Annotated in this window: 46 protein-coding genes and 1 tRNA gene (1 of these 47 running past the window's edge); 17 read left to right on the top strand and 30 right to left on the bottom strand. The window is 72.3% G+C overall.

Going from position 1 to position 56,372, the window contains the following annotated elements:
• Together D3A59_RS00235 and mutY are read left to right on the top strand one after the other, a co-directional pair.
• Positions 1 to 748, top strand: the 3' portion of a protein-coding gene (locus D3A59_RS00235; protein WP_119152924.1) for a dynamin family protein. Its footprint begins 1,226 nt before the window's first position; 748 of the gene's 1,974 nt are visible here — the last part of the coding sequence; the start codon falls outside the window, past its left edge; the stop codon is at positions 746 to 748.
• A gap of 109 nt (positions 749 to 857) precedes the next feature.
• Positions 858 to 1,982, top strand: coding sequence for an A/G-specific adenine glycosylase (gene mutY, locus D3A59_RS00230; protein WP_119152923.1), 1,125 nt, complete (start codon positions 858 to 860; stop codon positions 1,980 to 1,982).
• A gap of 49 nt (positions 1,983 to 2,031) precedes the next feature.
• Here mutY and D3A59_RS00225 read toward each other — a convergent pair whose 3' ends face one another.
• The 4 genes from D3A59_RS00225 to D3A59_RS00210 are packed head-to-tail and all read right to left on the bottom strand — an operon-like array spanning position 2,032 to position 6,139.
• The gene (locus D3A59_RS00225; protein ID WP_119152922.1) at positions 2,032 to 2,643 is read right to left on the bottom strand and encodes an LON peptidase substrate-binding domain-containing protein; all 612 of its coding nucleotides are present in this window, start codon (positions 2,641 to 2,643) and stop codon (positions 2,032 to 2,034) included.
• A 5-nt stretch (positions 2,644 to 2,648) separates the two neighbouring features.
• Positions 2,649 to 3,563 carry an RNase adapter RapZ gene (gene rapZ, locus D3A59_RS00220; protein WP_119152921.1) on the bottom strand — a complete coding sequence of 305 codons (915 nt, stop codon included), beginning with the start codon at positions 3,561 to 3,563 and terminating at the stop codon, positions 2,649 to 2,651.
• Positions 3,560 to 5,263 (bottom strand): DNA repair protein RecN, encoded by a 1,704-nt coding sequence (gene recN, locus D3A59_RS00215; RefSeq protein WP_119152920.1) that lies wholly within the window; start codon positions 5,261 to 5,263, stop codon positions 3,560 to 3,562. The genes rapZ and recN overlap by 4 nt, the downstream gene beginning before the upstream one ends.
• Positions 5,264 to 6,139: an NAD kinase gene (locus D3A59_RS00210; RefSeq protein WP_119152919.1), complete on the bottom strand. Its 876-nt coding sequence runs from the start codon at positions 6,137 to 6,139 to the stop codon at positions 5,264 to 5,266. It abuts the gene before it with no gap.
• Positions 6,140 to 6,277: 138 nt separating this feature from the next.
• On the opposite strand from D3A59_RS00210, the gene hrcA reads away from it, so the two are divergent.
• Both hrcA and D3A59_RS00200 read left to right on the top strand, forming a co-directional pair.
• Positions 6,278 to 7,306, top strand: a complete 1,029-nt coding sequence (gene hrcA / locus D3A59_RS00205) for a heat-inducible transcriptional repressor HrcA (protein WP_119152918.1) — start codon at positions 6,278 to 6,280, stop codon at positions 7,304 to 7,306.
• Between the two features lie 79 nt (positions 7,307 to 7,385).
• A tRNA-Ile gene (locus tag D3A59_RS00200) sits at positions 7,386 to 7,462 on the top strand.
• Between the two features lie 172 nt (positions 7,463 to 7,634).
• Here D3A59_RS00200 and D3A59_RS00195 read toward each other — a convergent pair.
• Positions 7,635 to 7,991 carry a nucleotide pyrophosphohydrolase gene (locus D3A59_RS00195; RefSeq protein WP_205665062.1) on the bottom strand — a complete coding sequence of 119 codons (357 nt, stop codon included), beginning with the start codon at positions 7,989 to 7,991 and terminating at the stop codon, positions 7,635 to 7,637.
• A gap of 396 nt (positions 7,992 to 8,387) precedes the next feature.
• On the opposite strand from D3A59_RS00195, the gene D3A59_RS00190 reads away from it, so the two are divergent.
• Positions 8,388 to 9,542 (top strand): sensor histidine kinase, encoded by a 1,155-nt coding sequence (locus tag D3A59_RS00190; protein ID WP_119152917.1) that lies wholly within the window; start codon positions 8,388 to 8,390, stop codon positions 9,540 to 9,542.
• Between the two features lie 108 nt (positions 9,543 to 9,650).
• Here D3A59_RS00190 and D3A59_RS00185 read toward each other — a convergent pair whose 3' ends face one another.
• Positions 9,651 to 10,892 carry a hypothetical protein gene (locus tag D3A59_RS00185; protein ID WP_119152916.1) on the bottom strand — a complete coding sequence of 414 codons (1,242 nt, stop codon included), beginning with the start codon at positions 10,890 to 10,892 and terminating at the stop codon, positions 9,651 to 9,653.
• An 8-nt stretch (positions 10,893 to 10,900) separates the two neighbouring features.
• A complete protein-coding gene (locus tag D3A59_RS00180; protein WP_119152915.1) occupies positions 10,901 to 11,785 on the bottom strand; it encodes a hypothetical protein in 885 nt (294 codons plus the stop codon).
• Between the two features lie 241 nt (positions 11,786 to 12,026).
• Here D3A59_RS00180 and D3A59_RS00175 point away from each other — a divergent pair, with 241 nt between their 5' ends.
• Both D3A59_RS00175 and D3A59_RS00170 read left to right on the top strand, forming a co-directional pair.
• Positions 12,027 to 12,425 (top strand): DUF2061 domain-containing protein, encoded by a 399-nt coding sequence (locus tag D3A59_RS00175; protein ID WP_119152914.1) that lies wholly within the window; start codon positions 12,027 to 12,029, stop codon positions 12,423 to 12,425.
• A gap of 231 nt (positions 12,426 to 12,656) precedes the next feature.
• Positions 12,657 to 13,259, top strand: coding sequence for a DUF2076 family protein (locus D3A59_RS00170; protein ID WP_119152913.1), 603 nt, complete (start codon positions 12,657 to 12,659; stop codon positions 13,257 to 13,259).
• Positions 13,260 to 13,338: 79 nt separating this feature from the next.
• Here the strand turns inward: D3A59_RS00170 and D3A59_RS00165 are convergent, their stop codons facing one another.
• The 5 genes from D3A59_RS00165 to D3A59_RS00145 all read right to left on the bottom strand — a co-directional run bounded on the left by D3A59_RS00165 (position 13,339) and on the right by D3A59_RS00145 (position 19,924).
• Positions 13,339 to 13,725, bottom strand: a complete 387-nt coding sequence (locus tag D3A59_RS00165) for a hypothetical protein (RefSeq protein WP_157991337.1) — start codon at positions 13,723 to 13,725, stop codon at positions 13,339 to 13,341.
• A 185-nt stretch (positions 13,726 to 13,910) separates the two neighbouring features.
• The gene (gene serA / locus D3A59_RS00160; RefSeq protein ID WP_119152911.1) at positions 13,911 to 15,143 is read right to left on the bottom strand and encodes a phosphoglycerate dehydrogenase; all 1,233 of its coding nucleotides are present in this window, start codon (positions 15,141 to 15,143) and stop codon (positions 13,911 to 13,913) included.
• Between the two features lie 133 nt (positions 15,144 to 15,276).
• Complete coding sequence (locus D3A59_RS26060) at positions 15,277 to 16,728, bottom strand: efflux transporter outer membrane subunit (RefSeq protein ID WP_240635866.1); 1,452 nt, start codon at positions 16,726 to 16,728, stop codon at positions 15,277 to 15,279.
• 8 nt (positions 16,729 to 16,736) lie between these two features.
• Positions 16,737 to 18,698 carry a MacB family efflux pump subunit gene (locus D3A59_RS26055; RefSeq protein WP_119152909.1) on the bottom strand — a complete coding sequence of 654 codons (1,962 nt, stop codon included), beginning with the start codon at positions 18,696 to 18,698 and terminating at the stop codon, positions 16,737 to 16,739.
• Positions 18,698 to 19,924 carry an efflux RND transporter periplasmic adaptor subunit gene (locus tag D3A59_RS00145; RefSeq protein ID WP_119152908.1) on the bottom strand — a complete coding sequence of 409 codons (1,227 nt, stop codon included), beginning with the start codon at positions 19,922 to 19,924 and terminating at the stop codon, positions 18,698 to 18,700. Before D3A59_RS00145 ends, D3A59_RS26055 begins: the two co-directional genes overlap by 1 nt.
• Positions 19,925 to 20,051: 127 nt before the next feature.
• Here D3A59_RS00145 and D3A59_RS00140 point away from each other — a divergent pair, with 127 nt between their 5' ends.
• Together D3A59_RS00140 and D3A59_RS00135 are read left to right on the top strand one after the other, a co-directional pair.
• Entirely contained in the window at positions 20,052 to 21,257 is a 1,206-nt protein-coding gene (locus D3A59_RS00140; RefSeq protein WP_119152907.1) for a patatin-like phospholipase family protein, read from the top strand.
• 128 nt (positions 21,258 to 21,385) lie between these two features.
• Entirely contained in the window at positions 21,386 to 21,586 is a 201-nt protein-coding gene (locus tag D3A59_RS00135) for a DUF3149 domain-containing protein (protein WP_119152906.1), read from the top strand.
• 146 nt (positions 21,587 to 21,732) lie between these two features.
• Here the strand turns inward: D3A59_RS00135 and groL are convergent, their stop codons facing one another.
• The 8 genes from groL to D3A59_RS00095 form a co-directional block, all read right to left on the bottom strand.
• Positions 21,733 to 23,373 carry a chaperonin GroEL gene (gene groL, locus D3A59_RS00130; protein ID WP_119152905.1) on the bottom strand — a complete coding sequence of 547 codons (1,641 nt, stop codon included), beginning with the start codon at positions 23,371 to 23,373 and terminating at the stop codon, positions 21,733 to 21,735.
• Between the two features lie 51 nt (positions 23,374 to 23,424).
• The gene (locus D3A59_RS00125; RefSeq protein ID WP_119152904.1) at positions 23,425 to 23,715 is read right to left on the bottom strand and encodes a co-chaperone GroES; all 291 of its coding nucleotides are present in this window, start codon (positions 23,713 to 23,715) and stop codon (positions 23,425 to 23,427) included.
• Between the two features lie 154 nt (positions 23,716 to 23,869).
• Entirely contained in the window at positions 23,870 to 25,054 is a 1,185-nt protein-coding gene (locus D3A59_RS00120) for a YeeE/YedE family protein (RefSeq protein ID WP_119152903.1), read from the bottom strand.
• 62 nt (positions 25,055 to 25,116) lie between these two features.
• Positions 25,117 to 26,406, bottom strand: a complete 1,290-nt coding sequence (locus D3A59_RS00115; protein ID WP_119152902.1) for an FCSD flavin-binding domain-containing protein — start codon at positions 26,404 to 26,406, stop codon at positions 25,117 to 25,119.
• 11 nt (positions 26,407 to 26,417) lie between these two features.
• Positions 26,418 to 26,747, bottom strand: coding sequence for a c-type cytochrome (locus D3A59_RS00110; protein ID WP_240635865.1), 330 nt, complete (start codon positions 26,745 to 26,747; stop codon positions 26,418 to 26,420).
• Between the two features lie 99 nt (positions 26,748 to 26,846).
• A complete protein-coding gene (locus D3A59_RS00105; protein WP_119152900.1) occupies positions 26,847 to 28,733 on the bottom strand; it encodes a SulP family inorganic anion transporter in 1,887 nt (628 codons plus the stop codon).
• 62 nt (positions 28,734 to 28,795) lie between these two features.
• Positions 28,796 to 30,358, bottom strand: a complete 1,563-nt coding sequence (locus D3A59_RS00100) for an alkaline phosphatase family protein (RefSeq protein ID WP_119152899.1) — start codon at positions 30,356 to 30,358, stop codon at positions 28,796 to 28,798.
• 7 nt (positions 30,359 to 30,365) lie between these two features.
• A complete protein-coding gene (locus D3A59_RS00095) occupies positions 30,366 to 31,346 on the bottom strand; it encodes a Bug family tripartite tricarboxylate transporter substrate binding protein (protein ID WP_119152898.1) in 981 nt (326 codons plus the stop codon).
• 125 nt (positions 31,347 to 31,471) lie between these two features.
• Between D3A59_RS00095 and pcaQ the strand changes: the two genes are divergently transcribed.
• Positions 31,472 to 32,437, top strand: a complete 966-nt coding sequence (gene pcaQ / locus D3A59_RS00090) for a pca operon transcription factor PcaQ (protein WP_119152897.1) — start codon at positions 31,472 to 31,474, stop codon at positions 32,435 to 32,437.
• A 9-nt stretch (positions 32,438 to 32,446) separates the two neighbouring features.
• Here pcaQ and D3A59_RS00085 read toward each other — a convergent pair whose 3' ends face one another.
• The 7 genes from D3A59_RS00085 to D3A59_RS00055 all read right to left on the bottom strand — a co-directional run bounded on the left by D3A59_RS00085 (position 32,447) and on the right by D3A59_RS00055 (position 43,902).
• Positions 32,447 to 33,754, bottom strand: coding sequence for an EAL domain-containing response regulator (locus D3A59_RS00085; RefSeq protein ID WP_157991336.1), 1,308 nt, complete (start codon positions 33,752 to 33,754; stop codon positions 32,447 to 32,449).
• A 16-nt stretch (positions 33,755 to 33,770) separates the two neighbouring features.
• Positions 33,771 to 34,157, bottom strand: coding sequence for a response regulator (locus D3A59_RS00080; RefSeq protein ID WP_119152895.1), 387 nt, complete (start codon positions 34,155 to 34,157; stop codon positions 33,771 to 33,773).
• Positions 34,154 to 35,911: a sensor histidine kinase gene (locus D3A59_RS00075; protein WP_119152894.1), complete on the bottom strand. Its 1,758-nt coding sequence runs from the start codon at positions 35,909 to 35,911 to the stop codon at positions 34,154 to 34,156. Before D3A59_RS00075 ends, D3A59_RS00080 begins: the two co-directional genes overlap by 4 nt.
• Positions 35,912 to 36,026: 115 nt before the next feature.
• Positions 36,027 to 36,941 (bottom strand): transglutaminase family protein, encoded by a 915-nt coding sequence (locus tag D3A59_RS00070; protein WP_119152893.1) that lies wholly within the window; start codon positions 36,939 to 36,941, stop codon positions 36,027 to 36,029.
• Between the two features lie 16 nt (positions 36,942 to 36,957).
• Complete coding sequence (locus D3A59_RS00065) at positions 36,958 to 39,408, bottom strand: circularly permuted type 2 ATP-grasp protein (RefSeq protein WP_119152892.1); 2,451 nt, start codon at positions 39,406 to 39,408, stop codon at positions 36,958 to 36,960.
• Positions 39,409 to 39,439: 31 nt separating this feature from the next.
• Positions 39,440 to 42,856 (bottom strand): transglutaminase family protein, encoded by a 3,417-nt coding sequence (locus tag D3A59_RS00060; RefSeq protein ID WP_119152891.1) that lies wholly within the window; start codon positions 42,854 to 42,856, stop codon positions 39,440 to 39,442.
• Between the two features lie 77 nt (positions 42,857 to 42,933).
• Positions 42,934 to 43,902, bottom strand: coding sequence for an alpha-E domain-containing protein (locus D3A59_RS00055; RefSeq protein ID WP_119152890.1), 969 nt, complete (start codon positions 43,900 to 43,902; stop codon positions 42,934 to 42,936).
• A gap of 222 nt (positions 43,903 to 44,124) precedes the next feature.
• On the opposite strand from D3A59_RS00055, the gene D3A59_RS00050 reads away from it, so the two are divergent.
• Entirely contained in the window at positions 44,125 to 45,390 is a 1,266-nt protein-coding gene (locus D3A59_RS00050; RefSeq protein WP_240635864.1) for a zinc-binding metallopeptidase family protein, read from the top strand.
• Here the strand turns inward: D3A59_RS00050 and D3A59_RS00045 are convergent.
• On the bottom strand, positions 45,377 to 46,240 hold the full coding sequence (locus D3A59_RS00045; protein ID WP_119152888.1) for an amidohydrolase family protein: 864 nt from the start codon (positions 46,238 to 46,240) through the stop codon (positions 45,377 to 45,379). The genes D3A59_RS00050 and D3A59_RS00045 overlap by 14 nt on opposite strands.
• 94 nt (positions 46,241 to 46,334) lie before the next feature.
• Positions 46,335 to 48,047, bottom strand: coding sequence for a tannase/feruloyl esterase family alpha/beta hydrolase (locus tag D3A59_RS00040; protein WP_119152887.1), 1,713 nt, complete (start codon positions 48,045 to 48,047; stop codon positions 46,335 to 46,337).
• Between the two features lie 247 nt (positions 48,048 to 48,294).
• Here D3A59_RS00040 and D3A59_RS00035 point away from each other — a divergent pair, with 247 nt between their 5' ends.
• The 6 genes from D3A59_RS00035 to D3A59_RS00010 all read left to right on the top strand — a co-directional run bounded on the left by D3A59_RS00035 (position 48,295) and on the right by D3A59_RS00010 (position 55,244).
• Positions 48,295 to 49,104, top strand: a complete 810-nt coding sequence (locus tag D3A59_RS00035; RefSeq protein WP_119152886.1) for a crotonase/enoyl-CoA hydratase family protein — start codon at positions 48,295 to 48,297, stop codon at positions 49,102 to 49,104.
• 29 nt (positions 49,105 to 49,133) lie between these two features.
• Entirely contained in the window at positions 49,134 to 50,990 is a 1,857-nt protein-coding gene (locus D3A59_RS00030; protein WP_119152885.1) for a feruloyl-CoA synthase, read from the top strand.
• A gap of 26 nt (positions 50,991 to 51,016) precedes the next feature.
• The gene (locus D3A59_RS00025) at positions 51,017 to 51,781 is read left to right on the top strand and encodes an SDR family NAD(P)-dependent oxidoreductase (RefSeq protein WP_119152884.1); all 765 of its coding nucleotides are present in this window, start codon (positions 51,017 to 51,019) and stop codon (positions 51,779 to 51,781) included.
• Positions 51,782 to 51,815: 34 nt separating this feature from the next.
• Entirely contained in the window at positions 51,816 to 52,805 is a 990-nt protein-coding gene (locus tag D3A59_RS00020) for a Bug family tripartite tricarboxylate transporter substrate binding protein (RefSeq protein WP_119152883.1), read from the top strand.
• Between the two features lie 107 nt (positions 52,806 to 52,912).
• Positions 52,913 to 54,685 carry an acyl-CoA dehydrogenase family protein gene (locus tag D3A59_RS00015; RefSeq protein WP_119152882.1) on the top strand — a complete coding sequence of 591 codons (1,773 nt, stop codon included), beginning with the start codon at positions 52,913 to 52,915 and terminating at the stop codon, positions 54,683 to 54,685.
• A 1-nt stretch (position 54,686) separates the two neighbouring features.
• Positions 54,687 to 55,244: a MarR family winged helix-turn-helix transcriptional regulator gene (locus D3A59_RS00010; RefSeq protein WP_240635863.1), complete on the top strand. Its 558-nt coding sequence runs from the start codon at positions 54,687 to 54,689 to the stop codon at positions 55,242 to 55,244.
• Positions 55,245 to 55,262: 18 nt separating this feature from the next.
• Here the strand turns inward: D3A59_RS00010 and D3A59_RS00005 are convergent, their stop codons facing one another.
• Positions 55,263 to 56,195 carry an esterase/lipase family protein gene (locus tag D3A59_RS00005; RefSeq protein ID WP_119152881.1) on the bottom strand — a complete coding sequence of 311 codons (933 nt, stop codon included), beginning with the start codon at positions 56,193 to 56,195 and terminating at the stop codon, positions 55,263 to 55,265.
• Positions 56,196 to 56,372 lie beyond the last annotated feature (177 nt).

Here is a 56,372-nt window from a genome sequence, read left to right as displayed (position 1 = left end):
CGAGCAGTGCATCGGGCGCGTGCTCGCGATGCGCGCGGTGCACGCCCGCATGCTGAAGGACGTGCTGCAGGGCCTCGGCCCCGACGTGGTGCGCGAGCATGTCGAGCGGCTGCAGCAGCAGCTGCGCGCGTCGCTGCTGAAGCTCGGCGGCAAGAAGGCCTTCGGCGAGATGTGCGCGCGGCTGCGCGAGCGGCTGAAGGACGCGCAGCTCAAGGGCGGCGAGATCCACGACATGCTGGGCGCCTCCTTCGCGCAGCTCAACACCGAGTTCGGCTTCGGCCTGGCGGTGCCGCCCGCCCCCGACCTGCAGCAGTTCGTCGCCGAGCTCGACCTGATCGAGCGCAACTACGTGCAGTACCTCGGCATCACGCAGGCGCTGCGCCTGTCGCAGCCGCGCTTCCTGGAGCAGTTCCGGCGCATGCTGGTGTCCAAGATCCGCGCCGTCTTCGAGGGCGCCAACGCCGAGCTCGACCAGTGGAACAAGACGGTCTCGGCGCAGATCGACTCGCAGCTGCGCGAGCGGCGCCGCAACTTCAAGCGCCGCCGCGAGACGCTCGAGCGCGTGCAGCAGGCCAGCGCCGAGCTCGAGACGCGCATCGCCGAGGTCGAATCGCAGGAGGAGCGGCTGCGGCAGCTGCAGCAGCGCCTGGCCGTGCTGCTGCAGCGGCTGCGGCACCAGGCCGGCAGCGCGCCCGGCTCCGCCGGCCCCGAGGCCGCGCCCGAGCCCGAGGCCGCGGAGCCGGCCTGAGTGCGCGGCGCGCCAGGACGCGCGCGCCTCATCCCCCCTCTTCCCGGCGCCCGGCGGCCCTCGTGCCGCCGGGCGCCTCGTCCTTTCATCGTCGCGACCCCGCAGTACCATGGCCCGACACCGCCCCGACGCCGCCGACGCGGCGCCCCCCTCCTCCCCGCCGCCGCCGGGCACCGCCTCCGACGAGGTGCGGCACCGCTTCGGCCCGGCGCTGGTGGAGTGGCAGCGCACGCACGGCCGCCACCGCCTGCCCTGGCAACAGACGCGCGACCCCTACCGCGTGTGGCTGTCGGAGATCATGCTGCAGCAGACGCAGGTCGCCACCGTGCTCGGCTACTACGAGCGCTTCCTGCAGCGCTTCCCGGACGTCGCCACGCTCGCGGCCGCGCCGCTCGACGAGGTGCTGGCGCTGTGGAGCGGGCTCGGCTACTACAGCCGCGCACGCAACCTGCACCGCTGCGCGCAGGCCGTCGTCGCCGAGCACGGCGGCGCCTTCCCGGCGAGTGCCGCGGTGCTCGAGACGCTGCCCGGCATCGGCCGCTCGACCGCCGCGGCGGTCGCCGCCTTCTGCTTCGGCGAGCGCGTCGCGATCCTCGACGGCAACGTCAAGCGTGTGCTGACGCGGCTGCTCGGCTTCGAGGCCGACCTTGCGCAAGCCGCCGCCGAGCGCGCGCTGTGGGCGCAGGCGAGCGCGCTGCTGCCCGAGCACGGCATCGAGTCCTACACGCAGGGGCTGATGGACCTCGGCGCGACGGTGTGCCTGCCGCGCTCGCCGAACTGCCTGCTGTGCCCCGCGGCGGAGCTGTGCACCGCACGGCGCGAGGGCGCGCCGGAGCGCTACCCGGTCAAGACCCGGCGACTGAAACGCGGGCGGCGCGAGCACTGGTGGCTGTGGCTGCGCCACGAGGACGCGACCTGGCTCGTCCAGCGGCCCGACAGCGGCGTGTGGGCGGGGCTCTTCAGCCTGCCGGAGTTCGACTCGCGGGAAGCGCTCGACGCCGCGACCGCCGCGCTCGGCGCGGGGCGGCGCGTCGAGCTGCCGGTGGTCGAGCATGCGCTGACGCACTTCGACTGGCGGCTGCACCCGGTGCGGCTCGAGCTCGACGAGGCGCCGCCGCCGGCGCTGCTGGCCGCGCTCGGCCCCGGCGGCAAGGGGCGCTGGGCGGACGCGCCGCGTCTCGCGGCGCTCGGCGTGCCGGCGCCGCTGCGCAAGCTGCTGCTCGGCGACGGCTGAGCGGCTCCGACCGGGCCGCGCGGCTCGGCGCCCCCCCCGCCTCGCGCTCTCAGGCGACGATGCCCTTGTCGCGCAGGAAGCGGTCGACGATCTGCAGGCGCAGCTGCGGGTCCTCGAGCTCCATCAGCTTCTGCCGCGCCGCGAGCGGGATCGGCAGCAGCTCGCACCAGCGGTTGGCGATCCAGCCCGCGTCCTCGAAGCGCAGCGGCTCCAGGAAGGGCAAGGGCCCCTTCTGGCGCAACGCCTGGATCGCGCTGGCGAGCGCGCGGGCCGACTCCACCAGCTCCTGCCGGGGCGGGCCGGCCGGGTCGTCCGGCAGCATCTCCACCTCGCCGATCCACAGGCCGTTGTCCTGCATGCGCTGCCCGAGCAGGCGGAAGCGTTGCTCGCCGCGGCAGCGCACCAGCAGGATGCCCGGCTGCGGGCTGTCGACGTCCATCAGCCGCGCGCTGCAGCCGACCGGCTCCAGCGCCACCTCCTCGCCGGCGCGCCGCACCTCCCCGCCCTGGCGCAGCGCGACGACGCCGAAGGGCAGCCCGTCGCGCACGCAGGCGCCCATCAGGTCGAGATAGCGCGCCTCGAACACCTTCAGCGACAGCAGCCCATCCGGGAACAGCACGGTCTGCAGGGGAAAGAGCGGCAGGGTGCGCCCGGAGGACATGGGACTCATAGCGGATCGCGGGCGTCGAGCTCGCGGTGTCGGACGAGAGGGGGGGCGTCGACGCCGAAGCGCCGCGCCAGCTGCTCCACCAGGTAGACCGAGCGGTGCTGGCCGCCGGTGCAGCCGATCGCCACCGTCAGGTAGCTGCGCTGGTCCTGCTCGAAGGCCGGCAGCCAGCGGCGCAGGAAGGCCTCGATCTGCACCAGCATCTCGCCGACCTCGGGCTGCGCCTCCAGGTAGCGCGCCACGTCGGCGTCGCGCCCGGTCTGCGGCCGCAGTTCGCGGATGTAGTAGGGGTTGGGCAGCATGCGCACGTCGAACACGTAGTCCGCGTCGAGCGGCACGCCGTGCTTGAAGGCGAAGGACTCGAAGACGAGCGTGAGCGACGAGGCCGGCGCGTTGACCGAGGCCTTGATCCAGCTGCGAAGCTGCGCCGCGCGCAGGTGGCTGGTGTCGATCACGCTCGAGGCCTCGCGGATCTCCGACAGCAGCTCGCGCTCCAGCCCGATCGCGTCGAGCAGCGCGGGCCGCGCGTCGCCCTCCCCCACGTGCTCGTCCGACAGCGGATGGCGCCGCCGCGTCTCGGAGAAGCGGCGCAGCAGCGTGTCGGTGCTGGCGTCGAGGAAGATCGACTGGATGCGCACGCCGGAGGCGCGCAGCCGCTGCATCACCGGCAGCAGGTGCGGCAGCGACTTGGCGCTGCGCACGTCCACCGCGATCGCGAGCCGGTCGGAGTATTCGCCGAGCTCGAGCTGGATCAGCGACTCCAGCAGTTCTGGCGGCAGGTTGTCGACGCAGTAGTAGCCGGCGTCCTCGAGCGCGTGCAGCGCCACGGACTTGCCGGAGCCGGAGATGCCGGTGATCAGCACCACCTCGGGGACGGCAACGCCGCCGCCCGAGGGCAAGGGAACGAGAGTCATGAAGGTCTGCGGGCGCGTGCGCCGTCGTTGGGGCCGGCCGCCGCGACCGTCGCGGCAGCGGCCGAATCGAGCATCTCCTGGGCGTGCGCGAAGCTGGTGCCCGACAGCCGCTCGCCGCCGAGCATGCGCGCCACCTCGGCAACGCGCTGCTCGCCGCCGACCGCCGCGAGCGAGCTGGCCGTCACGCCGTCGCGGCTGGCCTTGCTGACGACGTAGTGCTGGTCGGCGCAGGCCGCCACCTGCGGCAGGTGCGTCACCGCCATCACCTGGCGGTCGCGGCCGAGCTGCTTCATCAGGCGGCCCACGGTGTCGGCCACCGCGCCGCCGACGCCGGCGTCGATCTCGTCGAAGATCAGCGTGCCGGCCTCGCCGAGGCGGCTGGTCGTCACCGCGATCGCCAGCGAGATGCGCGACAGCTCGCCGCCCGAGGCCACCTTCGCCAGCGGCCGCGGCGTGCTGCCCTCGTGGCCGGCGACGCGGAACTCGACGCCCTCGGCGCCGAAGGACTGCGGCGCGTCCAGCGGCAGCAGCGCCACGTCGAAGCGCCCGCCCGCCATGCCGAGCTGCTGCATCGCCTGCGTCACCGCCGCGGCGAGCCGCGGCGCCGCCTCGGCGCGCTGGCGGCTGACCCGTTTCGCGGCCTCGTCGAAGGCTTGGCGCGCCGCCGCGGCCTCGCGCTCGAGCGCGTCGAGGTCGGTGGCGGCGTCGAGCTGGCGCAGCTCGTCCTTCCAGCCCTGCAAGAGCGCCGGCAGCTCCGCGGGCGTGCGCCGGTAGCGCCGCGCCAGGCCCATCCAGGCTGACATCCGGTCGTCGAGCTCCTGCAGCCGCTCGGGCTCCAGGTCGTCCTTGCCGAGGTAGGCGTTGAGCGTGTGCGCCGCGTCCTGCAGCTGCGCCTGCGCGCCGAGCAGCACCTCGATCACGCCGGCGAGCGAGGTGTCGAAGCCGCTGACCGACTGCAGCCGCTCGATCGCGCGGGTGGTGAGCGTGTCGGCGCTGACGTCGGCCTCCGAGATCCCGTCGAGCGCGTCGCGCGCGGCCTCGAGCAGCGCCTGCGCGTGGCTCAGCCGGCGGTGCTCGGCGTCGAGCTCGGGCCACTCGTCGGCGCCGGGGGCGAGCTTGTCGAGCTCGCCGATCTGCCACTGCAGCCGCTCGCGCTCGCGCTCGAGCTCGGACTGGCGGCTGCGCGCGTCGTCGAGGCGCTGCTGCGCCTCGCGCCACTTCGCGTAGGCCTGCGCCAGCGGCCGCATGTCCACGCCCGCGTAGGCGTCGAGCAGGCCGCGCACCGAGTCGGCGCGCGTCAGGCTCTGCCAGGCGTGCTGGCCGTGGATGTCCACCAGGTGCTCGGCGGCGACGCGCAGCTGCGCGACGGTGGCCGGGCTGCCGTTGATCCACGCGCGGCTCTTGCCCTGCGCGTCGATCACGCGGCGCAGCAGCAGCTCGTCGCCGGCGTCGAAGCCGGCCTCGTCGAGCCAGGGGCCGAGCGCCGCGGGCGCGTCGAACACCGCGCTGATGTCGCAGCGCGGCGCGCCCTCGCGCACCACGCCCGCGTCACCGCGGCTGCCGAGCGCGAGCTGCAGCGCATCGATCAGGATCGACTTGCCCGCGCCCGTCTCGCCGGTGAGCACCGAGAAGCCGCCCGCGAGCTCGACGTCGAGCTCGCGCACGATCACAAAGTCGCGCAGGGCCATGCGCCGCAACATTCAAGCCCCTCCCTCGTTCCAGTGCAGTTTCTTGCGCAGCGTGGCGTAGTAGCTCCAGCCGCGCGGGTGCAGGAAGCGCACCTGGTGCGCCGAGCGCCGCACGCAGACGCGGTCGCCGTGCAGCAGCGAGGCGAGCGACTGCATGTCGAAGTTCACGCTCGCGTCGCGGCCGGCGACGATCTCGATCGTGATCGCGCAGACGTCGGGCAGCACGATCGGGCGGTTCGACAGCGTATGCGGCGCGATCGGCACCAGCACCCAGCCCTTGACCGCCGGGTGCAGGATCGGCCCGCCCGAGGCGAGCGCGTAGGCGGTGGAGCCCGTCGGCGACGCGATGATCAGGCCGTCGGCGCGATGGTTCGCGACGAAGCTGCCCTCGATCTCGACCTTGAGCTCGACCATGCTCGCGGTGGCGCCGCGACTGACGACCACGTCGTTCAGCGCGATGCCCTCGAAGATGCTGCGGCCGTCGCGCAGCACGCTGCCCTCGAGCATCGTGCGGTGCTCTTCCTCGTGGTCGCCGGCGAGCATGTCGCCGAGCGTGGTGCAGAGCCGGTCGATCTCGACGTCGGTGATGAAGCCGAGCCGGCCCTGGTTGATGCCGATCAGCGGTACGTTGAAGCGCGCGAGCTCGCGCGCGATGTGCAGCATCGTGCCGTCGCCACCGACGACGATCGCCAGGTCGCACTCGCGCCCCATGCCGGCCACGTCGAGCGCCGGATAGTCGCTCATGCCGGTGTTGAGCGCCGTCTGCGCCTCGAGCGACACATCGATGCCGCGACGCATCACGAACTGCGCGATTTCCTCCAGCACCGGCCGGATGCCCCGGGCCTGGTACTTGCCGATCAGCGCGGCATGACGGAAGCTGGATTGCATGTCGGGATTACACCACAGGCCCCCGGTACGAGCGGGGCGGGCCCGGGGGCTGCGGAGGTGATGCAAAAGTCGCGCCCGCGCCCCCGGACAAAGAGCGCCGCAGCGGCACGCGACACGGGGCCGACCTAAAATCCCCCCATGCTCGATGACCGCGCCAAGACCCTGCTGAAGACCCTGGTCGAGCGCTACATCGCGGACGGCCACCCGGTCGGCTCGCGCACGCTCTCGAAGGCCTCGGGGCTCGAGCTGTCGCCCGCGACCATCCGCAACGTGATGGCCGACCTCGAGGAGCTCGGCCTGATCGCCAGCCCCCACACCTCGGCCGGGCGCATCCCCACCGCGCGCGGCTACCGCCTCTTCGTCGACACGATGCTCACGGCGCGCGCGCAGGTCCCGTCCACCGAGCCGCCGGAGGTGGCGAGCGCGCGCGGGCAGCTCCAGCCCGACCAGCCGCAGCGCGTGATCGCGAACGCGGCGCACCTGCTCTCCAGCCTGTCGCAGTTCGTCGGCGTGATCACCGCGCCGCGCAAGAGCTCGGTGTTCCGCCACATCGAGTTCCTGCGCCTGTCCGAGCGGCGCGTGCTCGTGATCATGGTGGCGCCCGACGGCGACGTGCAGAACCGCGTCATCTTCACCGAGCACAACTACAGCCAGGCGCAGCTGGTCGAGGCGACCAACTACCTCAACAGCCACTACGCCGGCCTGACGATCGAGGAGACGCGCGAGCGGCTCAAGACCGAGGTCGACGCGCTGCGCGGCGAGATCGCCGTGCTGATGCAGGCGGCGGTGCAGGCCGGCTCCGAGGCGCTGGCCGAGAACGAGGACCAGGTCGTCATCTCCGGCGAGCGCAACCTGCTGACGGTGCAGGACTTTTCCAGCGACCTCGGCTCGCTGCGGCGGCTGTTCGACCTGTTCGAGCAGAAGACGCAGCTGATGCGGCTGCTGGACGTGTCCAGCCGCGCCGAGGGGGTGCGCATCTACATCGGCGGCGAGAGCCAGGTGGTGCCCTACGAGGAGCTGTCGGTGGTGTCGGCGCCCTACGAGGTCGACGGCCGGGTGGTGGGCACGCTCGGCGTGATCGGCCCGACGCGCATGGCCTACGACCGCATGATCCAGATCGTGGACATCACGTCGCGGCTGGTGTCGAACGCGCTGAGCCAGAAGTAGCGGCACTACAATCGCGGTCTTTCCTGCCACGCGGCAGGAGCGAGGTCCGGCGCCTGGGCGCCCGGAGTCGCAAGACAGGGGGCCGTTAGCTCAGTCGGTTAGAGCAGAGGACTCATAATCCTTTGGTCGTTGGTTCAAGTCCAACACGGCCTACCAATGAAATCAAAGGCTTAGGCGCGATTCGAGAGGGTCGCGCCTTTTGCCTTCCAGGCCGTGTCCGCCTCCGTGTCGTGGTTTCACGCGCCCCCTTCCCCTCCTGCGACACGACAGCTCGGTCAGCAGGAGAGCTGCCCCCGCCGGACTCCCCTGCGCTCGGCATAGCCGAGGCTCACCTTCGTTTGGGCGTCGAGTCTCCTGCCGGGTACTTCTGAGCATTCAGCGCCAGCTTGGCGGTGACCGCCTCATTGAGATCGACCCCCAGCACCGAGGAGAGCCTCACCAGGTAGAGGAGCACGTCTGCCAGTTCCTCCCTGACGGCCTGCGCCGTCTTCGGGTCGCTGCCGACCGTCTTCGACTGCTCCTCGGTCAGCCACTGGAACACCTCCACCAACTCGCCGACCTCGCCGGTCAGCGCCATGGCCAGATTCTTCGGCGAGTGGTACTGATTCCAGTCCCTGTCGTCCGCAAACCTCTGCAGTGCCGACTCCAAGGCGGAAACGTCTATCAAGCGGGGTTTTGGGGTCATCGATGTCATTCCGATCGGCTCTGGAAGAAGCGGGGCGTGCTGGGCGGCTACCGGTTTCATGGACACCTCGTCAAGGTGGAAGACGAGACTGGAGGTGGCGTGGAGCAAGCCCGCATCCCCCTCCCTCGGCGGTGCGCCGCTCTCCTGCCTGCGCATCCTCGATGCGCTCATGACATCCACTTTAAGATCCCCGGTATCGGGAGCGCCGGAACGGGCGTGCGAACGCAACCCCGGGCAGAGGTGCGGGGCTTCGTGGCATCCGGCGGGAAGACGGTGAGGACGCGTATCCCGCCAGTGGCCCGGAAGCCCCTGCGGCCGCCCTCCGGCGCCACGCGATCCCCGACGATGGAACACCGCGCACGAGCGTGACGGCCGGCGCTGCAGGAGAAACGCGAGTTGTCGATCGGTCCGAATACAGAGCATCCCCACCCGGCTGCCCGGTATGGCGCGGCGCTGCTGATCGTGCTCGTGGCCGCGGCAGTGCGCTGGGCACTGCAGCCGGTGATGGGCGTGGCTCCACCCTACATCACCTTCTATCTGGCCGTCGTGATGGCTGCCGCATTCGGCGGTTTCGGGCCGGGGCTGTTCGCCACCTTCGTCGGCGGCCTGCTCGGGATCGGGCTGGCCACCATGCCTCTCGAGAAGCTGCTGCTCTTCACTCCGGCCGAACAGGTGCGGCTGGCGATCTACCTGCTCAGCGGACTGGGCATCAGCCTCATCGCCGGAAGCATGCACCGCGCCAGGGGCCAGGCCCGCGAAGAGGCCGCCCGACTGCGCCAGACCACCGAAGAGCTCCGCCTGGCGAACGAGCGGCTGCGCGAGGCGGACCGAAGCAAGGACCGCTTCCTGGCGGTGCTCTCGCACGAGCTGCGCAACTCCCTCATGCCCATCAAGCACAGTCTCCAGGTCCTCGACCGGGCGCCGCCCGATGGAGAACTGGCACGCCGTGCCCGGGCCACCATCGAGCGCCAGATCGACCAGATGACCCGCCTCGTCAACGACCTGCTGGACGTCTCGCGCATCACCAGCGACAAGCTCGATCTCCAGCACGACCGGATCGACCTGCGCCAGGTGGTGGACCGCACCCTGGAGGACCATCGCCCCGTCTTCGAGGCGCGAGACCTGCGCCTGGAGGACCGACTGCCCCCGCACCCGGTCTGGCTCGGGGGCGACGCCGCCCGGCTCTCGCAGGTGCTCGGAAACCTGCTGCACAACGCGGCCAAGTTCACGCCCGGTGGCGGCGAGATCCGGGTGATCCTGGAGCAGCACGACGGACGGGCAGCCCTTCGCGTGCGGGACAACGGCGTCGGCATTCCGCAGGACCTGCTGCCCCGCATCTTCGAGCCGCTCACCCAGGCCGAAGGACCTGCGAAGCCCGGGGCAGAAGTAGGGCTGGGCCTGGGCCTGGCGCTGGTGCGGCGCCTGACCGAGGCCCACGGCGGCTCGGTGGAGGCGCGAAGCGAAGGGGAAGGCAAGGGGGCCGAGTTCGTCGTCACGCTGCCGGCCGAAGCCGGGCCGAAGCCAATCCCCGGCGGGAATCCGGCCCCGTGAAACGCGGGCGGCTCCTTCGGCCCGGCTGCAGCTGATGCACGGGCCGCTGATCGACACGCCGCGCCGTACGCGGACGGGCCGCCCCTCCCCTCTCCAGGCAGGCCCCCCTCACGGCCGCCGCCCGTGCCGCTCGACCTGCTCCTGCGCCTCGCGGACCTCGCGCTGCAACTCCGCGAGGTAGCGCGAACGCTCCTCGCTCTCCCACTCGGCCGCGGAGAAGGCCGCGAGCGGGTGCGTTGCGCTCAGGTGCACCCGGCCCACGCGCCGCTCCATCAGCGCACGGTCGGGAAAGCTGTCCGGCCGCAGCAGGAAGGCGTCCACGTCGCGCAGCGTCAGCGGGAAGACCGGCTTCGCGTCGCGCACCAGCTTGCCGAAGAGCGACAGCCGGAACTCCTGCGCGCCGGCGCCCACCTCGTCGTTGAAGGTCAGCAGCGCGAAGGGCTCGCCGGTGGCGTCGTCGAGCCGGCCGCTCACCACGTAGCGGCCCGGCTCCCGGACCTCGGCGGGCAGGTAGAAGTTCAGGGCGCCCTCCTCCAGCGCCTCGCGCACGCCGCCGCTCCAGGTGGCCGGGGGCGCGCCGGTCAGCACCATGTCGAAGTAGGCGGAGGCCTGCTGCCGGCCGTGCTGCAGCGCCAGCTCCACCCGCAGCTGCCCGTCGAGGCCCGCGAATCCCTGGCGCTGCGGATGCAGCCGCACCCCGTGCACGCCGTCGCCCGCGCGCACGTCGCCCTCGAGGCCCTCGTCGTTGAAGTTCACCGGCTGCACCGGGTAGAGCGAGCCGGCATGAGGTGGCGGGATCTCCCGCGCCACGGCGCTCGTCACCCTCAGGGGCAGCGCGCGCCCGTCCTCGCCGTGCAGGCTCACCGAGAGGTGCACGCTCTCGCCGTCGAGCAGGAACACGCGCTCCTGGCTCGTGCGCAGCTGCACGCCCGGCACCGCCTGCGCGTCGGCCGTGCGCCAGGCCATCTCCTCCTCGACCGGCCGGTTCGGATGCGTCTGGTCGCGCTGCTCGGCGAGCGGCCGCGACTCGTGCGGATAGCGGGTGGACGCGCGGTAGGCCTCCAGCGTCTGCTGCGCCTGCTCGAGGCGCTGCCGCCAGCCGGCCAGCTCGCGCTGCCGCGCCTGGAGCGAGGCTGGCGTGAAGGGGCTGCGGGACGCGGGCGCGGCGGACGAGCCGGAGGGCGCGGGCACCGCCGCAGCCACCGCGGTGTTCGCCGGCTCCGCTGGGGCCGCCTGCCGGCCACCCGGATCGCGGCCCGGGTTGTGGCCCCACCAGCTCAGCAGCAGCAGGGCCGCGAGGGCGGCCGCGAACCACCAGGCCGCCGCCCCGCGATGTCGTCTGCGGTCCATCGCGGCACCTACCGGGCGTTGAGCTCCATGTCGGCGCGCATCGGGGCGACGATGCCGCCCCAGTTGCGATCCGTCGAATGCCGGTAGACCTGGCGGTCGTCGCGCAGGCGGACGGAATGGTTGAACCACTTGAGCCGGCCCCCCTGCGTCGGCTCGGTGCCGAGCGTCAGGTCGTTGCAGAACCAGTCGGCCGGGTTGCAGTAGGTGCCGCCACTCGAACCGGAAACGCCCCCGCTGGAGTGGTAGGCCACCGCGTTGTCGTCCTGTCCCGGCAGGGAGGCCGAGTAGAAGGCCCCCCTGGCCCCGGCGTACATGTAGAACATCCTGCCGCGGGTGTTGTTGTGGTTGTAGAGCGCGCGGGCCGTCGTGGTCTTCAGGTCGGAGACGAGCGGCTCGGACGTCGTCCAGCTACCGTTGTTGGCCAGCTCCGAGCCGCCCCCGGCGCCGCCGGCAACGTACACCCACTTGATGTTCCAGCCGGTCTGCGTCGTGCCGTCGCTGTTGGTGCACTGCCCGTCCGAGCGGGGCACCGGGTTCTTCTTGTAGCGCTGCGAGCCGCCGTAGAGGTCGAGCACGTAGCCGATCATCAGGTTGCCGGCGCTGTGGACGGCCAGATAGCACCAGTTGGGGCCGGTGCAGAAGCAGTCGAGCGCATTGCGCAGGCGGTGGTCCTGGGTGGAGATGCGGTTGTAGCCGTCCCAGTTGACCGAGCGCTTGTTGACGCCGGCGTTCGCAGTCGCCGGCCCCCAGTAGGTGAAGTCGGCGTAGTTGCCGATCTGCCCGACGCCGCCGCGTCCGTGGACCCAGAGCGAGTAGTTCGCCGCGACCGCCGACAGCGCGACCAGCACCGCCGACACCGATCCTGCGAGGACGAACAAGCGAGCCTTCTTCATGGCGGCCTCCTGACTGCTCCGGGGCAGGGCCAGTATCTGCCTGCCCCTCGTCCGGGGCTCAGGGGACTAACCCGAAGTGCCTGCTCACATCCGGAAGAGATCCTGGAGCCCGCGGAATGCGCCTTCTCCTCCCCTATCAACACCATAGGTCAAAGCAATAAATAAACAAGAATCAATAGCATTAAACTCATTCCCAGTCGAGAACGAGGCCCCGCAGGGGCGGAAAGGTCAAGGCTTGGAAATGGCGAAGTCGGCAGCTTTCGGGACCGTGCACCTGGGCATCGCATTCGTCGTCTGCTATGCGCTCACCGGGGACTTCCTCGCGGCCAGCCTGTTCACGATGGTGGAGCCGGCCTGCAACACGGTGGCGCACAAGTTCTTCGACGACTGGTGGACGCGCTCGGGCCGCCGATCGGTCTGGGCGAAGGCGGCGCTCTTCGGCGCGCTGCACGTCGCCGTCGCCTTCGCGGTCTGCTGGGCGCTGACCGGCAACCTGCTCGCCGCGAGCCTGCAGATCGTCATCGAGCCGGCCTGCAACATGATCGCCCTGGTGTTCTTCGACCGCTGGTGGGACAGCGAGCGGGGCCGCAGCCTCCGCGCAGGCCTCGCGATGCGGATGCAGGGCGCGGCCGCGGCCTGAGATCCTGCTCCCTTCCGGCAAGGCCGCCCTCCCCGGGCGGCTTTTTCATGGGTTCCTGCCGGCGGCAGCGCGCCGGAGTCGTTCCGCAGCCCGGCCCGAAGTGGTCGAGGCGCTCCTGCCGGCCCAGGGTCCGGCGCTTGCTGAGGCTGCAGGGAGCACCCAGGAACCCGGGCTGCCGCAGACGGCCGGCGGCCTCGATCCTCCGCAGCAACGACAGGAGCACACCCTTCCATGAATGCACATGAACGACTCCGCGTGGTACGGCTCGTCACGCGCCTGGCCGAGCAGGCCGACATGCCCAAGGATCCGGAGGCCCTCCGGGAACTGGATGCGCTCATGAAGGTGCGCCCCGACGCGCCCTACCTGCTGATGCAGCGGGCGCTGATGCTGGAGCTGGCCCTGGAGCAGGCGCAGCTCGAGCTGGAGCAGCTGCGCCAGGCCACGCAGGCGTTGCCCACGCACTTCCCTGCGGCGGCGAGGCCGCGACCCCTGCCTGCCTCGCCCGCCGGGGGCATCGCCTCCCGGGTGCTGGGCGGGATCGCCCCCTCCTGGGGAATGGGTCGCCCGGTGGCGCGGCACGGCTCCTACGGAGGAGGCGGCGGATTCCTGCGCAACGCGGCGGCCGTCGGCGCGGGCGTGCTGGGCGGCAGCCTGCTGTTCCAGGGCCTGGAGAACCTGTTCGACGGCGACGAGCAGCATCACCACCACTACGGAGGCGACGCGGGGCAGGCAGGCCTTCAGCACGACGCCGGTTTTGCCGGGGATGCGGGCTTCGACAGCGGTGCGCTGGACGAGGGCGGCGGCTTCGGCCTGGACCACGACGACTGGGTGTAGGCGCCCGCGCCCGCCACTGCGGCGCCTGCCGCAAGCCGTCGCGCCGGGGGCGGCCCTCGGGAGCTCCCGGCGGAACGGCTCATCCGCGCCGCGCGCGCGCTTCGGGCATCGGCACCACCGCGGCGGACGCGGCGTCCTGCGCCTGGCGCATCCAGTGCGCCTGCTCCTGCCCGAAGGCGTTCATGCCGGCCTGGACCAGCTCGAAGAGGAAGCGGTTGTAGTTCACCATCAGGCCGCGCACCAGCTCGGCAAAGGCGTCGGACTGCGCCACCTTCGCGAGGTTGTCCTGCACCTGCGAGGCGAGTTGGCGGCTGTCGACCTCGGCGCGGCCGCTGACCGCGTTGCGCGAGGCCTGCTCGAAGAACTTCTGCGCGTTCGCCATCCACAGCGACACGATCTCGGGCGACGCGGAGAAGCGGGTGAGCAGCTGCATGTTGTCCTGCGCGAGCCGAACGTAAGGCTGCACCAGGGCTTGCTGGGCCTCTTGGCTGAATTGCGGGGGAAATTGCACGGGGCCTCCTCGGCTTGAAACGGGCCTGCCCGGCGAGGCAGGGTGCCCCACCGGTATGCTGCGTCGCAGCAAGGCGCGTTCCCGCCCGGCCCGCCGCACTCCCCCCGGCCAACGGGCGAAGGAGCGTTCAGGCGCTCGGCTCAGTACAGGATGCGGCAGCGGATCGTGCCCTCCACCGCGCACAGCTCGCCGAGCGCCACCTGGCTCGCATTGCTGTCGACGTCGATCACGACGTAGCCGACCTCGTCGTTGGTGCGCAGGTACTGCGCCGAGACGTTGATGCCGGCGGCCGAGAAGCGCTCGTTGACGCGCGCGATCACGCCGGGGACGTTGCGGTGGATGTGCAGCAGCCGGCTGCGCCCGGTGTGCTCGGGCAGCGCGACCTCGGGGAAGTTGACCGCCGAGACGGTCGAGCCGTTGTTGCTGTAGCGGATCAGCTTGGCGGCGACCTCGCGGCCGATGTTGGCTTGCGCTTCCGCCGTGGAGCCGCCGATGTGCGGCGTGAGCAGCACGTTCTCGAAGCGGCGCAGCGGCGAGTCGAAGTTCGCGTCGTTGCCCTGCGGCTCGACCGGGAAGACGTCGATCGCGGCGCCGAGCAGGTGGCGGCTCTCGAGCGCGGCGGCGAGCGCGTCGATGTCGACCACGGTGCCGCGCGAGGCGTTGATCAGGTGGCTGCCGGGCTTCATGCGCGCGAGCTGCTCGGCGCCGATCATGTCCTGCGTCTGCGGCGTCTCGGGCACGTGCAGCGTGACGATGTCGGAGACCGCGAGCAGCTCGTCGAGCGAGTCGGCCTGGCGCGCGTTGCCCAGCGGCAGCCGCGCTTCGATGTCGTGGAACACGATCGACATGCCGAGCTGCTCGGCGAGCACGCCGATCTGCGTGCCGATGTGGCCGTAGCCGACGATGCCGAGCGTCTTGCCGCGCACCTCCCAGGAGTTGGCCGCGCTCTTGACCCAGCCGCCGCGGTGCAGGATGGCGTTCTTCTCCGGGATGCCGCGCATCAGCATGATGATCTCGGCCAGCACCAGCTCCGCGACGCTGCGCGTGTTCGAGAACGGCGCGTTGAACACCGGGATGCCGCGGCGCATCGCCGAGCCGAGGTCGACCTGGTTGGTGCCGATGCAGAAGCAGCCGATCGCGGTGAGCTTCGATGCCTGCTGCAGCACTGCGTCGGTGAGATGGGTGCGCGAGCGGATGCCGACGAAGTGCGCGTCGCCGATCGCGTCGAGCAGCTCGTCGCCGGCGAGCGCCTTCGGCGCGGTCACGATCTGCGTGTAGCCGTCGCGCTGCAGCGACTCCACCGCCGACGGGTGGATGCCCTCGAGCAGCACGAACTTCAGTTTTTCCTTCGGGACCGACAGGCGCGTGGACACGGTGGACTCTCCTTGTGGCGGGATCGGGGCGGGCGCCGCCTCACGGCAGGCGACCCGGCAGGCCTCAAGCCTAGTCCCGGGCGGGGTGCCCCCGGCGGCAGTCGGGATGTTGGGGGCGCGGCCCGCGCGACGCTCAGCCCGGCTGCCCGGCACGCGCGTCGCCGCCGAGCGCCTGATGCAGCGTGACGCGGTTCTGCAACCGCTCGAGCCGGTTCTGCAGCAGCGCGGCCTCGGCCTGGCGGCGCGCCTGCTGCGCGTCGAGCCAGGCGCGCAGCGGCTCGGCGCCGGCGCGGTAGCGCAGCTCGTAGAGCCGCTCGGCCTCGCGCGCATCCTCGAGCGCGCGCTGCAGCCGCTCGCCCTGCGCCGCGTACTGCGTGCCCGCCGACAGCGCGTCCTCGACCTCGGCGAGCGCCTGGTAGAGCGTCTGGCGAAAGCCCGCCACCGCCGCGTCGTAGTCGGCCTGCGCCACCTGGCGGTTCAGGCGCAGCTCGCGCCACTGCAGCAGGGGCAGCGCGAGCGCGGCGCCGAGCGTGCCGACCGGGTCGCTGACGGCGCTCGCCAGCGCGCTGCTGCTCGTGCCCAGACTGCCGGTGAGCGTGAGGCGCGGGTAGAAGGCGGCGCGCGCGGCGTCTTCCGTCGCGAGCAGCGAGCGCAGGCGCAGCTCGGCCGCGCGCAGGTCGGGCCGGCGCGCCAGCAGCCCGGCGGGCAACCCCGCATCCACCGCCGGCAGCGCCGCGTCGGGCAGCGCGGGCTGCTCGGCACGCGCCGCCTGCGGAGGCGCGTCGAACAGCAGCGCGAAGGCATGGCGCGTCTCGACGCGCTGCTGCAGCAGCTGCGTGTGCGCGGCCTCCTGGGTCGCGAGCGAGCGGCTCGCCTCGCGCAGCTCGAGCGCCGACACCGCGCCCGCGCGGCGCTGCGCCTCGACCAGCTGCAGCGTGCGGCGTGCGTGCGCGATGCTCTGCTCGCTCAGGGCGATGCGCTGGTTCAGGTAGGCGAGCTGCCAGTACAGCGTCGCGGTGGTGGCGGCGAGCGACAGCGCGGTGGCCTCGCGGTCCTGCGCACTCGCCTCGGCCGCCCACTGGGCGGCATCGCGCGTGCGCGCCAGCCGCCCCCACAGGTCCGTCTCCCAGGACACCGATGCGCTCGCGCTGCGCCGCGTGGCGCTGGCGCCGCCGCTGGCGAAGGTGCGGCTCGACGTGGCGCCCAGGCTCGCGCCGAAGTCGGGGGCGAGGGCCTCGGCGGCGAGCCCTGCCTGCAGTTGCGCGCGGCGCACGCGGATCGTCGCGGCGGCGAGGTCGTTGTTGCGCGCGAGCGCCTCCTGCACCAGCGCGTCGAGCGCCGGGTCGCCGAAGCGCTGCCACCAGCGCGCCTCGTCTGCCACGAGCGCCGCGCCGTCGGCGGCGGCGGCCGCGCCATCGGCGGCAGCGGCCACGGCGGCCGAATCGCGCTGCGCCTGCTGCCACTGCGCGGGCAGGTCGAGCGCGGGGCGCGCGGGCTGCTGCGCGGGTGCGGAGAGCGTGCCGCAGCCGGCCAGCAGCGCGGCGGCGACGAGCGCGGCGAGCGCCGGGCGGAAGGGAGGGGGCATGGCAGGAATCATTCTCGGGAGAGTGCGTCCACCGGGTCGAGCCGCGCCGCGTTGCGCGCCGGCAGGAAGCCGAACAGCACGCCGATCAGCGTCGAGCAGGCGAAGGCGGCGACGATCGACGCGGTGGAGTAGATGAACTCGAAGGTGCCGGCGCGGCCGAACAGCCAGCCGGCGCCGAGGGCCGTCGCCACGCCCAGCACGCCGCCGAGCAGGCACACGAGCACCGCCTCGATCAGGAACTGGCGCAGGATGTCGCCCCGGCGCGCGCCCACCGCCATGCGCACGCCGATCTCGCGCGTGCGCTCGGTGACCGACACCAGCATGATGTTCATCACGCCGATGCCGCCGACCAGGAGCGAGATCAGCGCGATCGACGAGATCAGCAGCCGCATCGTCTCGGTGGTGCTCTCGACGGTCTGGCGGATGCTGTCGCTGTTGCGCACGAAGAAGTCCTTGCTGCCGTGGCGCTGGGTCAGCAGCGCCACGAGCCCCTGCTCGGCCGCGACGCTGGGCACCTCGTCGCCGATGCGCACCGTGATGCTGCGCAGGTGCGACTGGCCCATCAGCCGGCTCATCACCGTGGTGTAGGGCAGGTAGACGCGCAGGTTCTCGTCCGCGCCCGCGGCGCCCTGCGCATCGGCGGCGACCGCGACGACGCGCACCGGCACCGCGCCGACGAAGATCACCTGGCCGAGCGGGTCGGCCTCCTCGCCGAAGAGCTGGCGGCGCGTGTTCTGGTCGATCACCGCCTCCTGCGCGCGGCGGCGCACGCCGTCGGCGTCGAAGGGCAGGCCCTGCGCCATCGCCAGGCCCCGCACGCGGAAGAACTGCTCGCCCACGCCCTGCACGCTGGCGTTGGCCGACACGCTGCGCCAGCGCAGCACCTGCGAGGTGCTGACGCCCGGCGTGACGCTGTCGATGTAGGGCTGCTGCGCCAGCACCTCGGCGTCGCGCGGCACGAGCGTGCGCACCGCGCCCGAGCGCGTGTCGCCGAAGCCGCGGCCGGGGTAGATGTCGATCGTGTTGGTGCCCATCGCGCTGATCTCGCGCAGGATGCGCTGGCGCGAGCCCTCGCCGAGCGCGACCACCGACACCACCGACGCGATGCCGATGACGATGCCGAGCATCGTCAGGAAGGTGCGCAGCCGGTGCGCGAGCATCGCGTGCAGCGCCATGCGCAGCGCCTCGCCGAGCCGGTCCCATTGCGCGCGCAGCCCGCTGCCGGCGGCCGGGCGCACGCTGCCCGCCGGCAGCCGCGGCGGCACCGGCGCGCCGGGATTGCGCCGGTCGGCGACGATCTCGCCGTCGCGGATCTCGATGATGCGCTGCGCGTGCTGCGCGACCTGCGGGTCGTGCGTCACGAGGATCACGGTGTGACCCTCGGCGTGCAGCTCGGCGAGGATCTTCATCACCTCGCGGCCGCTCGCGGTGTCGAGTGCGCCGGTGGGCTCGTCGGCAAGGATCACGTCGCCGCCGTTCATCAGCGCGCGCGCGATGCTCACGCGCTGCTGCTGCCCGCCCGAGAGCTGGCCCGGGCGGTTGCGCAGCCGGTCGGCCAGGCCCAGACGAGCGAGCAGCGCCGCGGCGCGCTCGCGCCGGGCCTGCGCGTCCTGCCCGGCGTAGATCGCCGGGATCTCGACGTTGGCCGTGGCGTCCAGGTCGCCGAGCAGGTGGTAGCGCTGGAAGATGAAGCCGAAGTGCTCGCGCCGCAGCCGCGCGAGCTCGTCGGGCTCGAGCTCCGAGGTCTCCTGGCCGGCGACGCGGTAGCTGCCGCGGCTCGGCCGGTCGAGGCAGCCGAGGATGTTCATCAGCGTCGACTTGCCGGAGCCCGAGGCGCCGATGATCGCGACCATCTCGCCCGCCCCGATCGAGAGATCGATGCCCTTGAGCACCTCGACCGTGTCCTCGCCCGCGGGGAAGGCGCGCCCGACGCCGCGCAACTCGAGCAAGGGAGCGTGAGCCGGGCCCATCAGAACATCCCGGGCTGGCGGCGCTGGCGCGTCTCGGAGCGCGCGCCCGCAGCGGTCTCGCCGATCACGACGCGCTCGCCGGCGCGCAGCCCCTCGAGCACCTGCACCTGCAGCCGGTTGTTCAGGCCGGTGCGCACCAGCCGCGTCTCGACGCGCTGCGCGTCGCCGCGCCCGCTCACCACGCGCACCGGGTGCCTGCCCTCGCCGTCGGCGGGCCCGAGCGCGCTCGCGGGGATGGTGAGCGCCTGGCTGGCGCGGCCGAGCACGACGAAGACCTGCGCGGTCATCGAGATGCGCAGCCGCCCGTCGGGGTTGGGTACGTCGAAGAGGCCGTTGTAGTAGATCGCCTGCGTCGAGCTGCTGCCCGTGCCGGTGCTCGTCGTGCTCTCGTTCCTGATCGACTCGGGCGCGGGCTCGATCGCGCGCAGCGTCGCCTCGTAGCGCCGGTCGGGGTCGCCGAGGATCGTGAAGTACACCGGCAGCCCGGGCCTGACGCGCGTGACGTCGCCCTCGGAGATCTGCGCCTTGACCGTCACCCTGTCCATGCGCGCGAGCTTCAGGATCGTCGGCGCCGACTGGTTGGCGTTGAGCGTGCGGCCCTCCTCGGCGACGACGGCGACCACCACGCCGTCCATCGGCGCGGTGATGCGGGTGTAGCCGAGGTTGAGCCGCGCGGTGTCGAGCGTCACGCGCGCCTGCGCGATCTGCGCGTCGAGCTGCGCGACCTCGGCGCGCAGCGTGTCGAGCGACGCCTGCGCCGCCTCGAGCGACTGGCGCGAGGTGGCGTCGGCCTCGAAGAGCTGGCGCGCGCGCGCATGGGCGAGCTCGGCCTGCTTCAGCGCCGCCTGGCGCGCGCGGCGCTGCGCCTGCACGGTCTCGATCTCGGCCTGCGACTTGCGCAGCGTGTTCTGCTGCGGCAGCGAGTCGATCTCGGCGAGCAGCTGGCCCTGCGTGACGGTGTCGCCGAGCGCGACCTTCAGCGACTTGAGCTGGCCCGAGACCTGCGCGCCGACGCTGACCTGCTTGGCGGCCTCGATCGTGCCGGCGGCGAGCACCGTGTCCTCGATGTCGGCCACCGTGGCCGGTGCGGTGAGGTACTGCGGCGGAGGCGGTGCCGCGAACTGCCAGCGCCACAGCGCGAGGCCGGCGGCCAGCAGCAGGACCAGCAGGGCGGCAATGCGGCCGGGCGTGATGCGGATTCTCTTGGGGGGCGCCGTGGAACTCATGCACCGAGTCTGCCGTGCCGGCACTTCCCCATTGTTGAAGCCCGGAAAAGCGCGTGTAAAGAAGCGCAAAGCCGCCGCACGGGCATGACGCTTGCCGCCATGTTGCAGTGCAACGAAAAAGGAGTGGATGATGGCGGCGGATGTGGTGCTGGTCTTGCAGGGCGGGGGCGCGCTGGGCGCGTTCGAGTGCGGTGTCTGGAAGGTGCTCGCGCCGGCGTTGCGCGCAGGAGGCCACCGGCTGGCGGTGGTGGGCGGCGCGTCGATCGGCGCGCTCAATGCGGCCGTGATCGCGAGCCGCTACACCGAGCCGGACCAGGGCACTGCTGCGCTGGAGCGCTTCTGGCGCGAGTCGCTCGCGACCGCCCCGCTGCCCTTCATGCCGCTGCCCGGCAATTACTTCGAGGCCTGGAACGGGCTGCTGACCGGGCTGTTCTGCGGCAACCGCTCGCTCTACCGGCCGGAGTACCTGAACTGGAGCCCGCTCGCGGGACGGCAGCGCATCGCGCGCCCCTTCTTCGACACGGTGCCGATGCGCCGCACCGTGCAGGAACTGCTCGGCGGCCCGGTCTACGAGCCGCAGCCCGGCTCGCCCGTGCTCTTCATGCGCAGCACCGACCTGCAGCAGGGCACTTCGGAGACCTTCCACAGTCGCCACCACCGCATCACGGCCGAGATGCTGCGAGCCAGCGGCTCCATGCCGCTGATCTTCCCGGCGATCGCGCTGGACGGCGTGCCGCACGTGGACGGCGATGCCGGCGCGCATTCGGCGCTCGGCGGCGCGATCGACGTGCTGCGCGAGGTCGATCCGCGGCAGCTCTTCGGCGGCGACGAACCGCCGCTGCTGATCAACGTCGAGCTGCACCAGCGCGCCAGCGACGAGCTGCCCTGCACCGGGCTGGAGATGGCGCACCGGCTGGTCAACGCGCTGCAGGCGGGCAAGTCCGACGCGGACCTGGCGCTGCTCGCCTCGGAAGCCGAGCATGCCGAGGTGATGCGCGAGCTCGACGCGATGCTGTCGATCCAGCCCGACGGCGCCGCGGCGCGGCTGGTGCGGCAGCAGCTGGCCCGGCTGAAGCTGCGCCGCGCGCCGCAGGTGCGGCCGCGCATCGTGCAGATCGGCCGCGAGGCGCTGCCGAACGAGCACGTGTCGAACTTCTTCGACTATTCGCCGGTGCGCATCGACGCGCTGATCCGTCAGGGGATGGAGGAAGCGCGGCGCTGCCTGCAACGGGAGCTGCCCGAGCTGGCGCGCTGCGTCGAGGCGGCGCCCGGACGCGCCGGGCTCCCTGCGGCCCCCCCGCAGTTCAGCCGCCCGCACCTGCACACGGTCTGAGGCAGCGGCAGGTTTGTGCCAGATCAGCGCGGCCCGGGGCGCCGCGCAAGCCGCTTGATCGGCATCAGCGAAACGGGCGACCCGGGCCGCTCTACTGGCGTGCGGAACCTCTTCACCATGGAGACGTCATGCACGCCCTGAAAGACTTCTTCTCCACAGACTACGGCCTCCTCAGCGCCCTCGTGATCTTCTCGACGATCTGCCTGCTCGGCTGGTACGTCCGCTTCTTCCTCACCAGCATCCGGCGCGATGCCGAGAACGCCCGCAAGGCCGAGAAGGCGCAGCAGAAGGCACAGAAGGCCGCGCTCGCCGCCGAAGCCCGGGCCTGAGGCCCTCTCTCCCTCGTCGTTCCTCGGCGGGACCTCTTCCCGGGCCGGAAAAGAAAGAAGCCCGCGTGCCTTGCGGCACGCGGGCTTCTTTTCTGTCGGCAGCGGGAGCGGCGCTGCAGCACCCCTCCCGCGGACCCGGACGGTTCTTACATGTCCATGCCCATGCCGCCCATGCCGCCCGGCATGCCGGCCGGAGCAGCGGACTCGTCCTTCGGCGCCTCGGCGACCATCGCCTCGGTGGTCAGCATCAGCGACGCGACGGACGCGGCGTTCTGCAGCGCGGTGCGGGTGACCTTGGTGGGATCCAGGATGCCCATCTCGATCATGTCACCGTAGGTGTCGTTGGCAGCGTTGAAGCCGTAGTTGCCGGAACCGGCCAGCACGGCGTTCACCACGACGCTCGGCTCGCCGCCGGCGTTGCCCACGATCTCGCGCAGCGGGGCCTCGATCGCCTTCAGGACCAGCTTGATGCCGGCGTCCTGGTCGGGGTTGTCGCCCTTGATCTCGCCAGCGGACTGACGGGCACGCAGCAGTGCGACACCGCCGCCGGCCACGATGCCTTCTTCCACGGCAGCGCGGGTGGCGTGCAGCGCGTCCTCGACGCGGGCCTTCTTCTCCTTCATCTCGACTTCGGTGGCGGCACCGACCTTGATGACGGCGACACCGCCGGCCAGCTTCGCGACACGCTCCTGCAGCTTCTCGCGGTCGTAGTCGGAGGTGGCTTCCTCGATCTGGATGCGGATCTGCTTGACGCGGGCCTCGATGTCGGCCGCAGCGCCGGCGCCGTCGATGAGGGTGGTGTTCTCCTTGCCCACTTCGACGCGCTTGGCCTGGCCCAGGTCGGCCAGCGTGACCTTCTCGAGCGTCAGGCCGACTTCCTCGGCGATGACCTTGCCGCCAGTCAGGATGGCGATGTCTTCCAGCATGGCCTTGCGACGGTCACCGAAGCCCGGGGCCTTGACGGCGACGACCTTCAGGATGCCGCGGATGGTGTTGACGACCAGGGTCGCCAGCGCCTCGCCCTCGATGTCCTCGGCGATGATCAGCAGCGGACGGCCGGCCTTGGCGACCTGCTCCAGCGTCGGCAGCAGGTCGCGGATGTTGCTGATCTTCTTGTCGAACAGCAGGACAAACGGGTTGTCCAGCACGGCCGACTGCTTCTCGGGGTTGTTGATGAAGTAGGGCGACAGGTAGCCGCGGTCGAACTGCATGCCCTCGACAACGTCGAGCTCGTTCTGCAGGGACTTGCCGTCCTCGACCGTGATCACGCCTTCCTTGCCGACCTTGTCCATCGCGTTGGCAATGATCTCGCCGACGTCGGCGTCGGAGTTGGCGGAGATGGTGCCGACCTGGGCGATTTCCTTGGAGGTCGTGGTCGGCTTGGACTGGGCCTTGAGCTGCTCGACCAGGGCCAGCACGGCCTTGTCGATGCCGCGCTTGAGGTCCATCGGGTTCATGCCGGCGGCCACGTACTTCATGCCTTCGCGCACGATGGCCTGGGCCAGCACGGTGGCGGTGGTGGTGCCGTCGCCGGCGTTGTCAGAGGTCTTGGAAGCGACTTCCTTGACCATCTGCGCGCCCATGTTCATGAGCTTGTCCTTGAGCTCGATCTCCTTCGCGACCGAGACACCGTCCTTCGTGACGGTAGGGGCGCCGAACGAGCGCTCGAGCACCACGTTGCGACCCTTGGGGCCCAGCGTGACCTTGACCGCGTTGGCCAGGATGTTCACGCCTTCGACCATGCGCGCGCGGGCTTCGCCGCCGAAGATGACGTCTTTAGCTGCCATGTTCTGTTCCTCGAATTCTTTGGACTGGGGATGGGGGGAGTGGCGGGCCGATTACTTCTCGACCACGGCGAAGAGGTCTTCCTCGCGCATCACCAGCAGTTCTTCGCCATCGACCTTGACGGTCTGGCCGCTGTACTTGCCGAACAGCACACGGTCGCCGACCTGGAGGTTCAGGGCCACGAAGTCGCCCTTGTCGTTGCGCTTGCCCGGGCCGACGGCCAGGACTTCGCCCTGGTCGGGCTTCTCGGCCGCGTTGTCGGGGATCAGGATGCCCGAGGCGGTCTTGGTCTCGTTTTCCAGGCGCTTGACGATCACGCGATCGTGCAACGGACGAAGTTTCATAGCATCTCCTTTTGACGTGGCAGGGTGCCGCCGGGCCGGCGCGCACCGCTTCATTCCCGAGGGGCCGACGACGCTGTCGCGGCCTCACCCTCCTTGTTAGCACTCTCAATCGTCGAGTGCTAGCAGACAGATTATAGGAACAGCCGCGAGGGTTTCAAGAGGCACTCCCCTGCTTCCGTGCATTCGGGAGGCACGAGGCGGGGACGGGAGACTGCGAAGCGGCATCGAGCCGCTCGATGCGCCACTCCTGCCAGCGCAGCGCGGCGCGTGCGCCGAGCGCGATGCCGGCGACCGCGAGCAGCGCGCCCGCCGACAGCAGCGACAGGCCGCTGACGCCCTGCCCGATCGAGCAGCCGAGCGCGGTGACGCCGCCAAAGCCCATCAGCATGCCACCGATCAGGTGGTTCGACAGGTCCTCTGTGCTACGAAACGCTTCCCAGCGGAATTCGCGCCGCAGCAGCGCCGACGCGGCGCTGCCGAGGGCGACGCCGAGCGCGACCGTCACGCCGAAGCTCGCGGCGACACTGCGGTCGGTCCACAGCGTCAACAGCTCCAGCCCGTGCGCGAGCGGACCGACGAAGCTGAAGGCCTCGGGCCGGCCCGACTGCGTGCCGAGCCAGGCCGCCTCGAGCGTGTCGGGATGCTCGGCGAGATGGCCGAAGTGGCCAGTCAGCGCCCAGGCGGCCACCACCAGCAGCCCGACGCCGAGCCCGCCGATCCAGTGCGAGCGCTCGAGCGCGGCGCGCCGCCGCCACATCAGCCCCGCGGTGGCGAGCGCCAGCAGCGCCAGCAGCGTCCAGCGCAGCGCCTCTGGCGCGCCCGCGCCCCAGCGCGACAGGATCGACGGCAGGTCCTGCGGGCCGGCGAGCGTCACGCTCCAGGGGTCGAGCACCCGGGTGCGCGGCAGCGCGAGCAGGCCGCGCAGCGTCATCTGCGCCGCGACGGCGACCGCCAGCAGCGTCACCAGCGCCTTCAGGTTGCCGGCGCCGGCGCGCACCAGCGCGCGCTGCGGGCAGCCCGACGCGAGCACCATGCCGAAGCCGAACACCGCGCCGCCGGCAAGGGCGGACAGCCACGCGAGCCGCGGCGCGAGGTAGATCGAGCGCGCGGCGTCGAGCGCGCCGGACGTCACCAGCGCGCCGGCGCCGAGCGCCGCGACCGCGACGGCTAGCAGCCAGGCGAGCAGCCGCGACGGGTCGCGGTAGGTGAACCAGTCGGCGAGCGCGCCCATGGTGCAGAAGCGCGTGGCCTGCGCCAGCGCGCCGAGCAGCGCGCCGAGCAGCAGGCCGCCGAGGACGACGAGGGAGGTCAGGGCCGGCAGGGAGGGATCGGCTTGCATGGAATGTGTCGGGCCCGCCGCGGCGGGCCTGCTGGAGGACAGGGAAGGCGGGCGAAAGCGGCTCAGGCCAGCATGTCGGCCCAGACGTTGTCGGCCCAGGCCTGCGCGTAGACGCCCTCGAGCGCGCTCGAGGCCGCCGACACGCCGCCGGCGCCCGGCACCGGCAGCACGGTGGCCTTGGCCGCGTCGTACTGGTGCACCGACGCGACGTGGATCGCCTCCTGCGCGGTGACGAAGCTGTAGCAGGTGTTCATCAGCACCGGCTGCGGGTTCGGCGCCTCGCCCTTGAGCAGCCGCACGATCGCGGCGGCGGCGAGCTTGGCGTGCTGGTTGGCCATGTGGCCCGACTTCGGCATCGTCGGCGCCGGCGCCACCGCGTCGCCGAGCACGTGGATGCCGGGCACCGCCTTCGACTCCATCGTCAGCCAGTCGACGTCGACCCAGCGCCGGTTGACGTCGACGACGCCGGCCGCGTGCGCGAGCGCCGCGGCGGTCTGCGGCGGCACGACGTTGAGCACGTCGGCGCGCACGTTCTCGAAGTCGAGCATCGCGGTGCGCGTGGCCGCGTCGACCGCGCGCAGCTCGCTGTTGGGCACGTACTCGATCATCCCGGCGTAGTGCTGCTCGAAGACGCGCGTGAACAGCCCCTTCTTCGACTGGATCTCGGCGTTGGCGTCGAGCACCAGCACCTTGGAGCGCGGCTTGTGCGCCTTCAGGTAGCTCGCCACCATGCAGGCGCGCTCGTAGGGCCCGGGCGGGCAGCGGTAGGGCGCGCGCGGGATCGTCAGCGCGAAGACGCCGCCGTCGCGCATGTCCTCGAGCTGGCGGCGCAGCGCCAGCGTCTGCGGCCCGGCCTTCCAGGCATGCAGCACCCGGTCCTGCGCCGCGGGGCTGCCCAGCCCCACCTGCTCGAACAGGAAGTCGATGCCCGGCGACAGCACCAGCCGGTCGTAGGGCAGCCTGCGGCCGTCGGCCAGGCGCACGCGGCGTGCAGTGGCGTCGATCGCGACCGCCTCGCCCTGCACCCGCTTCACGCCGTGGCGCTCGAGCCCGCCGTAGCCGAGCGTGATATCGTCCATGCGGCGGTGGCCGCCGAGCACCAGGTTCGAGATCGGGCAGGAGACGAAGCTCGCCTGACGCTCGACCAGCGTGACGTCGATGTCGCCGCCCCACAGGCGCAGGTACTTCGCGGCCGTCGCGCCGCCGAAGCCGCCGCCGACCACGACGACGCGGCCGATCGACGCCCTGCCGGAGGACGTGCCGCTGGCGCAGCCCGCGAGCCCGCTGCCGGCGAGCAGCGCCGCGGCGCCGGCGCCGGCCACGAAGCGGCGGCGGGAGAGCTTGTTGTCCATCGCGATCCTCCTCACGGACGGGCCGCCGGCGCGGCGGGAGCGGCCGCCTGCGCGGCGAAGTGCGCGGCGATCAGCCGGATCTGCTCGTCGGTGTAGCCGCGCGCGATCTGGTGCATGATCGTCGCCGGGCGCCGGCCCGACCTGAACTCGTCGAGTGCGCGCACCAGCGCGTCGGCCGGCATGCCGGCCAGCGGCGCCATGCCGGGCCGCGCGCGGCCGTCGGTGCCGTGGCAGTTGGCGCAGGTGGCCGCGAGATTGCGGCCGAGCTCGGCCTCGCCGGCGCCCCAGGCGGGCGCGCACAGCGCCAGCAGGGCCAGCCACGACAGGGGCTTCAGTTTCACGGGACTCCTCCGGAGGGAATGCGGGGACGGGATCGCCGCGCGGCGCGCGGCGGCCGCCATTCTTCCCGAAGTCGCGCCGCAGCGCGCGGCCCGGCGCTATCAGGACGCCGGCGGCGCGTCCTCGCGCGCCAGCGCCTGCGCGCCGGCCTCGTGCGGGCCGATGCCCGCGCGCCGCTCCTCGGGCGTCGGCTCGAAGGCCGCCCCGGCGCACTCGGCGAACACGCGCGCGCGGCAGCCCGCGCAGATGGCCGGGTCGAGGTGGTGGAAGATCGTCGCGATCGCGCTGTGCTTGTCCGGGAAGACATGGTCGCGGCCGAGCCGCTCGATGAAGCCGGTGTGCTGCCACGTCTCCATCACCTGCGGCCGCGGGCGGTGGAAGTACAGGTCGCCGCCCATCGCGCGTCGCGCCTCGAGCTCGGCCTGCCAGAGCTCGGCGCCGGCGAGGTCGATGAAGTTCATGCTCTTGGCCATCACCAGCAGGTGCTGCTGCGGCTGCGGCTCGCAGCGCAGCTCGTGCAGCCGGTCGGCGACGTGCTGCACCGCGCCGAAGTACACCGAGCCCTCCATGCGCAAAAGCTTCAGCTGCGGGCACTCGGGCAGCCCGCCCGCCGCCTTGTCGAGCACCACGAAGGGCCGGCCCGGCTCCATCGAGTCGAAGCCCATCGTGCGCATCGCCGGCCGCGAGGTGCGGTAGAGGTAGGACACCAGCGACAGGATGGTGCCGAGCAGGATCGCGGTCTCGAGCCGGATCGTCACGGTCGCGACGAAGGTGGCCGCGGCGATGCCGAACTCGGTGCGGTTGAGCTGCGCCAGGCGCCGCCAGCGCGCGAGGTCGAGCAGGCTCCACGCGACGAGGATCAGCAGCCCGCCGATCGCCGCCATCGGGATCAGCGCGAGCAGCGGCGCGCTCACCGCGACCAGCGCCACCAGCCAGCCGGCGGAGAACACCGCCGCGAGCGGCGTGCGCGCGCCGGCTTCCAGGTTCGGCATCGAGCGGTTCAGCGAGCCGCAGGAGACGTAGCACGAGAAGAAGCCGCCGAACAGGTTCGCGAGGCCCTGGCCGACGAACTCGCGGTTGGCGTCGATGCGCTGGCCCGAGCGCGCCGCGACCGCCTTGGCGATCGAGATCGACTGCCCGAGCGCGACGATGGTCAGCGCGAAGGCGATGCCGAGCAGCTCGGGCAGCGCGGTCGGCTCGATGCGCGGCGCGTGGAAGGACGGCCAGGGCGACGGGATGCTGCCGACGACGGCCACCGGTGCCCAGCCCCAGCGAGCGCCCCAGGCGTTGACGGCGACCGCGGCGAGCGTGCCGGCGGCGAGGCCCGCCAGCATGAAGGGCCACTTGCGCGCCCAGCGCCGCAGCGCCAGCGCCACCGCGAGCGTGACGAGGCCGACCGCGAGCGCGCCGGGCTGCGCCGCGGGCAGGTGGCGGGCGAGGTGCAGCAGCACGGCGCTTGCGCCGTGCCCGGCCTGCTGCGGCAGCCCGGCGAGGTCCTTGAGCGCGTGGATCGCGATCAGCGTCGCGGCGCCCCCCGTGAAGCCGAGCAGCGCGGCCGGGGAGATGAAGTTGGCGATCGAGCCGAGGCCCATCACGCCGATCAGCCCCTGCATCAGGCCGACGAGCACCGTGACGGCGAGCGCGAGCTCGACGTAGTTCGCGCTGCCCGCGACCGCCAGCGGCGCGAGCATCGCGAACAGCGCCAGCGAGTTCGCGTTGGTCGGCCCGGACACGACGTGCCAGCTCGAGCCGAACAGCGCCGCGATCGCGCAGGGCAGGATCGCGCTGTAGAGCCCGTACTCGGGCGGCAGCCCGGCGAGCGTGGCGAAGGCGATGCCCTGCGGCAGCACCAGCACCGCGCCGAGCAGGCCGGCGAGCCCGTCGGCGCGCAGCGTGCCGGCGTCCACCGCCCTCACCCAGCTGCCGAACCAGCGGGTCAGCCACAGCAGCAGCGGCGAAGGTGGCGAGGCGGACGGGAGGGACGACATGGATCGGCGGGCAGCAGGCTCATCCGATGATAGGCCGGCCCGCGCCGGCCCTTCCCCGCCGCTCACCACTGCCCGAAGAACACGCCGGCCTTCTTGTGCGTGTTGGTGCGCGACTCGACGAAGCGGTGGCTCACGCTGGTGCGGCGCTTGCGCCGCTCGAACCAGTCGAGCAGCCGCTCGCGCATCTGCGCGCGCACGCCTTCGGTCGCGGCGTCGCGGCCGAGGTCGTGGAACTCCTCGGGGTCGGCCTGCAGGTCGAAGAGCTGCTCGGGCGCGTCGAGCCAGTGCACGTAGCGCCAGCGCTCGGTGCGGATCGACCAGGCGCGGCACTGCTCCACGTCGCGGCCGAGCAGCAGCCGCGCCTGCTTGAAGCTGTAGTCGAGCTCGGAGAAGGCGGCGTCGCGCCATTCGCCGGCCGTGCCATGCAGCAGCGGCAGCAGGCTGCGGCCCTCGATGCGGTGCGACGGGATCTCGAGCCCGAGCGCGTCCAGGATGGTCGGCACCACGTCCACGCCCTCGACGAAGCGGCGCTCCACGCTGCCGCGGGTCGCGTCGGCCTCGGGACGCGGGTCGACCACGATGAAGGGCACGCGCTGCACCGTGTCGTGGAACAGCTCCTTCTCGCCGAGCCAATGGTCGCCGAGGTAGTCGCCGTGGTCGGCGGTGAAGACGATCAGCGTGTCGTCGAGCCGGCCGCGCGCGGCCATCGCGTCGAACAGCCGCCCGAGGTGGTCGTCGAGCTGCGTGATCAGTCCCTGGTAGGCCGGGCGCACGGTGCGGATGCACTCGTCCATCTGGAAGCTGCGGCTCTCCTCGCTCTGGCGGTAGGCGGCCACGACCGGGTGCGGGTCCTGCAGCTCGACCTCGCTGCGCACCACCGGCAGGCACTGCTCGGGCGTGTACATCGCGTGGTACGGGGCCGGCGCCATGTAGGGCCAGTGCGGCTTCACGTAGCTCAGGTGCAGCACCCAGGGCTCGTCGCCCATGCGCTCCATGAAGCCGATCGCCTGGTCGGTCATGTAGGCGGTCTCGGAGTGCGGCTCGGCCACGCGCGCCGGCAGGTGCACGTTGCGCATGTGCCAGCCGCTGACGACCCGGCCCTCGGCGTCGGTGGCCGAGATCACGAAGTCGCTCCATGGGTCGGCCGAGTCGTAGCCGTGGCGGCGCAGGAAGGCCGGGTAGCCGCTCTCGTCGCCCGGCGTGTGGTGGCCGTCGTAGCGGTCGATCTCCTCGAAGCCGCCGCGCGACAGCAGCACGCCGAGCTCGGAGTCGCCCTCGATCCCGAGGCGCTGCAGCCCCTCGTCGTCGGGCATCACGTGGGTCTTGCCGGCGAGCACGAGGCGCCGTCCCGCGCCGCGCAGGTACTCGCCGAGCGTCTTTTCACCCACCGGCAGCGGCACGCGGTTCCAGGTCGCGCCGTGGCTCGACGGGTAGCGGCCGGTGTAGTAGCTCATGCGCGAGGGGCCGCACACACCCGAGTTGACGAAGGCGCGCTCGAAGCGCACGCCGCGCTTGGCGAGCGCGTCGATGTTCGGCGTGCGGATGTGCGGGTGGCCGTAGCAGCCGAGGTGGTCCCAGCGCAGCTGGTCGCACATGATGAAGAGGACGTTGCGGATGTCGGCCATGCCCGCCTCACTCCGTCTTGATGTCGAGGCGCTTGACCAGCGGCTCCCAGCGCGCGATGTCGGCCTTGAGCGCCGCCTCGGTCTCCTTCATGCCGGAGCCGACCGGCACCAGGTCCGAGGCCTTCAGCTTCTCGCGCACCTCGGGCCGCTTCATGATCTCGGCCGAGGCGCGCTCGAGCTCGGCGAGCACCGGCGCGGGCGTGCCGCGGGGCGCCTGCAGCACCAGCTTGAAGGTGATGTCGAGCTCGGGCTGGTTCAGCACCTTCGCGAGCGTCGGCACCTCGGGCGCGAGCGGCGAGGGCTGCGCCGACGACACGGCAAGCGCCGCGAGCTTGCCGGACTTGACGTGCTGCAGCAGCGTCGGCGTGGCGAGGAAGCCGCAGTCCACCTCGCCGGAGAGCACCGCCATCGTCGCGGGCGCCGGGCCGCGGTAGGGCACGTGCTGCATCTGCGCGCCGGTGGACTGCAGGAACATCTCGGCCGCGAGGTGGCCCGGCACGCCGGCGCCGCCCGAGCCGTAGGTCATGCGCTGCTTCTTCGTGCGCTCGATCAGCTCGGGCACGCTCCGGATGCCGAGGCCCGCGTTGCACACCAGCATCTGCGTGAAGGTGGCGAGCACCGACACCGACGCGAGGTCCTTGCGCGCGTCGAAGTCGAGCTGGCGGTAGACGAGCGGGTTGACCGTCACCACCGTGTCCGGGCTGATGACGAGCGTATGGCCGTCGGGCTCGGCCTTCGCGACCACGCCGGCGGCGAGGCTGTTGCCGACCCCGGTGCGGTTCTCGACCACCACCGCCTGCTTCGTGCGCTGGCCGAACTGCTCGGCGAAGAGCCGCGTCGTGATGTCCGAGGGGCCGCCCGGGGGCGAGCCGACGAGGATGCGGACCGGCTTGCTCGGGTAGGACGGGGCCTGGGCCTGCGCGAGCGGGGCGAGTGCGAGGCCGGCGGCCAGCAGCGCGACTCGGGGAAAGATGCGACGGGATTGCATGCGGTGTCTCCTGAGGTTCTGGTCTGCGCCGGAACGCTGCCGCGGCGCGACGGCATGGAGTCAATGTAGGTGGCCGCTTCGGTTATGAAAACTGAAAATATCGAAATGCAAAATTCCATCCGGTTATGACGGAACGCAAACCTTCCGATCCTCGCAGCCGCACGAGCCTGAGCCGCATCAAGCTGCGCCACCTGCAGTGCCTGCTCGCGGTGGCGCAGCACCGCCATCTGGGCCGTGCCGCGCAGGCGCTGGCGATCTCGCAGCCGGCGGTGTCGAAGACGCTGGCCGAGCTGGAGGACATCCTGGGCGTGCCGATGTTCGACCGCTCGCGCCGCGGCGTGGTGCTGACGCCGCAGGGCCAGACGCTGCTCGGCTACGCCGGCAGCAGCCTGCGCACGCTGCGCGAGGGGGTGGAGCTGGTGCAGGGCGCGGGCGCGGAAGGCTCGGCCCCGGTCGCGGTCGGGCTGTTGCCGACCGCGGCGGCGGCCCTCCTCCCGGAGGCGATGGTGCGCTTTCGCCGCCTGCACCCGCGCGGGCGGCTGCAGGCGCACACCGGCCACTACGGCGAGATGCTGGCGCGGCTCAAGCGGGGCGAGCTCGACCTGGTGCTCGGCCGCCAGGCCGAGCCGGCCGAGATGACCGGGCTGTCCTTCGAGCCGCTCTACACCGAGGACATGGTGCTCGCGGTGCGCCCAGGCCACCCGCTGCTGGCCGCGGACGGCGCCTTCGCGCTCGCGCGGCTGGCCGAGCACGAGCTGCTGCTGCCGAGCGAAGGCAGCATCGTGCGGCGCAGCGCCGACGCCTTCCTGATCGGCCACGCCATCGGCCCGCCCGCGGCGACGGTCGAGACCATCAGCATCACCTTCGGCCGCGCCTACGCGCAGGGCTCGGACGCGGTGTGGTTCGTGCCGCTCGGCATCGCCGCGCCGGACCTGCGCGCGGGAACGCTGGTGCGGCTGCCGGTGGACACCTCCTCGACGAACGCCGCGGTGGGGCTGACGTTGCGTGGCGACGCGGTGCCCTCCCAGGCGGTCACCGCGCTGGTCCAGGCGATTCGCGAGGCGGCGCGGGCGCACCGCGCCGCGCAGTAGCGCGCCGGCTCAGCGCGCGTCGGGCGCGCCGTCGAGCGGCACGCGCAGCCCGTCGAGCGAATGCAGCCAGGCGTGCGCGACCGGCACCGGCATCGGCTGCGCGACGAGGTAGCCCTGCACCTCGGTGCAGCCGGCCGCGCGCACCGCCTCGAGCTCGGCGCGCGTCTCGACGCCCTCGGCCACCGCCTTCAGGCCGAGCCCGGCGGCGAGGTGGGTGCAGGCGCCGACGATGAGCTGCTTGGTCGGGTCGGACTCCATGCACGAGACGAAGGTGCCCTCGACCTTGAGCTCCGAGAACGGCACCTGCGAGAGCTGGAACAGGCTCGAGTAGCCGGTGCCGAAGTCGTCGATCGCGAGGTTGAAGCCGAGCAGCCGGATGCGCGAGGTGTTCTCGATCACGGTGGACAGGTCGGCCATCGCGTCGGTCTCGGTGATCTCGATCGTGATCCAGCTCGGGTCGAGCCCGGTGCGCTGCACGGTGCGCGACAGCTCGCTGCAGAACAGCGGGTCCGACAGCGACTGCAGCGACGCGTTGATCGCGCCGCTGACCGGCATGCCCTCGTCGAGGCAGCCGGCGACGAAGTCCACCGAGTGCCGCGCCATCGCGAGCGTCGCCTCGTCGAGCAGGCCGTGGCGCGACAGCGCGGGCACCAGCCGGTCGGGCGAGACGATGCGGCCCTCGTCGTCGATGCCGCGCATCAGCGACTCGAAGCCGACCACCTCGTGGCTGGACAGCCGCATCTTCGGCTGCACCCAGGCCTGCAGCCGCGCGGGCGTGAGCATCGCCAGCAGGTCGCTGCGCGACAGCTCGGCCGCAGGGGGACGCGGCGCCGGGACCCGCGCCGCGCCGGTGCGGCGCACGCCGCGCAGCGCCGCGGCGACCTCCTGCGCGGCGACCGGCTTCTCGGCGAAGCCCGCCACCTGCACGCCGCAGGCCGCCGCCATCGCGGCGGCGCTCTTGAACATCGAGCGCTGCTGGCGACTCGTGAAGTAGAGCACCGGCCTCTGCGGCAGCGCGGCGAGGTGGCGAATCAGCCGGAACGCGTCGCCGTCAAAGAAGCGCAGGCCGCACACCAGCAGCTCCGGCGGCTGCCGGCCGCTGTGCATCAGCGCGAGCAGCCGGTACATGCCGGACAGGCTCACCTCGACCTGCCAGCCCTCGGCGGCGAGCGCCGCCTCGAGCTGCGCGGCCTGCTGCGTGTCGTCGAGCAGCAGCCACACGCGCCGGCCGCGGCCGGGACCGGAGCCCGCGGGCTTCCCCGAGGAGCCCGGCAGGGCGTGGAGGTGGGAATCTCGCGCGCGGGGCGGCTCGGACATCGACAGCGACGTCATCTCAGCCGGCCCTCTGCGCGGGCGCGAACTGCTCGCACAGCTCCCGCACGTCGCCGAAGGAGATCGGCTTGATCAGCTGGCCGCTGAAGCCGGCGGCGAGGATGCGGGCGCGCTCCTCCGGCATGCTGTGCGCGGTGTAGGCGATCACGGGCAACTCCCTCAATTCCAGTTCCTCCCGGATGCGGCGGCAGACCTCCTCGCCGTTGACGCAGGGCATGCGCAGGTCGAGCAGCACCATGTCGAAGGCCTGCCGGCGCAGCCGCTGCAGCGCCTGCTCGCCCTCGCCGACGGTCTCCGACTCCCAGCCCAGGCGCTGCAGCAGCACCGCGACGAGACGGCTGTTGAGTGCGTTGTCGTCGACGACGAGGGCGCGCGGCGGCAGGCTCATGGACGATCCTCCTCGGGGGCCGGGGCCGTCAGCGGCAGGCGCACCAGGACGCGCGTGCCCTGCCCCTCGGCCGACTCGATCTCCAGCGTGCCGCCGAGCAGCTCGGTGAGCTCGCGCGCCAGCGGCAGGCCGAGCCCGGCGCCCTGCGCGGGATGCACGAACTCGGTGGTGGTGGCGTGGAAGCGGGTGAAGAGCGTCTCGAGCTGCGCGGCCGGGATGCCGATGCCGCTGTCCTGCACGACGATCAGCACGCCGTCCGGGTCCGGCGCGACGCGGAGCACGACCCCGCCGCGGTCGGTGAACTTGATCGCGTTGCTCAGCAGGTTGTTGAGCACCTGCACGAGGCGCGTGCGGTCGGACTCGATCGTCGCGGGCGCCTGCGGCGAGCGGGCGAGCTCCAGCGCCAGCCCGCGCGACTCGGCGAACACCGCGTTGAGCCGCACCACCTCCTCGACCAGCTCGCCGAGCGCCAGCGGCCGGATCGACAGCCTCATGCGGCCGGACTCGATCTTCGCCAGGTCGAGCAGCGTGTTGACGAGGCTGTGCAGGTGCTGCGCGCTCTGGTGCACGATGCCGCCGTACTCGCGCGCCTCGGCTTCGCGCGCGGTGTCGCGGATCAGCTCGGCATAGCCGAGGATGCCGTTGAGCGGCGTGCGCAGCTCGTGCGAGATGCTGGCGAGGAACTTGGTCTTCATCTCGTTGGCGACGTTGGCGCGCCGCTCGCTGTCGCGCAGCCGCGCGACCAGCCCGTGCTGGCGCCGCACGGCGCGCAGCAGCACCGTCATGAAGGCCACCAGCGTCAGCGTGGTCAGCGCCGCGACCGCGAGGTAGGCCATGCGGCGCCGGCGCGGCTCCTTGAGCACCTCGTCGGTGCGCATGCCGGCGAAGACCACCAGGTCGTAGTCGTCGAGCGCCCGGTAAGCCCACACGCGCTCGATGCCGTCGACCCCGCCGGAGGCGACCCGCGCGCCCACCTTGCGCCGCCGCGCCTCCTCGAACAGCGGGTCGCCGGACACGACCTGCCCGCTCTCGCGGTTGTCGCCGACCGCGCGCGCGCGCACCACGCCGTCGAAGCCCACCAGCGAGATGCTGCCGTCGCGGCCGAGATCGACCTCCTGGTAGAAGTTGGTCAGGTAGTCGGGCGACAGCGACAGCACCACCACGCCGCCGAAGCGCCCGTCGGGGTGCTCGATGCGCCGCGTCAGCTGGATCGACCACTTCTCCGACACCCGGCCGAACACCGGCTTGCTGATGAAGAGCCGGTCCTCGAGCCCCTCCGCATGCACGCGGAAGTGGGCGCGGTCGCTCAGGTCGACCTGCATGAAGGGCATCGACGAATGCGACACGTGCCCGTGCGGGCCGATCACCGACAGCAGCCAGTAGGCCGAGTCGACCATCGCGGTGCGCTCGAGGTAGCTCGCGAGGTCGAGCCGGTCGCCCTGCGCGAGGTAGTCGCGGCGCACGAAGCGCAGCGTCTGGTCGGCGCCCTCCACGGTCTTGACGGTGTGCTCGGCAAAGGCGCGCGTCAGGTTGCCGAGGTTCAGCTCGGCCTGCGCCAGCGCCTCCTCGGACTCGCGGTGGATCTGGAAGCCCACCCACGCCCACAGGCCCAGCACGATGAACAGCGTGAAGGCGCCGAGCGCCCACGCGAAGCGCGGCGCCAGGACCTGCGCCGGCCGGGGCCGCGCAGGCGACAGTGAGGGGCGTCCGGATGCGGCCGGCAGGCCGACCCGGAGGGTGGATGAACTCGACATGGGCATGAATGCAGCACGGTGCCCGCTCCGGTCAGGGAGGGGCCGAGACGATGCCCGGCTGCAGCGGCACCGCCAAAAAGGATGCCCATTGTGAGTTTTTCCGCAGTCTTTGCTGTTACCGATGGTAGACAGCGGCGAATTCTTCGTGTTGATTGCCGACCGGCCAGACCGTCACCCGCACCTGCATCTGCTGCTCGCCGCCGCCGCGGATCACGCCGCGCAGCGGCGCGACGTCCGTGAAATCGCCGCCCCAGCCGAGCGTGACGAAGCGTTCGTCGGCGAGGCAGTCGTTGGTCGGGTCGAACTCCACCCAGCCGAGCCCCGGCGCATGCGCCGCGACCCAGGCGTGCGAGGCGTCCGCCCCCGCCAGCCGCGGCTTGCCGGGCGGCGGGTTCGTCAGCAGGTAGCCGGACATGTAGCGCGCCGGCAGCCCGTGCGCGCGCAGCCCGGCGATCATCAGGTGCGCGAAGTCCTGGCAGACGCCGCAGCGCCGCGCCAGCACCTCGTCCACCGGCGTGCCGACGTCGGTCACGCCGGCCTCGAAGCGGAAGTCGCGGTGGATGCGCCGCATCAGCTCGGTCACCGCCTCCAGCCAGTCGCGCCCGGGCGCGAGGCTCTGCGCGGCGTAGGCGTGCGCGGCGTCCGACCACGGCAGGCGCGGCGTCGGCAGCCGCAGCGCCGCGGGCGACAGGTCCTCGAAGGGACCACGCCCGCCCGCGTGCTCGCGCACCGCCTCCCACGGCAGCGAGGCGCCCGGCGGCGGGAGCGGCCGCTCGCCCAGCGCCACCTCGCAGCGCATGCGCACCGACAGCGACTCGTGCGCGCCGTGCAGCGCGAAGCCGGCGACCGTGTTGCCCCAGGCGTCGACGCGCGTCTCGCATTCGCCGGGCACCGGGTCGATGTCGAGCCGGTGCCACAGCAGCCGCTGCCACGGCAGCTCGCGCGGCACGAGCCGCGCGAGCTGCCAGGACTCGGACACCGGCGCGCCGTAGCGGTAGAGCGTGTCGTGCTCGATCAAGTAGTCCGGCATGCGCCTCCCTCGCCTCTCAGACCGGGAACTGCATCACCGAGCGGGCCGGCGCATGCACGAAGAACTTGTGGCCCAGCGCGTCGGACAGGCGGTAGACGGCGTCCTGCACCGCGTCGAGCAGCGCCCGCATCGACGCGTCGTCCGGCCGCAGCCGCTGCGGCTCGAGCCGCGCGAGCGCCTCGGCCGACGCGGCGAGCAGCGCGCCGCCGAAGCCGCCGTGCTGCGCCTCGAGCTCGCGCACCGCGTCGAGCAGCCCCGGCAGGTGGAAGCCGACCGAGCGCGGGTTGCCCGCGTCGCGCACCAGCAGGTCGAGCACCGGCAGCCATTCCGGCGCCACCATGTAGCGCGAGCGGTAGGTCACCGACGAGTCGCACAGCTCGAGCAGCCACTCGAGCCCGCCGCCCTGCTCCATCGCGGTGCGCAGCGCCGAGCACACGAAGGCGATGCGCTCGATGCGCCTGCCGATCGACATGAAGCGCCAGTCGGTGCCGCGCGTCATGCCGTCGAGCGCGAAGCCCGACTGCGTCACCAGCGCCGTCACCGCGCGGTCGAGCCAGGCCAGCGCCGCCGGCAGCGAGGCGCCGCGCGCGAGCACCGGGTCGTGCAGCAGCTGGTTCAGCGTGCGCCAGTGGTCGAGCGAGAGCCGCTCGCGCAGGCTGAAGGCGACGCGGCCGAGCTGCGCCAGCACGCCGCCGAGCCCCTGCGGCGCGGTGGTGGCCGCGCGCACCAGCTCCGCCGGCAGCTCGTCCCGCCCCGGTAGCCCGATGCCCCAGCGGCGCGCCAGCGCGAGCGCGGCGCCCGTGTCGGCGTCGCCGTCGCCGGCGCCGGTCTCGCTGACGCTGCGCGCCAGCGCCACACGCAGCAGCCGCGCGGTGCATTCGGCGCGCTCGGCGTAGCGGCCGAACCAGAACAGGTTCTCCGCGCCGCGCGAGGACAGGTGGGCGCGCGGCGCGGCGAGGTCCGCGGGCGTGACGGTGGTGCGCAGCAGCGAGAGCTGCGGCGCCGGCGGCCCGGCCGGCAGCACCCAGGCGTCCTTGGAGGCGCCGCCGCGCTGCATTCCGATCACGTCCGCCTCGGCGCTGCGCCCCATGCGCACGAGGCCGCCCGGCATCACGCGCCAGCCCTGCGGCGACGCGGCGGCGAACACCCGCAGCCCCACCGCGCGCGGCGCAAGCCGGCCCGGCTGCGCGGGGTCGAGCGCCGGCGCCTGCGACAGCCGCACCCACTCCTGCGCGACGAAGCGGTGCGGCTGCTGCCGCACGCGCGCGCGCAGCGCCTCGCGCTGCTCGGTCGAGCCCCCGGTGCGGATGTCCTGGTCCTTGCCCGCGCCGCGGTCGACGGCCTTGACGATGAGCTCGTCGAGCCGCGGCCAGGCGTCCTCGAGCGCGGCGGCCTCGCCCAGCCACCAGCTCGCCACCGACGGCAGCCGCAGCTCCTCGCCGAGCAGCCGCTCGCACAGCCGCGGCAGGAAGCCCATCAGCGCGCCGGACTCGAGCACGCCCGAGCCAAGCGCGTTGGCCAGCAGCACCGTGCCGCGGCGCGCGCAGTCGGTGAGCCCGGGGATGCCGAGCGCCGAGTCGGCACGCAGCTCGAGCGGGTCGCAGTAGTCGTCGTCCTGGCGGCGCACGATCGCGTGCACGCGCTTGAGGCCCTCGACGGTCTTGAGCCAGACGCGGCCGTGGCGCACCGTCAGATCGCTCCCCTCCACGAGCACGAAGCCGAGGTAGCGCGCGAGCAGCGCATGCTCGAAGTAGGTCTCGTTCCAGGGGCCGGGCGTCAGCAGCGCGGTGAGCTGCGGCCCGTCGCCGCGTGGCGCCAGCGCCGCGATCGCGTCGCGCCAGCCGGCGAAGAAGGCCGCGAGGTGCTCGACGCCCAGCTCGCGGAAGGACTCGGGGAACATGCGCGAGACGATCAGCCGGTTCTCGAGCGCGTAGCCCGCGCCCGAAGGCGCCTGCGTGCGGTCGGAGAACACCCACCAGCGCCCGTCGGGCGAGCGCGCGAGGTCGGCCGCATATTGAAAGAGGTGGATGCCGCCGGGCGGGCGGATGCCGCGCACCGGCGCCAGGTAGCCGGGATGGCCGAACACCAGCGCCGGCGGGATCAGCCCCTCGCGCAGCAGCGCCTGCTCGCCGTAGAGGTCGGCGAGGATCGCGTCGAGCAGCCGCGCGCGCTGCGCCACGCCGGCCTCCAGGCGCGCCCAGTCCTCGGGGGCGAGCAGCAGCGGCACCGGGTCGACCTCCCAGGGCCGGTCGGCGCCGAGCGGGTCGGCATAGACGTTGTAGGTGATGCCGTTCTCGCGCACCTCGCGCTCGACCAGCGCCATGCGCTCGCCGAGCTGCGCGGCGCCGCGCGCGGCGAACTCGTGCAGGAAGCCGCGCCAGTGCGGGCGCAGCTCGCCCGGCGCGGCGCACAGCTCGTCGTAGCGCGTGGGCGAGAGGCCGTAGCCGGCCAGCAAGGAGTCGGGCATCGCGGTCTGGAACGCCTTGGAGCGAGGCGGCTCAGTCCCCGCAGGGGCGCCGCATGTCGAGCGTGAACGGGTAGTTTGGGTTGCGCGGCTCGGGCCGCACCTCCATCGCGCCCGGCGTGTGGCCGATGCGGAAGAAGCGCGCGAGGCGCCGCGCCTCGGCCTCGTAGGCGTTGACGGGCAGGCTCGCGTAGTTGCGCCCGCCCGGGTGCGCCACATGGTACTGGCAGCCGCCGAGCGAGCGGCCCATCCAGGCGTCGACCAGGTCGAAGGTGAGCGGCGCGTGCACGCCGATCGTCGGGTGCAGCGCCGACGCCGGCTGCCAGGCGCGATAGCGCACGCCGGCGACGAACTCGCCGACGCGGCCGGTGGGGTGCAGCGGCACCGGGCGGCCGTTGCAGGCGAGCATGTGGCGCTCATCGACCAGCCCCTGCACGCGCAGCTGCAGCCGCTCGAGCGAGGAATCCACGTAGCGCACCGTGCCGCCGATCGCCCCCTCCTCGCCCGTGACGTGCCAGGGCTCGAGCGCGAGGCGCAGCTCGACCGCCACGTCGCGCGCGGCGAAGTCGCCGAGCTTCGGGAAGCGGAACTCGAAGTGCGGCTCGAACCACTGCAGCCGCAGCGGCAGGCCCGCCCCCTGCAGCTCCTCGATCACGTCGCGGAAGTCCTCCCGGACGAAGTGCGGCAGCATGAAGCGGTCGTGCAGCTCGGTGCCCCAGCGCTTCAGCCGCGGCGGCTGGTAGGGCTGCTGCCAGAAGCGCGCGACGAGCGCGCGCATCAGCAGCTGCTGCACGAGGCTCATGCGGGCGTGGGGAGGCATCTCGAAGGCGCGCATCTCCAGCAGCCCCAGCCGCCCGGCGGGGCCGTCGGGCGAGTAGAGCTTGTCGATGCAGAACTCGGCGCGGTGCGTGTTGCCGGTCGCGTCGGTCAGCAGGTTGCGCAGCAGCCGGTCGATCAGCCACGGCGGGCACGCCCCACCGTGCTGGCGCGTCTGGCGCTCCAGCTCCGCCAGCGCGATCTCGATCTCGTGGACCGACTCGTTGCGCGCCTCGTCGATGCGCGGCGCCTGGCTGGTCGGGCCGATGAAGAGGCCGGAGAACAGGTAGCTCAGCGAGGGGTGGTTGTTCCAGTAGGCCACCATGCTCGCGAGCAGGTCGGGGCGGCGCAGGAAGGGCGAATCGGCCGGTGTCGCGCCGCCGAGCACGAAGTGGTTGCCGCCGCCGGTGCCGGCGTGGCGGCCGTCGATCAGGAACTTCTCGGCCGTGAGCCGCGAGCGGAACGCGGCGTCGTAGAGGAACTCGGTCTGCTCGACGAGCTCCTCCCAGCTCGACGCGGGGTGGATGTTGACCTCGATCACGCCCGGGTCGGGCGTGACGCGCAGCACCGTCAGGCGCGCGTCGCGCGGCGGCTCGTAGCCCTCGAGCACGAGGCGCAGCCGCAGCTCCGCGGCGGTGGCCTCGACGGCGCCGACGAGCTCGAGGTAGTCCTCCAGGCGCGCCAGCGGCGGCATGAAGACGTGCAGCCGGCCCTGGCGCGGCTCGGCGCAGACCGCGGTGCGCGTGATCCACGGCGCCGACTCGTGCGGGCCGGGGCGCCGCTCGGCGGCCTCCTCCGTGGCGGCCGCGCCGGCGGGGGCGCCCGCGCCGCCTGCTGCGACCCCTCCAGCCGGGGCTCCACGCCCGGCGAGCGCCGCGGCGTCGGCCGCGCGCCCGCCGACGGCGCCGCCGGGCAGCTGCACGAGCTGGCGGATCGCCTGCGCCGCCGGCAGCGGCGGCAGCACCTGGTTCGGGTCGACCGCGTGCAGCCAGGGGTAGTCGCCGCGCGCCACCCAGGGCTGCGAGTCGAGCGGCAGCCGCCAGCCGAGCGGCGAGTCGCCCGGCACCAGGTAGCAGCGCTCGTCGCGCAGGAACCAGGGGCCGCTCTGCCAGCGCTCGCCCGGGCGCTCGCCGCGCGCGAGCGGCAGCACGTGGCCGACCACCTGCTCCAGCCCCTGGCGGAAGACGCGCCGCAGCCGCTCGCGCTCGAGCGGGTCCTCGAGCCTCGCGTCGAGGGGATCGACGTTCACCGGCAGCCGGCGCTCGCGCCACAGGTAGTACCAGGCGTCCTCGTAGGCGGGGAAGACATGGCGCGGCTCGAGCGCGAGCCGCTCGGCCAGCCGCGCGAGGAAGCGCTGCGCGTCGGCCTCGGTGACTCCGTCGTCGTGGCGCTCGTCGGCGTAGAGCGTCTCGTCGTGCCAGACCGGCTCGCCGTCCTTGCGCCAGAACAGGTTCAGCGACCAGCGCGGCAGCTGCTCGCCCGGGTACCACTTGCCCTGGCCGCAGTGCATCAGCGCGCCCTGCCCGTACCGCGCCTTCAGCTTCGCGAGCAGGTCGGCGGCGAGCAGCCGCTTGCCCGGGCCCAGCGCCTCGGTGTTCCACTCCGCGCCGTCGCGGTCGTCCACCGACACGAAGGTCGGCTCGCCGCCCTGCGTCAGGCGCACATCGCCGGCGGCGAGCCGCTCGTCCACCGCGTGGCCGAGCCGCAGGATCTCGGCCCACTGCGCCTCGGCGTAGGGCCGGGTGACGCGCGGCGCCTCCCACACCCGCTCGACGCGCATGCGGTGCTCGAACTCGACCTCGCTCTCCTCGACCAGGCCCGTGACCGGGGCCGCCGACGAGGGCTCGGGCGAGCAGGCGAGCGGGATGTGGCCCTCGCCGGCGAGCAGCCCCGAGGTCGGGTCGAGCCCGATCCAGCCGGCCCCGGGCAGGAAGACCTCGCACCAGGCGTGCAGGTCGGTGAAGTCGTGCGCGGCGCCGCCGGGGCCCTCGAGCGGCTTCACGTCGGGCACGAGCTGGATCAGGTAGCCCGACACGAAGCGCGCCGCGAGCCCCAGGTGGCGCAGCAGCTGCACCAGCAGCCAGGCCGAGTCGCGGCAGGAGCCGCAGGCCTTCACGAGCGTCTCCTCGGGCGTCTGCACGCCCGGCTCGAGCCGGATCAGGTAGCCCACGTCGCGCTGCACGCGCTGGTTCAGCGAGACGAGGAAGTCGACCGTCGGGGTCGGCTCGCGGGTGATGCCGTCAAGGTATTGCTGGAAGCGCGGCGTCGCCGGCAGCCGCTCGAGGTAGGGCGCGAGCTCGTGCCGCAGCGCAGCCTCGTAGTCGAAGGGGATCTTCTCGGCCTGCGGCTCGAGGAAGAAGTCGAAGGGGTTGAGCACCGACATCTCGGCCACCAGGTCCACCTCGATGCAGAACTCGCGCGTCTTGTCCGGGAAGACCAGGCGCGCGAGGTAGTTGGACTGCGGGTCCTGCTGCCAGTTGACGAAGTGCCCGGCCGGCTCGACGCGCAGCGAGTAGCTCAGAATGCGGGTGCGCGAATGCGGGGCCGGGCGCAGGCGCACCACCTGCGGGCCGAGTTGCACCGGGCGGTCGTAGCGGTAGTGGCTGACGTGGTGGAGGGCGACGTGGATGGACATGGTGCGGGGCCGGGCGCGGGCCCGGACGGGTGAAGAGCGGGGCAGGACGGGAGCGGCGGCGCTGCGCCGCCGGGCGCTCAGGGCGTGACCGGCACGAGGAAATCCCGCCCGATGCGCACGCCGAGGTCGTTGATGCGCTCCAGGAAGTGGCTCAGGTAGGCGTGCAGCCCGGTGGCGCGGATCTCGTCGATGCGGCCGAACGCGAGATCGGCCTGCAATCGGCCTGCCCGCCGCAGCGTCTCGCCCGACTGCTCGCTGGCGACGCGCTCGAGGTTGCGCACCAGCTCGCCCACGCAGGCGGACAGCGAGCGCGGCATGTCGCGGCGCAGCATCAGCAGCTCCAGCACCTTCTCCGGCTCGATCACGTCGCGGTAGACGCGCCGGTAGACCTCGAAGCCGGACATCGAGCGCAGGATCGCCGACCAGTGGTAGAAGTCCTGGCGCCCGGGCGCGCGCGGCGCCTCGTGCAGCTGCGGGGCGGTACCGGCGGGCTCCTCGCGGAAGCTCACGTCGAGCAGCCGCGCGGTGTTGTCGGCGCGCTCCAGGAAGGTGCCGATGCGCAGGAAGTGGTAGGCCTCGTCCTGCAGCATCGTGCCGGTGGTGACGCCGCGCGACAGGTGCGAGCGCAGCTTGACCCACTCGAACAGCGCGGTCGGGTCGCTGCGCCATTGCCCGCCGGCGCTCAGGCGGCCGAACTCCAGCCAGCTCTGGTTGACGGTCTCCCACACCTCGGTGGTGAGCGCGCCGCGCACCGCGCGCGCGTTCTCGCGCGCCGCGCGCAGGCAGGAGGCGATGTTGAACGGGTTGTTCGCGTCGACCACCATGAACTCGAGCACCGCGGCGCCCTCGACCTGCGCATGATGGCGCCGGTACTCCGCGCCGAGCGCGCAGATGCCCAGCAGCGCCTCCCAACCGCGTCGCGCCTGCTGCGGCGACTGCGGCAGCAGCCGCGCCTGGTGCTGCACGTCGAGCATGCGGGCGATGTTCTCGGCCCGCTCCATGTAGCGGGCCATCCAGTAGAGATGATCGGCGGTGCGCGACAGCAAGGGCTCTCTCCTCCTGAGCAGGGCCGCCCCGGCGGGCGGACTCGTCCACGAAACACCGGGAAGGGGCGCCGGCACCAGGCTGGTGCGGTGGCCGCCCGCGCTGCGCGACAGGCAGGGCATCCCGGCCCTCCGGGGCCCGCGATCGCAAGTTCCGGGCCGCGGCCGGTGCCTCGGGTACGTTTCCTGCCGCGGCTCCTCTGCCCTGCCGTCCGGGAGTCCGCCGTGAACCCTCGCCCGTCCGCACTCGAGCCCCAGCCCGTCGCCGCGCCGATGCCCGCGGCGCTGCTGCGCCGCGCCTACCGCTGCCGCTGCGGCCGGCCGGTGTTCTTCCGCAACAGCGTCTGCCTCGCCTGCGAGACGCCGCTCGGCTACGACCCCCGGGCCGCGCGGCTGCTGCCGCTCGAGCCGGGCCGTGTCGACGGCACCTGGGTGCCGGTGGGCGAGCCGGGCAGGCGCGTGCTCTACCGGCGCTGCGGCAATTTCGCATCGCCCGCGGCCTGCAACTGGCTGATCCGCTGCGACGCGCAGGGGCGCAGCGCGCAGCCGCTGTGCCCCTCGTGCAACCTGAACCGCACCATTCCCGACCTGACGGTGCCGGGCAACGAGCTGCTGTGGCAGAAGGTGGAGATCGCCAAGCGGCGGCTGGTGTCGGAGCTGATGGCGCTCGGGCTGCAGGTGCGCTCCCGGCTCAACGAGGACCCCGAGCGCGGCCTCGCCTTCGACGTGATGCAGAGCGTGCCGGGCGGACCGGCCGTGATGACGGGGCACGCCGACGGCGTCATCACGCTCAACCTCGACGAGGCGGACGACGCCAAGCGCGAGGGCACGCGCGCGCAGATGCAGGAGCCCTACCGCACGCTGCTCGGCCACCTGCGCCACGAGGTCGGCCACTACTACTGGGACCGGCTGGTGTTCCGCAGCCACTGGCTGGAGCCCTTCCGGGCGCTGTTCGGCGACGAGCGCGAGGACTACGGCGAGGCGCTCCAGCGCCACTACGCGAACGGCCCCCGCCCCGACTGGCCGCAGCGCCACGTGAGCGCCTACGCGAGCTCGCACCCCTGGGAGGACTGGGCCGAGAGCTGGGCGCACTACCTGCACATGGTGGACACGCTCGGCACCGCGGCGAGCTTCGGCGTCAGCAGCGCCGACGTGGAGCTGCAGTGCGAGCCCTTCGTCGAGACCGCGCTGTCGCTGCCCGACGACCCGCAGGGGCCCGCCTTCCTCGCCTTCATCAACGACTGGGTGGGGCTGAGCGCGGTGCTCAACGAGCTCGCGCGCAGCATGGGCCAGCCCGACCTCTACCCCTTCGTGCTGTCGGTCGACGCGGTGCGCAAGCTGCACTTCGTGCACCGCGTCGTCGCCGACGCGATCGGGCACGGCGGCGAGCTGCCCGAGACCGACGCCGCGCAGGACGAGGCGGCGGTGGAGGACGGCGGCGCTCCCGCGCAGCCGCCCGAGACCGGGCCGGCGCCGCTCAGCCCAGCTTGAGCAGGCGCACCGCGTTCTCCTTGAGGATCAGCGGCTTCACCTCGGGCCGGAAGCCGGCCTCGTCGAAGTCCTTCATCCAGCGCTCGGGCGTGATGAGCGGGTAGTCGCTGCCGAAGAGCATGCGGTCCTTCAGCAGCGTGTTGGCGTACTGCACGAGCTGGGGCGGGAAGTACTTCGGGCTCCAGCCCGAGAGGTCGATCCAGATGTTGGGCTTGTGCAGCGCCAGCGACAGCGCCTCGTCCTGCCAGGGCCAGCTCGGGTGCGCGATGACGATCTCCATGTCGGGGAAGTCGATCGCGACGTTCTCGAGGTGCATCGGGTTGGACAGCTCGATGCGCAGCCCGCCGCCGCAGCGCATGCCGCTGCCGATGCCCGAGTGACCGCTGTGGAAGATCGCCGGCAGCTTGTGCTCGGCGATCACCTCGTACAGCGGCCAGGCCATGCGGTCGTAGGGGTGGAAGCCCTGCACCGTCGGGTGGAACTTGAAGCCCTTGACGCCCTCCTCGGCGATCAGCCGGCGCGCCTCGCGCGCGCCCATCTTCCCCTTGTGGGGGTCGATCGAGCCGAAGGCGATCATCATGTCGCTGTTCTTGCGCGCGGCCTCGGCGATCTCCTCGTTCGGGATGCGGCGCCGCCCGAGCTGCGCCTCGGAGTCGACGGTGAACATCACCAGGCCGATCTTGCGCTCGCGGAAATAGCTCACCGTCTCCTCGATGGTCGGGCGGCGGTTGGAGCGGAAGTACTTGTCGGCGGCGCGGTCGTACTCCTCGCCGTAGTTGTCGAAGGGGTTCCAGCACGACACCTCGGCGTGCGTGTGGATGTCGATGGCGATCAGGTCCTGGATGTTCACGAAGGCTCCATGGATGCAAGGGACGGAAAGGGAAAAGGCGTGCGTCCCGGCCCCCGCGCGGGACGCACGCCGCGAGGGCGTGCTCAGTCCTCGATCATGAGGGCAGCTCGCAACTGAAGCTCGCAGCATCCTCGATGCTGCCGCTGCCTTTGTAGGTCGCGACGCGCGGCCAGGCGCACAGCGGCCGGGTGCGGCCGGCGAAGGCGGCGGCGTCGGCGTTGCCCGGGCGGGCGGTGGCCAGCAGGCTGTCGGGCGCGGTGCCCTTCTCGACCCACTGCACCATCGCGCTGAGCGCGTCGAACTGGTCGGTGGCCGGGCCGCCCGAGCAGTGGTTCATGCCCGGCACCGTGAACAGCCGCGCGAAGCTCGCGGCGTTGCCGCCGTGCGTGCTGTTGAGCTCCTCGTACCAGCGGACCGTGTCGTTGAGCGAGAACACCGGGTCCGAGTTGCCGTGGTAGACGAGCAGCTTGCCGCCGCGGTCGCGGAAGGCCTGCAGCCGCGTCGCCTGCGGCGGCGTCATGAACGACATCGACGACTCGCCGTAGAGGCCGGACGTGGCGAAGATCCCCGGCGCCTGCGTGTCGAAGTCGAAGTTCAGCAGGTAGTCGAACACGGCGCTACCCTCGGGCCGCTCGGGCGGCGTCATGAAGACGTAGGGCAGGGAGCCGCCGCCGAGCGTGGCGATGATCGCGTTGGGCTGCGCGGTGGCCGAGGTGCCCATCTTCCAGATGCGCCAGCCGAAGGTGTGCACGCCGGCATCCCAGGACCAGTCGGCGTAGAGCGGCCGGGCGCCGCTGTCGGTCGGTCCGGCGAAGATCTTCTGCAGCGCGCCGACCTTGGCGGCCGTCAGGCAGCCGGCCTCGGGCGTGCTGCCGCACTGCAGGCTCGCGGGCTGGAACGCGGTCTGGCAGGCCCGCACCGCGTTGACCATGCCGTCCGTTGCGCCGTCGAGCCGGTCGCAGGCGTCGAGCACCTTGCGGCTCACGTAGGCCATCTCCTCGTTGGTGAAGGCCTGCGCGATCACCGGCTTGCCGTCGACGAGCGGCGCCACCGAGGCCAGCGCCTGCACGTCCCACGCATGCTGCACCGCGGACTTCGGCAGGTTGAAGCCGGGGTTGCCGGCGACGATGCCGTCGAACTGGTCGGCGAAGCGCGAGGCGGCCACCATCGCCTGCCGGCCGCCGTTGGAGCAGCCGGCGAAGTAGGAGCGATCCGGCCCCTGCCCGTAATGGCGCTTGAGCAACTCCTTGGCCACCGGCGTGACGCGGCCGACCGCGTTGTAGCCGTAGTCCACGCGGGCCTGCGGATCGAGCCCGAACAGCGCTCCGCCCACCACGGGCGCGCTCTCGGAGGTGTGGCCGCCGTCGGTGCTGACCACCGCGAAGCCCATCGTCAGCGCGTTGGTCGTCGCGCCGCCGCCCGACAGGGTGCCGACGGCCGGCTGCACCGAGCCGTCGGTGCCGCCGCCGCCCTGGAACAGGAAGCGGCCGTTCCACTGCGCCGGCATGCGCAGCTCGAACCCGATCCCGTAGGGCTTGCCGTCCACCGTGCTGGTGCGCTCGTCGAGCTGGCCCTGGAGGCGGCAGTGCGTCGGCAGTGCCTGCGCCGCCCCCGTGGGCGTGACGGCGCCCGCAGCCACCGTCTCGACCTGCGTGACCCGCAACCCGGCGAGGCCCAGCGAGGCGGTATTGATGTCGGCGCAGGCCAGCCGCGCGGGCCCCGGGGGGGCCGGATCGTTGTCGCCCCCACAGCCGGCAAGCGCCATCGCAGCCAGACCGGCCGCGCTCAGGCGTGAAAGTTGGAACATCGCTTGTCTCCTTGAACGGTCTTCTCGTCACGCCGCTTCCGGCGGCAGGGTAGCTCCGACCTTCAGCCCCCGCAAATGCTTAGATTATTGAATGATTCTGCTCAAGACGCCTAGGGTTTACACGCACAAGAACCCGCACCGTCTTTGATGTTCGCGGGTAAACCCGCAGCGACAAGCCGGAGCACTTAATTAAAACTCTGAAGCATTCACCTTTCGCCGGCCCCGCCGGCCCCATTCCGAATCGCTTATGAGTCCCGAGCTGATCCCCGGCGCCGCGGCGCCCTCCCCGTCCGAGCTGCTGAAGCTGTCCTTCGACGGCCCGGTGGCGCACCTGCGGCTGAACCGGCCGGCCAAGCGCAACGCGCTCAACGACCCGCTGGTCGCGGCGATCCACACCGCCTTCATCAACCTGCCGGCCGAGGTGCGGGTCGTCGTGATCAGCGGCGAGGGCGAGCACTTCTGCGCCGGGCTCGACCTGTCGGAGCTGAGCGAGCGCAGCGTCGCCGAGGGCATCGCGCACTCGCGCAGCTGGCACGCGGCCTTCGACGCGCTGCAGTTCGGCCGCGTGCCGGTGATCGCGGTGCTGCACGGCGCGGTGGTCGGCGGCGGGCTGGAGCTCGCGTCCGCGGCGCACATCCGTGTCGCCGAGGCGAGCACCTTCTACGGCCTGCCCGAGGGCCAGCGCGGCCTCTTCGTCGGCGGCGGCGGCTCGGCGCGCGTGCCGCGCCTGATCGGCGCGTCACGCATGACCGACATGATGCTCACCGGCCGCGTGTTTGATGCGGAGGAGGGCCAGCAGATCGGCCTGTCGCACTACCGCGTCGCGGACGGCGCCGGGCTCGACAAGGCGATGGAGCTCGCGCGCAAGGTGGCCGCCAACGCGCCGCTGTCGAACTTCGCGGTGATGCAGGCGCTGCCGCGCATCGCCGAAATGCCGCAGTCCCAGGGCCTGTTCGTCGAGTCGCTGATGGCGGCGATCGCGCAGGGCGACGAGGCCGCGAAGGACCGCATGCGCGCCTTCCTCGAGGGCCGCGCCGGCAAGGTCGCCAAGGGCTGAACGCCGAGGCGCACAGGAGGAGACGGATGATGAACGACCAACCCCGCTACCGCGAGGTCTCGATCGGCGGCTGCATCGAGGCCACCGCGACGACCGAGGGCGAGGCCCTCGTGCTGCGCTCGACCGAGCCGCTCGGGCCCTTCCCCGACCGGCTGTCGGACTGCCTGGAACGCTGGGCCGCCGAGGCGCCGGAGCGCACGCTCGTGGCCAAGCGCGAGGACGGCGGCGAGTGGCGGCGCCTGAGCTTCGCGCAGGTGCTCGAGCGCGCGCGTGCCGTGGGCCAGGCGCTCGTCGAGCGCGGGCTGTCGGTGGACCGCCCGGTGGCGATCCTGTCGGACAACGATCTCGAGCACTTCACGCTCGCGATGGGCGCGATGTGGGCGGGCGTGCCCTACGTGCCGGTCTCGCCGGCGTACTCGCTGGTGTCGCAGGACCACGCCAAGCTCAGGCACATCCTCGGCACCGTGACGCCGGGGCTGGTGTTCGTCGCGCAGGCCGAGCCGTTCGCGCGCGCCGTCGCGGCAGCCGTGCCCGCCGACGTCGAGGTGGTCGCGACGCGCGGCACGCTGGAGGGCCGCGCGGTGACGCCCTTCGAGGCGCTGCTCGCCACGCAGCCCGGCCCCCGGGTCGACGCCGCGCATGCCGCGACCGGCCCGGACACGATCGTGAAGTTCCTGTTCACGTCCGGCTCGACCAAGGCTCCGAAGGGAGTCGTGAACACCCACCGCATGATGTGCGCCAACCAGCAGATGCTGCGCCAGAGCCTGCGCTTCCTCGCCGAGGAGCCGCCGGTGCTGGTGGACTGGCTGCCCTGGAACCACACCTTCGGCGGCAACCACAACATCGGCATCGTGCTCTACAACGGCGGCACGCTCTACATCGACGAGGGCAAGCCCACCGCCGCCGGCATCAAGGAGACGCTGCGCAACCTGCGCGAGATCTCGCCCACCGTCTACTTCAACGTCCCGAAGGGCTTCGAGGAGATCGCCGCCGCGATGGAGGAGGACGCGCAGCTGCGCGAGGCGCTGTTCCGCCGCGTGAAGGCCTTCTTCTACTCGGGCGCCGGGCTGTCGCAGGCAGTGTGGGACCGGCTCGACCGGCTCGGCGAGGAGACCGTCGGCGAGCGCATCCCGGTGATGACGGGCCTCGGGATGACCGAGACCGCGCCCTCGTGCACCTTCGCGCTCAAGCCCGGCATCCAGTCCGGCCACATCGGCCTGCCCTGCCCCGGCGTCGAGGTGAAACTCGTGCCGGTCGACGACAAGACCGAGATCCGCTTTCGCGGCCCGAACGTGATGCCCGGCTACTGGCGGGCTCCCGAGCAGACCGCCGAGGCCTTCGACGAGGACGGCTACTACCGCACCGGCGACGCGGTGAAGGCGATCGATGCGCTGCACCCCGAGCGCGGGCTGATGTTCGACGGCCGCATCGCCGAGGACTTCAAGCTCTCGACCGGCACCTTCGTCAGCGTCGGACCGCTGCGCGCGAAGGTCATCCTCGCGGGCGCGCCCTGCGTGCAGGACGCGGTCGTCACCGGCCTGAACCGCGACGACATCGGCCTGCTGCTCTTCCCGCGCATCGACGAGTGCCGCAAGCTCGCCGGACTGCCGGCGGCCACGCCCGTCCCCGAGGTGCTGCACCACCCGCAAGTGCGCGAGTTCTTCCAGCGGCTGGTGGATCGGCTGTGGGCCGAGGGCACCGGCAGCGCCAACCGCGTGGCGCGCGCGCACGTGCTGGCCGAGCCGCCGGCGCTCGACCGCGGCGAGATCACCGACAAGGGCTCGATCAACCAGCGCGCGGTGCTGACGCACCGCGCCGCGCTGGTCGAGGCGCTGTACGAGGGCGCGGGCTCGGATCCCTGGGTGATCCTGCCGCGCAAGGGCTGAACACGCCCACACAGGAGACGGACACGATGAAACTGCAAGGACAGGCCGCCCTCGTCACCGGCGGCGCCTCCGGCCTCGGCGCCGAGACCGCCCGCGAGCTCGCCCGCCAGGGCGCGCGCGTCGCGGTGCTCGACGTGAACATGGAAGCCGGCGAGGCGCTGGCCCGCGAGATCGGCGGCATCGCGCTCGCCTGCGACATCACGTCGAGCGACAGCGTGCAGCAGGCGCTGGCCGCAGCCCGCGAGGCGCACGGCCCGGCTCGCATCCTGATGAACGTCGCCGGCATCGGCGGCGCCAAGCGCTTGGTCGCGAAGGACGGCACGCCGATGCCGCTCGAGGATTTCAGGCGCATCATCGACGTGAACCTCGTCGGCACCTTCAACATGATCCGGCTCGCCGCGGCGCAGATGGTCGCGCTCGAGCCGCTCGAGGACGGCGAGCGCGGCGTGATCGTCTGCACCGCCTCGGTGGCGGCCTTCGACGGCCAAGTCGGCCAGGAGGCCTACGCGGCGTCCAAGGGCGGGCTCGTGTCGCTGACGCTGCCGCTGGCGCGCGACCTCGCGCAGTTCGGCGTGCGCGTCGTGACGATCGCGCCGGGCCTGTTCCTCACGCCGCTGCTCCACAAGCTGCCCGAGGAGGTGCAGGCCTCGCTCGCCGCGTCGATCCCCTTCCCGAAACGCCTCGGCAAGCCCGAGGAATTCGCGCAGCTCGCCGCGCACGTCGTCACGAACGCCTCGCTCAACGGCGAGGTGATCCGTCTCGACGGCGCGCTGCGGCTGCCCCCGCGCTGAAGCCCCCCAAAGAAACCATATTCGGAGACAAACCATGACCCTCGATCGCAGACAGTTCCTGGCCGCCGGCGGCGCGATGGCGCTTTCCGGGCTGCCGTCCTTCGCGTCGGCACAGCAGCAGCCTCTCCTCGAGCAGACGCGCGTGCTGTGCGGCTTCCCGGCCGGGGGCACCACCGACGCGGTCTCGCGCCGCATCGCCGACAAGCTACGCGGCAGCTTCGCGAAGACGGCGCTGGTGGAGAACAAGCCCGGCGTCGGCGGCCGCCTGGCAGTGGAGGAACTGACCCGCAGCGCGGCGGACGGCAGCACGATGCTGCTGACGCCAGCCTCGATGATCACGCTCTACCCGCACATCTACCGCAAGATCAACTACGGCATCGAGGACGTGGCGCCGGTGGCCGCCGTCTGCACGATCCACTTCGCCTTCGCGGTCGGCCCCGCGGTGCCGGAGTCCGTGCGCACGCTGGCGGACTTCCTCGCCTGGGCCAAGACCCGGCCGGGGCAGGCGAGCTACGCGACGCCCGGCGCGGGCTCGGTCCCCCATTTCGTCGCGGCGCTGCTGGCAAAGGAAAGCGGCGTCGATTTGAACCACGTCCCCTACCGTGGCTCGGCCCCCGGCGTGCAGGACCTGCTCGGCGGCCAGATCGCGGCGATGAGCTCCCCCCTCGGCGACCACCTGCCGCACATGAAGAGCGGCAAGGTGCGGGTGCTGGCGACCTCCGGTCCGCAACGCTCGCGCTTCGCGCCCGAGGTGCCGACCTATGCCGAGCTGGGCTTCAAGGGGCTGACGATGCAGGAGTGGTACGGCTTCTTCCTGCCGTCCAAGACCCCGGCGGAAGTCGTCAATCGTGCGGCCGCGGCCCTGCGCGCTGCCACGGCCTCACAGGACGTGATCGACGGTTTCGCGCAACTCGGCTTGGAGACCGCCTACACCGGGCCGGCGGACCTCGCGAAGGCGATCCGCCAGGAGAACGCCGGCTGGGGCCCGATCGTCCAGCGCATCGGCTTCACGCCCGAGACCTGAACGGCGCCTTAAACGGGAGGCACGCCGCGAAGCCCTGCGGCGCTGCTCCCCCGGCGATCGCATCCGGCCGCTGCGTCGCCACCGGCACTGCCAGGAAGGAACGAGACATGTGGAGCTACGAGGCGCCGCTCGCCGAGATGCGGTTCGTGATCGAGGAGGTGCTGCAGGCGCCCGGGCAGTGGCGGCAGATGCCGCAGTTCGAGGAGCTCGATGCCGAGATGGCGCGGCAGATCCTCGAGGAAGCCGCGAAGTTCGCGTCCGGCGTGCTCGCGCCGCTCAACGGCGCCGCCGACCTGGAGGGCTGCAGCTGGCGCGAAGGCGAGGTGCGCACGCCGCAGGGCTTCCCCGCCGCCTACCGTGCCTTCGTCGCGGGCGGCTGGCCGGCGCTCGCCTGCGACCCCGCCTGGGGCGGACAGGGCCTGCCGCAATTGCTGAGCATGGCCCTCACCGAGATGCTCGCGTCGGCCAACCATGCGTGGATGATGTATCCGGGCCTCGCCCACGGCGCCTACGAGTGCCTGAAGGCGCACGGCACGCCCGAGCTGCAGCAGCGCTACCTGCCGAAGATCGTCAGCGGCGAATGGCTCGCGACGATGTGCCTGACCGAATCCCATGCCGGCAGCGACCTCGGCCTGCTGCGCACCCGCGCCGAGCCGCTGGACACGGCGGCAGCCGCGTCGGGGGGCGAGCTGCGCGTGACGGGCAGCAAGATCTTCATTTCCGGCGGCGAGCACGACCTGAGCGACAACATCGTCCACCTCGTGCTCTGCCGCCTGCCCGGCGCGCCGGCCGGCTCCAGGGGCCTGTCGCTCGCGCTGGTGCCGAAGCTGCTGCCCGACGGCCGGCGCAACGCGGTGCGCTGCACCGGCATCGAGAAGAAGATGGGGCTCAAGGGCAGCGCCACTTGCGCGATGAGCTTCGAGGGCGCGAGCGGCTGGCTGGTCGGCGAGCCGCACCGCGGGCTCGCCGCGATGTTCCTGATGATGAACGCTGCGCGCGTGCAGGTGGCGATGCAGGGGCTCGGCCACCTCGAGGCGGCGACGCAGAACGCACGCCGCTATGCCGCGGAACGCGTGCAGATGCGCGCACCGCGCCGCCCCGAGGGCGCCCCCGCTGCCCCCGCCGACCCGATCGCCTTCCACCCCGCGGTGCGCCGCACGCTGCTCACGCTCCAGGCCCGCACCGAGGCGCAGCGCATGATGGCCTACCGCGGCGCGCAGCTGCTCGACGAAGCGCACCATCATCCCGATCCGGCGCGGCGCGAGCGCGCCGAGGCGCTGGCCTCGGTGCTCACGCCGGTGCTGAAGGCCTTCCTGACGCATCACGGCCATCACGGCGCCGACGCCGCGTTGCAGGTCTGGGGCGGCCACGGCTACGTGCACGACTACGGCATCGAGCAGAGCGTGCGCGACAGCCGCGTCGCGATGATCTACGAGGGCACCAACGAGATCCAGGCCATCGACCTGCTGCAGCGCAAGGTGCTCGACGACGGCGGCCGCCGCTTCGGGCTGTGGCTCGAGGAGATCGGGGACGAAGCGCGGCGCTGCGAGGCGCTCGCGCCCTTGCGCGCCGCCGCGGGAGCGCTGCGGCAGGGCCTGTCCGGCCTGCGCGAGCTTGCAGCGGCGCTGGCTGCGGCGCGCGAGACCGATGCGGAAGCCCCGCTGCGCGCGGCCGACGACTTCCTGCATGCCTTCGGCAGCCTGCTCGAGGGCTGGGCCTGGGCCGCGACGGCGCGCGCGGCCCTGCGGCATGAGGACCGCCGGCACGCGAGGCGGCTCGAGGTCGCCCGCTTCGGGCTGGAATGGCTGCTCCCCGGCATCGAGCACCACCTGAGGCTCGCATCCGTCGCCAGCCGTGCCGAGCTGCCCTGGGCGGATTGAGATGAGCTGGCAGAGCTTCTCGAGCGACTACACCGACGGCGCGGAAACGGGCAAGGGGGACCGCTACACTGCGCACGCCATGTCCGACACCTCATCGCCTGCCGACGCCCACCGCTCGCCCGGGGGCCTGGATCACAGCCGCATGCTGCGGCTGCTCGGCTACAACCTCGCCCAGGCCGACATTCCCGCCAAGAAGGCCTTCATCAAGTACATGGGCCCGCTCGGGCTGCGGCCGGTCGAGTACACCGTGCTCACGCTCGTGATGTCGAACGAGAACGTCACGCAGAAGCAGCTGTCGCAGGCGCTGAGCGTCTCGGCGCCCAACATGACGCTGCTGCTCGACCGCCTCGAGGAACGGCGGCTGATCAGCCGCACCCGCAGCGAGGCCGACCGGCGCATGCAGATCATCGCGCTGACGGAGCAGGGGCAGGAACTGATGCGTCGCGCCGAGGAGATCTCGGTGACGATGGAGAAGGAGATCCTGCGCCACCTCACGCCCGCGGAACGCGCGATCCTGTTCGAGCTGCTGCAGAAGGTCGCTGCGCACCGGCGGGTCTGAGCCCGCGCGGGGCGACTCTCACGCGCAACGGTCCTCGCGCCGCGCCGGCGCGTCGAGCCAGCGCAGCATCTCGTCGAACACCGCCTCGCGGCAGATCATCTGCACGTGCGCCGCACCGTCGACGTGGCGGTTGTCGGCGCCGGGCAGCATCGCGGTGGACGCCGGGAACACCACGTTGTCGCAGTGACTCCAGAAGCAGGTGAAGGCCGCGTAGCGGGCGGGCGACTCGTCCCGTCGCAGCGCCTGCAGCCATTCGCTGTCGATCGCCATCTGCCGCGGTCCCCGCGTGAGCGACAGGCGCGTGAGCCAGGTGCCGCGATGCGGCGTGCCGATCGTGATGACGCGCTGCACCCGACCGTCGCCGTCCATGGCCCGCAGCCAGGCCCTTGCGGCCAGTCCGCCCATGCTGTGCGCGACCAGCACCGGAGCCAGGCCGGTGCTGCGCTCCAGCGTTGCCACCGCCGCCTCGATCGGCAGGGCGTAGCGGTCGATCGAGTCGAACGGGGGGTCCAGATCCACCGCGACGAAGGGAATGCCGCGAGCCTTCAAGCGGCGCATCCAGGGATTCCAGAAGGCGCGGTTGCAATGAAAACCGTGCACCAGCACCACGCCGCGCTGCTGCGTCCCTGCCGGCCCCCGGAGCATGTCCGGCACGGCATCGTGGCGGAAGGCTTGGCGACCATAGAAGACGAGCGGCATCAGCAGCGCCTCGGCCACCAGGGCCTGCAGTCGCTGCCACAGGCTGGCAGGCGGGACCTCGGGATGGCCGCGGTTGATCCAGGAGAACAGCAGAGTCTCCAGCATCAGGGCCGGGACGTGGACGAGCAGGATCGAGAAGGCCCCGAGCACGGCGAGCGCCTGCCGTCCCGAGCTCCAGAACGCGACGCCCCAGACCGCGGACAGCAGCAGCAAGGCGAGAACGGTCAGTCGCAGGAGTCGTGCGGTTCGCATCGTTCAGCGGTTCGGATCTTCCGGAAGGCCTGCAGCTTCGAGCGTGATCGGCAGCAGCGCTGGCAAGGCGTGCGCCCGCGGAATCATCGCTGCTCCTGCAGCAGGGCCGCATTCTGAGGCCCCAAAAGCAAAACCCCCGACCGCCAAATGGCGACCGGGGGTTTGGGTGTAATAGCC

It is taken from the genome of Caldimonas tepidiphila, from assembly GCF_003569765.1.
GTDB lineage: Bacteria > Pseudomonadota > Gammaproteobacteria > Burkholderiales > Burkholderiaceae_C > Caldimonas > Caldimonas tepidiphila.
Note: the sequence above shows the minus strand (reverse complement) of the source record. Positions and strands in the feature narration are given on the sequence as shown.

What these genes read in the sequence shown, in the direction of transcription:
- mutY (WP_119152923.1), top strand. Translation starts at nt 858, where the DNA reads ATGGCCCGACACCGCCCCGACGCCGCCGACGCGGCGCCCCCCTCCTCC.
- D3A59_RS00225 (WP_119152922.1), bottom strand. Translation starts at nt 2,643, where the DNA reads ATGTCCTCCGGGCGCACCCTGCCGCTCTTTCCCCTGCAGACCGTGCTG.
- rapZ (WP_119152921.1), bottom strand. Translation starts at nt 3,563, where the DNA reads ATGACTCTCGTTCCCTTGCCCTCGGGCGGCGGCGTTGCCGTCCCCGAG.
- recN (WP_119152920.1), bottom strand. Translation starts at nt 5,263, where the DNA reads ATGTTGCGGCGCATGGCCCTGCGCGACTTTGTGATCGTGCGCGAGCTC.
- D3A59_RS00210 (WP_119152919.1), bottom strand. Translation starts at nt 6,139, where the DNA reads ATGCAATCCAGCTTCCGTCATGCCGCGCTGATCGGCAAGTACCAGGCC.
- hrcA (WP_119152918.1), top strand. Translation starts at nt 6,278, where the DNA reads ATGCTCGATGACCGCGCCAAGACCCTGCTGAAGACCCTGGTCGAGCGC.
- D3A59_RS00195 (WP_205665062.1), bottom strand. Translation starts at nt 7,991, where the DNA reads ATGACCCCAAAACCCCGCTTGATAGACGTTTCCGCCTTGGAGTCGGCA.
- D3A59_RS00185 (WP_119152916.1), bottom strand. Translation starts at nt 10,892, where the DNA reads ATGGACCGCAGACGACATCGCGGGGCGGCGGCCTGGTGGTTCGCGGCC.
- D3A59_RS00180 (WP_119152915.1), bottom strand. Translation starts at nt 11,785, where the DNA reads ATGAAGAAGGCTCGCTTGTTCGTCCTCGCAGGATCGGTGTCGGCGGTG.
- D3A59_RS00175 (WP_119152914.1), top strand. Translation starts at nt 12,027, where the DNA reads ATGGCGAAGTCGGCAGCTTTCGGGACCGTGCACCTGGGCATCGCATTC.
- D3A59_RS00170 (WP_119152913.1), top strand. Translation starts at nt 12,657, where the DNA reads ATGAATGCACATGAACGACTCCGCGTGGTACGGCTCGTCACGCGCCTG.
- D3A59_RS26060 (WP_240635866.1), bottom strand. Translation starts at nt 16,728, where the DNA reads ATGCCCCCTCCCTTCCGCCCGGCGCTCGCCGCGCTCGTCGCCGCCGCG.
- D3A59_RS26055 (WP_119152909.1), bottom strand. Translation starts at nt 18,698, where the DNA reads ATGGGCCCGGCTCACGCTCCCTTGCTCGAGTTGCGCGGCGTCGGGCGC.
- D3A59_RS00145 (WP_119152908.1), bottom strand. Translation starts at nt 19,924, where the DNA reads ATGAGTTCCACGGCGCCCCCCAAGAGAATCCGCATCACGCCCGGCCGC.
- D3A59_RS00140 (WP_119152907.1), top strand. Translation starts at nt 20,052, where the DNA reads ATGATGGCGGCGGATGTGGTGCTGGTCTTGCAGGGCGGGGGCGCGCTG.
- D3A59_RS00135 (WP_119152906.1), top strand. Translation starts at nt 21,386, where the DNA reads ATGCACGCCCTGAAAGACTTCTTCTCCACAGACTACGGCCTCCTCAGC.
- groL (WP_119152905.1), bottom strand. Translation starts at nt 23,373, where the DNA reads ATGGCAGCTAAAGACGTCATCTTCGGCGGCGAAGCCCGCGCGCGCATG.
- D3A59_RS00125 (WP_119152904.1), bottom strand. Translation starts at nt 23,715, where the DNA reads ATGAAACTTCGTCCGTTGCACGATCGCGTGATCGTCAAGCGCCTGGAA.
- D3A59_RS00120 (WP_119152903.1), bottom strand. Translation starts at nt 25,054, where the DNA reads ATGCAAGCCGATCCCTCCCTGCCGGCCCTGACCTCCCTCGTCGTCCTC.
- D3A59_RS00115 (WP_119152902.1), bottom strand. Translation starts at nt 26,406, where the DNA reads ATGGACAACAAGCTCTCCCGCCGCCGCTTCGTGGCCGGCGCCGGCGCC.
- D3A59_RS00105 (WP_119152900.1), bottom strand. Translation starts at nt 28,733, where the DNA reads ATGTCGTCCCTCCCGTCCGCCTCGCCACCTTCGCCGCTGCTGCTGTGG.
- D3A59_RS00100 (WP_119152899.1), bottom strand. Translation starts at nt 30,358, where the DNA reads ATGGCCGACATCCGCAACGTCCTCTTCATCATGTGCGACCAGCTGCGC.
- D3A59_RS00095 (WP_119152898.1), bottom strand. Translation starts at nt 31,346, where the DNA reads ATGCAATCCCGTCGCATCTTTCCCCGAGTCGCGCTGCTGGCCGCCGGC.
- pcaQ (WP_119152897.1), top strand. Translation starts at nt 31,472, where the DNA reads ATGACGGAACGCAAACCTTCCGATCCTCGCAGCCGCACGAGCCTGAGC.
- D3A59_RS00085 (WP_157991336.1), bottom strand. Translation starts at nt 33,754, where the DNA reads ATGTCCGAGCCGCCCCGCGCGCGAGATTCCCACCTCCACGCCCTGCCG.
- D3A59_RS00080 (WP_119152895.1), bottom strand. Translation starts at nt 34,157, where the DNA reads ATGAGCCTGCCGCCGCGCGCCCTCGTCGTCGACGACAACGCACTCAAC.
- D3A59_RS00075 (WP_119152894.1), bottom strand. Translation starts at nt 35,911, where the DNA reads ATGTCGAGTTCATCCACCCTCCGGGTCGGCCTGCCGGCCGCATCCGGA.
- D3A59_RS00070 (WP_119152893.1), bottom strand. Translation starts at nt 36,941, where the DNA reads ATGCCGGACTACTTGATCGAGCACGACACGCTCTACCGCTACGGCGCG.
- D3A59_RS00065 (WP_119152892.1), bottom strand. Translation starts at nt 39,408, where the DNA reads ATGCCCGACTCCTTGCTGGCCGGCTACGGCCTCTCGCCCACGCGCTAC.
- D3A59_RS00060 (WP_119152891.1), bottom strand. Translation starts at nt 42,856, where the DNA reads ATGTCCATCCACGTCGCCCTCCACCACGTCAGCCACTACCGCTACGAC.
- D3A59_RS00040 (WP_119152887.1), bottom strand. Translation starts at nt 48,047, where the DNA reads ATGTTCCAACTTTCACGCCTGAGCGCGGCCGGTCTGGCTGCGATGGCG.
- D3A59_RS00035 (WP_119152886.1), top strand. Translation starts at nt 48,295, where the DNA reads ATGAGTCCCGAGCTGATCCCCGGCGCCGCGGCGCCCTCCCCGTCCGAG.
- D3A59_RS00030 (WP_119152885.1), top strand. Translation starts at nt 49,134, where the DNA reads ATGAACGACCAACCCCGCTACCGCGAGGTCTCGATCGGCGGCTGCATC.
- D3A59_RS00025 (WP_119152884.1), top strand. Translation starts at nt 51,017, where the DNA reads ATGAAACTGCAAGGACAGGCCGCCCTCGTCACCGGCGGCGCCTCCGGC.
- D3A59_RS00020 (WP_119152883.1), top strand. Translation starts at nt 51,816, where the DNA reads ATGACCCTCGATCGCAGACAGTTCCTGGCCGCCGGCGGCGCGATGGCG.
- D3A59_RS00015 (WP_119152882.1), top strand. Translation starts at nt 52,913, where the DNA reads ATGTGGAGCTACGAGGCGCCGCTCGCCGAGATGCGGTTCGTGATCGAG.
- D3A59_RS00010 (WP_240635863.1), top strand. Translation starts at nt 54,687, where the DNA reads ATGAGCTGGCAGAGCTTCTCGAGCGACTACACCGACGGCGCGGAAACG.
- D3A59_RS00005 (WP_119152881.1), bottom strand. Translation starts at nt 56,195, where the DNA reads ATGCGAACCGCACGACTCCTGCGACTGACCGTTCTCGCCTTGCTGCTG.